Raw genomic sequence first — 54539 nt, forward strand, 5'->3', positions numbered from 1 at the left:
GGCGATTACGTTTCGGTTATAGACGAATCCAGCCATGACGATGATCACCACGACCGCCGCCCTCGCCGCCGCCTGCGCTCACCTCTCCCAGTTCGATGCCATCACGGTCGATACGGAGTTCCTGCGCGAAACGACCTTCTGGCCGAAGCTCTGCCTGATACAGATGGCGAGCACGGAGCAGGCGTTCGTCGTGGACGCGCTGGCGCCGGACATCGACCTTACCCCCTTCTTCGACCTGATGCGCAACCAGGCCGTCGTGAAGGTGTTCCACGCCGCCCGGCAGGACATCGAGATCGTCTGGCACCTGGGCGGGTTTGTGCCGCACCCGGTGTTCGACACGCAGGTGGCCGCCATGGTGTGCGGCTTCGGCGACTCGATCTCCTACGACCAGCTGGTCGCCCGCATCACGGGCGCGCACATCGACAAGACGCACCGGTTCACCGACTGGTCGCGCCGCCCGCTCTCCAAGCACCAGATCGACTACGCGATCGCGGACGTCACGCACCTGCGCGACGTCTACCGCTTCCTCAAGGCCAACCTGGAGGAGCAGGACCGTGCCGATTGGGTGCTGGAGGAGATGGAGGTGCTCACCTCCGAGACCACCTACAGGTCCGAGCCCGACGACGCCTGGCAGCGCCTGAAGATGCGGGTGAAGAAGCCGCGCGAGCTCGTCGTCCTGAAGGAGGTCGCCGCCTGGCGCGAGCGCGAAGCCCAGGCCCGCGACGTGCCGCGCTCGCGGGTGATCAAGGACGAGACCATCTTCGAGATCGCCACCCACGCGCCGACCGAGCCGGCGAAGCTGGCCGAACTCCGCACCATCCCGAAGGGCTTCGAACGCTCGCGGGCCGGCGAGGAGATCGTGGCCGCCGTCCGCCGCGCCCTGGAGGTGCCGAAGGAACAGTGGCCGAAGGTGCCGAAGGGCCGCCAGTCGCCGGAAGGCACCGGCGCGGCGGTGGATCTCATGAAGGTTCTCCTGAAGCTCGTGTCCGAGAACGAGGGCGTCGCCTCGAAGATCATCGCCACGGTTGACGACTTGGAGGAGATTGCCGCCAGCGACACCGCCGATGTCGGCGCGCTCAAAGGCTGGCGGCGGGACCTCTTCGGCGACCTGGCCCTCAAGGTGAAGCGCGGCGAGATCGCCCTCACCTTCGACGGCAAGAAGGTCGTCGCCGTCCCGGGGCCCGGGATTCCCGAGAAGCGCCGGTCCGACGCCAAGGACGCGGCCGAGTAGGCTGTCGTCCCGGACGCCGCCGGCGAACGGTGCTTCGGTCCGGCCCTTAGAAGCCGGTCTCGGGTTTGTCGACTAGCGCACGCCGCCGCGGGATTGACGGTCGTGCGATGTTGACCCGCCCGGCATTAAAGGGCGCACAGCTTTCGGAACGAGCGCCCCCCCGACACCATGCTTCAGCTCGCCTTCCGCAGAGAGTACATGGCGATCTTTGCCCGCAGCATTTCGAGCTCCGGCAGCGCGTCTTTCATGACCGCTTCCAGGGCACGCTCCGAAACGAGCTGCCTGAATTGGTCAATGTGTTCAAGCGTGTTTTTGCAGTACTGGGCATATCCCAGTATATCCTCGTTTGCCAAATACCGACTCGAACTCAGGACTGTCGCCAAGAACGCGATCGCCTGAGGATCGGTTAGCGAACCGATGCTACCATCCTTCAGAATGCCAGCCAGTGTGACGTTCTGTTTGACGCGCGGTGAAGTAAAAAATCTGCGCGATAGATATTCTTGCTGTTCACGGTCGCTTGTTTTTGCCTGGTTTGAGCCACCTGAGCCAGTGCTTCCCCTCAAGGGGCGCGTATGTGTCACCGTGAGAGCATCAACAATTGCGACGCGCGGGAACTGCGTCACCGATGGCCATACCACGTCGAAGCCCCACCCGCTGTTGGAGTGCTCGAAGTCGGACCAGACCCGTTGCAACAAGCCGCGGGAGAACAAGGGCATCATTATCTCTACAAAATTCGTGAAGCGAATGAAGAACGCCGGATGGTTCATCGTCACGGGATGTGTATAATAAGACTGATCCGAGAGGCTCGGCTGCGACAATTCCAGCTTGAAGGCCCGATGGATCTCGAACAGTTCGTTGATCGTCGCTGCGTTTGTCGCCAAATCGTCATCCGGTAGCCAGATGCTATCGTAGCGCATGACCGTGTCGTAGTGCTCGGTGATCGTGCTGTGCAGACCGCGCCACTTGCCCCCGGGTGCGTCGTGTACCGTCACCCCCCGACCGGGAGCGACCTCCAGGGCCGGATCATAACGAGAGACGATCACGTCGAAGTTGCGCTCTCCGGTCAACCACGCCGGATGCAACGACCCGGCGCCGGCGCGCACGATAACGAGGTTCCTCATTGTGTTCGCTGCTCCTGAAAGTTCACCCGTCAGCAGCCATTTCTGCGGGATGTGAACGATAAATGAGCCGCGAACCTTGTCTGGACCCTTCCGCAATCTTTACGTGCTCTGCCTGCTCCTCGTTCGAGTTAGTCAGCTTGCGCCCATTTGGTTTTTGGTGGCCGCAAGGACGCCACGCGCCACACGGTCTGTGGAGCGTTACCCTTTGAGTGCTGGAGCTGGTGCCCAGAGCGGATACCGCGCGTTCAGAGCAAGAACGAACCGCAATCTGTGCATCCCCCGTCAGCCCAGGATCCGAATCGCCCCCTCCTTGCCGCCGCCGATCTTGGCTGCGGCGGTGAGGCGCTTCAGGAGGCGTTCGCCGACGATGTCGGCGAGATCGGACGGCACTTCCAGGACGAGCTGGTCGCCGTCCATCGTCAGGCGCGTGCGCGGGATCACGCCGGGCATGGAGGCAGAGACCAGATAGGCCACCCGCAGCACCGCGCCGAGCGTGCGGGCGCGCTCCTTCAGCCGTGTGGAGCACAGCTCCCGGATGCGCGGGCTCACGGCCTCGTCCACCAGACCCACGTGCCGGTAGAAGATGGCGAGCGCCAGGTAGGCGCGGCCGGGATGGTCGATGCCGATGAAGGACGCGTTGGCCAGGATGGAGAGGCTCTGCTCGCCGCGATAGTCCGGGTGGGCGCGCCAGCCGATGTCGGAGACGAGGCAGCCGGCGACGCGCAGCCGCGCCTCTTCGGCGGTCTCCTCGATGCCGAGGGTGCGGAACGCGTTCTCCACCCAGGGCACCAGTTCCTCCACGTGCTGGGGCGAGCGCGAGCGCAGATAGGCGAGTTCGGCGCAGGCCTCGATCAGCGGATCCTGCTGGCGCTCCTCCGGCGACAGCGTCTCGTAGAGATGCCCCTCGCGCACGCCGAGGGCCGAGATGATGACCTGGGAGGGCCTAATCGCCCGGATCACGTTCTCCAGCACCAGCGCGCCGAACGGCAGGAGGCCGCGCCGGGCCTTGGAGACCACGTCGATCTGGTCGACCGCCTCCGGATCCCGCCGGGCCAGGATGCGGGCGAACTCCAGCGCCTCGTCGGCGCGGATCGCGTAGTTGTGCATGACGTGGAGCGGATAGCCCGTCTCGAACATGTGCAGGCGGGCGAAGGATCGCCACGTGCCGCCCACGGCGAAGAAGGGCCGGCCGTCGCAGGCCGCGTGCTCCGCCGCGCCCGCGAGCGCCTCCGCGACGATCTTCTCGGCCTTGCGGATGTTGCCCTCGGCCGCCTCCTCCAGGCGGATGCCGCCGAGCGGGAAGGTCCGCCCCTGGCCGATCTCCCCGTTGACCACGCTGACGAGCTCCAGGCTGCCGCCGCCGAGGTCGCCGACGACGCCGGTCGCCCGGTGGAAGCCGGACACGATGCCGAGGGCGGAGAGGCGAGCCTCGTCGGCGCCGGAGAGGAGCGTCACCGGCGCGCCGCAGATCTCCTGCACGGCCTTCAGGAACTCCGGCCCGTTGGCGGCGTCCCGGGATGCCGCGGTGGCCAGGATGAAGAGATCCGACGAGCGGGCCTGGTCGGACAGGAACTTGAACCGCCGGATGGCGGCGAGCGCCTGCTCCACCGACGGCGCCTGCATCCGGCCCGTGGTCGCGAGACCCTTGCCGAGACCCGCCAGCACCTTCTCGTTGAAGAGCATGGTGGGCGAGCGGGACAGGCGCTCGTAGATGACGAGCCGGACCGAGTTGGACCCGATGTCGATGATGGAGACGGGACCGCGGCCGGCGAGCCGGCCGGGCGCCCTCAACCCCTCAAGCGCGCCGTCTGCGACGTACGATCGGTTTTGGAGGATCGGTTTCAAGTGAGTGTCCACGCCCCGATAGCGACGGATTGGTCATGAAATAGTCGTGGGCGTTGAACGGTTCGTCGCCCTCGTCCGGCGTGATGCGCTCGTGGCTGCCGTCCGCCAGCAGGCGCCAGCTCTGCTGGTTGTCGCGGAGGTTGGCGACCATGATCTGGTCGACCACCTGGGCGTGGACCGTCGCGGTTTCGAGCGGCACCAGAGTCTCAACACGCCGGTCGAGATTCCGTTGCATCATGTCGGCAGAGCCGATGTAGACTTTCGCTTCGGGCGAAGGCAAGCCGTGTCCATTGCCGAAGCAGAATATGCGGCTGTGCTCCAGGAACCGGCCGACGATCGACTTGACGCGGATGTTGTCGGAAAAGCCCGGAATGCCCGGCCGCAGGCAGCAGATGCCGCGCACCACGATCTCGATGGAAACGCCCGCCCGGCTCGCCCCGTAGAGCGCGTCGATGATCTGCGGATCCACGAGGCTGTTCATCTTCAGCCAGATCTGCGCCGGCCGCCCGGCCTTGGCGTGGCTCACCTCGGCGGCGATGCAGTCCAGGATGGTCTTGCGCAGGGTGAGCGGGCTCATGGCCAGCTTGCGCAGCGCCTGGGGCTCCGCGTAGCCGGTGATGAAGTTGAACACGCGCGCCACGTCCTGGGCGATCACCGGGTCGGCCGTGAAGTAGGACAGGTCCGTGTAGATGCGCGCCGTGATCGGGTGGTAGTTGCCGGTGCCGAGGTGGCAATAGGTGACGAGGCCGGTCGACTCGCGTCGCACCACCAGGGACATCTTGGCGTGGGTCTTCAGCTCGATGAAACCGAACACCACCTGCACGCCGGCGCGCTCCAGGTCGCGCGCCCAGCGGATGTTCGCCTCCTCGTCGAAGCGGGCCTTCAGTTCGACCAGCGCCGTGACCGACTTGCCGGCCTCCGCCGCCTCGATCAGCGCCCGGACGATGGGGCTGTCCTTGGAGGTGCGGTAGAGGGTCTGCTTGATGGCGACCACCTCCGGATCCTGGGCCGCCTGGCGCAGAAACTGCACCACCACGTCGAAGCTCTCGTACGGGTGGTGGATAACGAGGTCCTTCTGGCGGATCGCCGCGAAGCAGTCGCCGCCGTGGTCGCGGATGCGCTCGGGAAAGCGGGGCGTGTAGGGCACGAACTTCAGGTCCGGCCGCTCCAGCCCGACGAGCTGGCTGAGTTCGTTGAGGGCGAGCGCCCCGTCCATGAGGAAGAGCTCGTCCGGCGACGAGCCGAGCGCGCTGGCGACGAAATCGCGCAGCGACGCCGGCGTGGAACTCTCGAACTCCAGGCGGATCACCGATCCGCGGCGGCGGCGCTTCAGGGCAGTCTCGAACAGGCGGACGAGGTCCTCCGCCTCCTCCTCCACTTCCAAGTCGCTGTCGCGCAGGATGCGGAAGGCGCCCTGCCCCTTCACCACGTAGCCCGGGAAGAGGCGGCCGATGAAGAGCGCCACCAGGTGCTCCATCATGATGAAGCGCGCGGCTCCGTCGCCCCGGTCCGGCAGGCGGACGAACCGGTCGATCTTGGCCGCCATGCGGATGAGCGCCGTCATGCGCTCGCCGTCGCGAACCCGCGCCAGGTCGAGCGCCAGGGTGAAGCCGAGGTTCGGGATGAACGGGAAGGGATGCGCCGGATCGACGGCGAGCGGGGTCAGCACCGGGAACACGGAGGAGAGGAAGTAGTCCTCGATCCAGGCGTGCTCGTCCTTGGTCAGTTCGTCCGCGTTGAGGATGACGATGCCGGCGTTGGCGATCTCGCCCCGCAGGCGAACCCAGCGGCGCTGCTGCGATTCGGCCAGCTTGGCGGCGGCGTCGGAGATCCGGGCCAGCTGCTCGTGAGGGGTCAGCCCGTCGTCGGAGAGCTCGCTCACGCCCTCCCGGATCTGGCCCTTCACGCCGGCGACGCGGACCATGAAGAACTCGTCGAGGTTGTTGGCCGAGATGGACAGGAAGCGCAGTCGCTCCAGGAGCGGGTGGGCGAGGTTGTCCGACTCCTCGAGGACGCGCCGATTGAAGCCGAGCCAGGACAGTTCGCGGTTGATGAAGCGCGACGGGCTGCTGGCGAGGCTGTCCACGTCGGCCTGATCCACCTTCACCGGATCGGCAATCGTGGCCACCTCCTCATGGACGTCGGTCATATCCACGGCGCGGTCTCCTCCCAAGGGCGTTTCCCGGACAGTATCTCCACTTTGTGACGGATCATACGGGCGGCGCAGCGCCCCCGAAGCCCGCCGCGGCGAACGGATCAGACGTCCGGGTCGTCCGCGCTGCCGGGGGCGAGCAGTTCCGCCGCCATGGCCTTGGTGATCCGCCGGCCGCGGGCGAGCGACTCCCGGTCGAGCGCATCGACGAGCGCGTTGGCGGCCGCGAAGGACCGGTCCATGCGCCGAAGCAGGAAGTCGATCAGGCCGGCGTCGAACTCCATCTGGCGGTCGGCGAACAGCTTCACCAGCACGCGGCGAAGAAGGTCGTCGTCCGGCGGGCCGAGGATGGCCGGCTGGGCGGCGCGCAGGCGCGACAGGAGGTCGGGCAGGCTGAGGCCCCAGTCGGTCGGCACCGAGTGGGCGGTGATCAGCACGGACGCGCCGCGGCCGCGCGCCGCGTTGAGGACGTGGAACAGCGCGGCTTCGTCCAGCGCCGGGTCGTCGGCGTCCTCCACCACCAGGGCGCCGCGCCCGACGAGCTTCGTCGGATCGTTGCCCGCCAGTTCGCTCGCCAGCACGATGGGCGCGTTGCTCTTCTCCGAGAAGGCGCGCGCCAGATGGCTCTTGCCCGAGCCGGAGGGTCCGATCAGCAGCACCACGGAGGCCGGCCAGTCCGGCCAGGCGTCCACGAAGGCCGCCGCGTCCTCATTCGCCTCACCGACCAGGAAGTCGGCGCGGCCGAGGGCCGCTTCATGCGGGAGCGACAGCGGCAGTTGTTTCGGACGGTGATCGGTCATTCGCCTGCGGTGCCCTCCCTGGGCAGTTCGATGGTCGTGCCGGACACGGTCACGATCGGTGACGCGCGGCGCCCACGGTAAAGGGGGCTCGCCATATACTGTTCCAGCCCGAAGCGCATCAGCACGCTCACCGCCGTCGCCGCCGGGACGGCGATCAGCATGCCGACGAAGCCGAACAGCGTGCCGAAGGCGAACAGGGCGAACATCAGCCACACCGGGTGCAGGCCGACGCTGCCGCCGACGAGCTTCGGCTGCAGGATGTTGCCCTCGATGAACTGGCCGACGGCGAACACCGCCGCCACCACCAGCACCCAGGTCCAGTCGGGATAGAACTGGACGATGGCGACGCCGATGGCGATGCCGCCCCCGATGATGGAACCCACGTAGGGGATGAAGCTGATGATGCCGGCGAACATGCCGATCAGAAGGGCGAAGTTGAGGCCGGTGAGCGTGAGGCCGACCGCGTAGAAGAGGCCGAGGAGCGTGGAGACGGCCACCTGCCCGCGCACGAAGTTGGAAACGCCCTGGTCCATCTCGCGGGCGAGCTGGCGGATGGTTTGCTGATGGTCGCGGGGAAGCCAGCCGTCCACGGTGGCGACCATGCGGTCCCAGTCGAGCAGCATGTAGAAGGCCACCACCGGCGTCACCACCAGGAGCGAGACGACCGACAGCAGCGCCTGGCCGCCGTTCCAGATCGACGAGAAGATCCGCATGGTCCAGCCGGCGCCCTGGTTGACGATCTCGCCGAGCGAGCCCTTGACCTCCTCCGGCGACAGGCGGAGGAGCTCGGTGATCCGCGCGCCGGCGGTCTCGTTCACGAAGCCCTGGAGACGGTTCATGTAGTCCGGCAGGCGGGCCATGAAGCCGGCGAGCTGGTTGCCGAGCACCGGCACCACCACGATGAGGAGGAGGACCGCCAGCACCACGAACAGCACCAGCATCAGGATGGTCGCGATGAGGCGGGACAGGCCGAGCCGCTCGAGCCGGTCCGCCACCGGGTCGAGCAGGTAGGCGAGCGCCATCCCGGCGACGAAGGGCAGGAGCACGCCGGAGAACACATAGAGGAACAGGCCGAACCCGACGGCGGCCAGAACCCAGAACAGGATGGTGGACCTCAGTGTCACGCGGGCGGCTCCGGTTCAGGATCGGCTCGGCTCGGCCATGTGCCGGATCCAGCCGATGAGGTAGGCCGCGGCCGAGAGGACAGTCAAGGCGGCGACCGTCCAGATCATGATGTCCGTCAGCGTGTCGAGACGCCAGCGGAACGCCAGATCCGCGAGCGCCACGGAGGCGAACAGGATCTGCGCCGCCGTGTTGGCCTTGGAGACCAGGATGGGCTCGATGGCCAGGGGCCGGCCGATCACCAGGGAGAAGACCACCGCCCCGACGATCAGCACGTCGCGGCTGACCACCAGGACGGCGAGCCAGTTCGGCACGTAGCCGGTGATCGCCAGCGTGACGTAGATGCAGACGAGGAGCGCCTTGTCGGCGATCGGGTCCAGGTAGCGGCCGAGCTCGCTCGCCTGGCTCGGGAAGGTCCGGGCGATGGCGCCGTCGATGCCGTCCGACACGCCGGCCGCTACGAAGATCGCGAACGCCCAGCCGTAGGCGCCCTCCAGCAGAAGCAGAACGATGGCCGGCACGGCGATCAGACGGGCCAGGGTGATCAGGTTGGGCAGGGTCACGACACGGCCGGTCCGTCCTCGGTTTCCGTCCTGTGGAATGTGGCCCGCCGACCGGGCGAAATGAAGGGGCCGATGGTCGTGATCGACGCCGGCTGCCGTGCCGGACCGGCGTCGGCCGGGGGAAGGTCGCCCGGCCTGCGGATTTCGGCTTGTCAAAGCGCCCGCTTTCCTGTTTGTCCCCGCATTCATCGGGTCCGCCGAGGCGGGCCGCCCAACGGGGAACCGCCACCATGAGCAGCACCGATCGGCCGAACGGTCTCACCTACCGGGACGCGGGCGTCGACATCGATGCCGGCAACGCGCTCGTCGATCGCATCAAGCCGCTCGTGAAGGCCACGCGTCGGGTCGGGGCGGACGCCGACATCGGCGGGTTCGGCGGCCTCTTCGACCTCAAGGCCTGTGGCTTCAAGGACCCGGTCCTGGTGGCGGCCAACGACGGCGTCGGCACCAAGCTGCGGGTCGCCATCGAAGCCGACCGCCACGACACCGTCGGCATCGACCTCGTCGCCATGTCGGTCAACGACCTGGTGGTCCAGGGCGCGGAGCCGTTGTTCTTCCTGGACTATTTCGCCACCGGCAAGCTTTCGGTGGACACTGCCGCCGCCGTCATCGCCGGCATCGCGGACGGATGTCGTCAGGCCGGCTGCGCGCTGATCGGCGGCGAGACGGCGGAAATGCCGGGCATGTACGTGGACGGGGACTATGACCTCGCCGGCTTCGCCGTCGGGGCCGCGGAGCGCTCCGAAATCCTGCCGAAGCCTGACGTGGGAGCCGGCGACGTGCTCCTCGGCCTCGCCTCCTCGGGCGTTCATTCCAACGGCTATTCGCTCGTCCGCAAGGTGGTCGAGCGGGCCGGCCTCGGCTACGCGGACGCCGCGCCCTTCGCCGAGGGCGTCAGCCTCGGCGAGGCGCTGCTCACGCCGACGCGGATCTACGTGAAGCCCCTCCTCGCCGCCATCCGCGAGACGAAAGCCGTGAAGGCGCTCGCGCACATCACCGGCGGCGGTTTCGTGGACAACATCCCCCGGGTGCTGCCGCAAAAGACGTCGGCCGAGATCGATCTCTCCGCCGTTCCTGCCCTGCCGGTGTTCGGCTGGCTCGCCCGGACCGCCGGCATCGACCAGGCCGAGATGGTGCGCACTTTCAATTGCGGCGTCGGCATGATCGTGGTGGTGGCCGAGGCCGACGCCGAGCGGGTGTCGGCCGTCCTCTCCCGCGAGGGCGAGACCGTGGTGCGGCTCGGCCGGCTCGTCGCCGACGAGGAGGGTCCGCGCACGCTCTTCAACGGCACCCTCGCCCTCTGACGCCGGACAGAGCCCGATGACCGCAGCCTCCGCCGTGCCGAGCCGGGCCCAGCGCCGCCGCGTCGGCGTGCTCCTCTCCGGCCGCGGCTCCAACATGCGGACGCTCCACGCGGCGACGCTGTCGGCAGACTTCCCGGCGGAGATCGTCTGCATCGTCTCCAACAAGGCCGACGCCGGCGGCCTCGCCTATGCGGCCGAGCAGGGCATCCCGGCGGTCGCCATCGATCACAGGGCCTTTTCGGACCGGGAGAGCTTCGACCGCGCCCTGGACGCGGCGCTGCGAGAGCACGGGGTGGACCTGGTGGCGCTCGCGGGCTTCATGCGGATCTTCTCGCCCTGGTTCCCGGGCGCCTGGGACGGCCGGATGATCAACATCCATCCGTCGCTGCTGCCCAACTACAAGGGGCTGCACACGCACGCGCGGGCGCTCGCCGACGGCGTTCGCATCGCCGGCTGCACGGTCCACTTCGTGACGGCGGAACTGGACGCCGGACCGATCATCGCCCAGGCGGCGGTGCCGGTGACCCCCGACGACACGCCCGACAGCCTCTCGGCGCGGGTGCTGACGGCGGAGCACGTGCTCTACCCGCACGCGCTCCGGCTGGTGGCGTCCGGGGCCGCGCGGCTCGTCGGCGGCCGGGTGGAGGTGGAGGCGACGGACCACGACGCGGCGGCCCCGCCGCTGGTCGTGCCGCCGCTCCGGGACAGCGTCAGGGCTTGAAGCAGGCGCCGATGCCGGCGGCGAGCGCCCGCTCCTGGTCGGGCGTCAGCCCGCCGGACCGGGGCTGCTCGAACTCCGCGCCCTCGAACGACTTCAACGCCGTCCGACTCGCGCAGCGGCAGCCGTCGATCATGGACGCGCGCTTGACGTCCTTCACGGAGAACTGCCGGTAGACGCATGTGTCGAGGAGCCGACGCTCGAGCGCCTCGCGGGTGATCGGAGCGGCCTCGGCTCCGGCCACCAGGGACGCGGTGAGGGTGGCGAAGCAGACAGCAGACGAAAGAAGCGACCGTTTCATCGTTCGAGACACTCGGATTCGGGATCGGGCGCGCCGCGCGCCCAGGCTGACGATGACGACAGGCCGCGCCGAACGCAACGACCGCCGAGCCTCAGATCGCGCATGGCTGATCCACCGCGGCGCGCGGGACACGCCGGCGGCGTTTGACAGCGGGGACGAACTTCTGGCGTATGCAGCTTCCGCGGGATTCGGGTCCCGCCCGCGTTCTTCGCATGCATCGGACGTGACCATGACCGCCGTTCCCGCAGACACCCTGGACAGCACCCGCCGCCTCGGCATCGCCGCCGCGATCGGCGCGACCACGGCGGTCGGCACGTCGCTCGGTCTCGGCCTGCCGCTGCTGGCGATCGTGCTGGAGTCGCGCGGCATCTCGTCGTCGGCGATCGGCATCAACACGGCCATGGCCGGCGTGGCGGCGCTGGCGGTGACGCCCTTCGTGGCGCGGTTCGCCCGCGCGGTCGGCGCCGCGCAGCTCCTTCTCCTTGCGCTCCTCGTCGCGACGGCGGCCTTTCCGCTGTTCTTCCTGGCGTCGGACCTGTGGATGTGGTTCCCGCTCCGCTTCGTCTTCCACGGCGCGATCACCATGGCGTTCGTCCTGTCGGAGTTCTGGATCAACGCCCTGGCGCCGGACGGCAAGCGCGGCCTGATCCTCGGCATCTACGCGACCGTGCTGTCGCTCGGCTTCTCGGTCGGCCCGGCCGTGCTGGGGCTTGTCGGGACGGAGGGCTTCATGCCGTTCGCCCTCGGCACGATGGTGCTCGGCCTGTCGGCGGTGCCGGTGCTCTTCGCCCTCAGGGCCAATCCGCCCATGGAGGAGAAGCCGCGCGGCAACTTCCTGCGCTATCTGACGCTCGTTCCGCTCGCCACCTTTGCGGGCTTCACGTTCGGGGCCACCGACAGCGGCATCCTGGGCTTCATCGCGCTCTACGGCCTCAGGCTCGGCTACGACACGGCCGACGCCGCCCTGATGGTGTCGGCGGTGGCGATCGGCAACGTGGTGTCGCAGATCCCGCTCGGGCTCCTCGCCGACCGGGTGGACCGGCGCAAGCTCCTCGCCGTGATCGCGGCGATCGCCACCGTCGGCATGGCGCTCCTGCCCACGGTGGCGGACGACAAGTGGCTGACGTTCGGGCTGCTGACCGTCTGGGGCGGCGTGGTCGCGGGCCTCTACACGGTCGGCCTCGTCCATCTCGGCGCCCGGCTGAAGGGCTCGGACCTCGCCGCCGCCAACGCGGGCTTCGTGTTCATGTACGCCCTCGGCATGCTGGTCGGCCCGGCCCTGGTGGGCGCCGGCATGGACGCCTGGAACCCGCACGGGCTGGCGGTGGTGGAGGCGACGATCCTCGCCGCCTACACGGCCCTTGCGGTCTGGCGCATCGCCACCACGTCGAACCGCAACGCCTGACGGGGGTATCGGCCTTTGCTTTCTTGACATTCGGCCGGTTTCGACTAGGTTGCCGGCCGATCAGACACCGCCCACCGGCGGCGTCCGGCCGTGACGGCCGTCCCCATTTTCGCATGACACAAGGACCAGGGCGCCATGGCCAAGGCGACGACCATCAAGATCAAGCTCGTCTCGACCGCCGACACCGGCTACTTCTACGTGACGAAGAAGAACAGCCGTACGATGACCGAGAAGCTGACCATGAAGAAGTACGACCCGGTCGCCAAGAAGCACGTCGACTTCAAGGAAGCCAAGATCAAGTGAGGCGCTGACGCCCGCTCGGATCGAAGAAGCCGCCGCGAGGCGGCTTTTTTGTTGCCCGGTGCATCGACTGGGCAAGCACGCTTCCCGCGCAGATGCGAACTGGGGACGGTCCGGCGGATGCCGGTAATTCCGACCATTTCTGTTGCAATTCTTCCCTTCGTCAAAATACGATTCCGTGTCTGGGGCGCTCTGCAGCGAGTCGGGCGCTCCGTTCGCAGGGGGAAAGAATGAACGCGAAGATCAGGACTGGCGCGGCCTTTGTCGCGGCCGCGCTGCTGTGCGCGGTCGGCTCGACGGCGCTCGCCGGCAGCTGGAAATTTACCATCGAGAATCGGTCGGACGCCGCGGTGACGGACTTCTTCACTCTTGAGAATGGCGAGTGGAGTTCGAACTGGCTCAGCGCCCGCATCAAGACCCGTGAGACGTTCGAACTCGATTTCGGCTACGACACCGGACCGTGCACGATCCCGACCCGGATCAAGTTCTCGGACGGGACTTACTTCGACGAGGATGTCGACTACTGCTCGGTCTCCCATTTCGTCGTCTACAACGACCATGTGGCGCTCCGCTGAGCGGAACGGCGAGCATTAACACGGGCGCCCGCGGGGGCGGGAAATGCCTGGAACGGTTAAAGGGGGCTTCCATGAGGCATGTCACGATAATCGCCGCCCTTGCGGGCGCGACATGGTTGGCTGCGTCTTCGGCAAAGGCCGAAGATCTCGTCTTCACGCTGATCAACGGTACGAACTCCACCTTGACGGAGTTCTACACCTCTCCTAGCAACGTCGAGAATTGGGAGGAGGACGTCTTCGGAAAGAACGTCCTCGGACCGGGCGAGCAGGTCGAGATCACCATCGCGGACGGGCGCGACGTTTGCGACTACGACATGAAGTTCGTGTTCTCGGAGGATTCCGACCTGGACACGACGCTCGACACCCAGAACCTCTGTGAGCTCGGCAGCTACACGATCCACGAGTGAAAAAGAAAAGCCCCGCATGGCGTCGGGGCTTTTCGATCAGGAGCATGACGGACCTGAGATCCGGACGACGCGATGGCGGCGCGCCGTACGAACAAGGAGTGGCCGGTCGGTTGCGGATCAACGAGGAGGCCACTCTTCCCGCAACCGACCGGACCTGCCCCACGGACTCAGGAGATGCGGCGGACCTGAGCGAACCGCGGGGACCTTCTAAAGAACAGAGCCGTTTCGAAGAGAACTTCGTCGCGGCGTCTGCGTCTTCATGGTCCCAACCTAGATTCGGCGAGCGAAAAGAACAATGCCAGCGTAGGTTTTGAGGCTAACTCGATCCAATTTTAGTGAAAGATTAAGGTAAACGCGATGGACGGCCTGCGGGGCGTCCGATCGGCGCCGCGGGCTCGCCGCGCGAATGCCTGCGCGGCGGTCCCGGCGCGGCGAGATGGTCGTCCGTCGGCGGGCTCAGGCCGCCGCGGCCACCACCCGGTTCCGGCCTTCGCGCTTCGCCTGGTAGAGGGCGAGGTCCGCGCGCTTCAGCATGGCCTCGGGCGTCTCGCCGGCGCCGTCCAGGGAGGCGAGACCGATGGAGATCGTGACGTTCAGCTGCTTGGCGCCGCCCGCGATCCGGAACGGCTCGCCGGCGATCCGCTGCCGGAGGCGCTCGGCCACCATGCGGGCGAGTTCGCCGTCCGTCTCCGGCATGGCGATGACGAACTCCTCGCCGCCGAACCGGCAGGCGAGGTCGATGCCGCGCACGTTCTTGCGCACCCGGCGGGCAAATTCGCGCAGCACGTCGTCGCCGGCGTCGTGGCCGTGGGTGTCGTTCACGGACTTGAAGTGGTCGATGTCCACCACGAGGACGGACAGCTCGCGCCCGCGGGCGATCGACTGCTCCACCAGCGTGGACAGGTGGCTTTCCAGGTAACGGCGGTTGTGCAGCCCGGTGAGGCTGTCCATCACGGCCATTTCCATGGTGTGGGCGACACTGTCGCGAAGCTTGTCCGTGTAGCGCTTGCGGCGCACCTGGGTGCGGGCGCGGGCGAGCAGCTCCTGCCGGTCGATGGGACGGACGAGATAGTCGTTCACGCCGAGGTCGAGGCCGCGCAGGAGCCGCGCGTTGTCCTCCGGCTCGGCGACGAGCAGGATCGGCAGCATGCGCGTGCGCTCCAGCGACCGGAGCTGGGAGCAGAGGCGCAGCGCGTCATAGTCGGCGAGCGAGATGCTGACGATCACGAGGTCGTAGTTGCCCTCCGCGGCGCGGAACAGCGCCTCCTGCGGCAGGGCCTCCACGTCCACCCGGTTCTCGCTCGCCAGGCCCTGGGCGATGCGCTCCGACGAGGACGCGCGGTCGTCCACCACCAGCACGCGGCCGGGCTCGTTGCGGGTGAGATCGGCGAGGCTGAAACGGTCCTCCACGCCGACGCTGCCCTGGCGGGCGCGCAGATGCAGCTCGTCGGTCAGCATCTTCAGACGCACGAAGCTCTTCACCCGGGTGATCAGCGCGAGGTCGCTGACCGGCTTGGTGAGGAAATCGTCCGCCCCGGCCTCCAGGCCGCGGACCCGGTCGGACGTCTGGTCGAGCGCCGTCACCATGATGACCGGGATGTGCATCAGGAGCGGGCTGTTCTTGATGCGGCGGCAGGTCTCGAACCCGTCGAGGCCGGGCATCATGGCGTCGAGGAGGACGATGTCGCAGGGCGACCGGTCCAGGATGTCCAGCGCCTCCTGGCCGGATGTGGCGGTGCGCACGTCGAAATACTCGGCCGACAGCCGGGCTTCGAGCAGCTTCACGTTCGCGAGGATGTCGTCGACGACGAGGACGCGCGCTGTCATGGCTCTGCGACTCTCATCCCTCTCCGAGATACGCACGCACCGTCTCCAGGAACTTGGAGACGGAGATGGGTTTGGAGATGTAGGCCTCGCACCCGCCCTGGCGGATGCGCTCCTCGTCTCCCTTCATGGCGAAGGCCGTGACGGCGATCACCGGGATCGCGCGCAGGTCGTCGTCCTCCTTGATCCACTTGGTGACCTCCAGGCCGGAGACTTCCGGCAGCTGGATGTCCATGAGGATCAGGTCGGGCTTGTGGGCTCGCGCCAGGTCGAGCGCTTCTATGCCGTTGCGGGTCTGAATCGTCTGGTAGCCATGCGCTTCCAGAAGATCATGGAAGAGCTTCATGTTGAGCTCGTTGTCCTCGACGATGAGAACCGTCTTCGCCATGCATCCGCTCTTCCGCCCGAGTTGCCGGGCTTGTTGGCTGTATACGCACCGCCTCCGGTCCATCCCGGACGCATCGGACCTATTCCGCCTCTTTCCACTGGCAGTGGCCGCCGCTATCTCGTCTTCCGGCCGCGAAACGACGGCGACAATGCCCGCCGTCTCTCTTCATGATATGTGCAGCAAGCTACTCCGGATTCCTTACGTAAACGCAAACGGTCGGACCGATGCGGAAAATTAACCGTTTATCCCGCGAAGACGCGGAGGAAATTGCCATCTCCGGCCTTCAGTTCCTGGTGCAGGACCCGGAAGCGCTCGGCCGCTTCCTCGCCCTGTCCGGAATCGGGCCCGGCGACATCCGGGCGGCCGCCCAGGAACCGGGTTTTCTTACCGGCGTACTCGAATTTTACCTCGAGGACGAGTCCCTCCTGCTCGCCTTCGCGGCTTCCCGGTCGATCCGGCCGGTCATGGTGGCGGCCGCGCGCCATGTGCTGTCGCCGGACACCGAAGACTTCTCCTGACCCGAACTGACAGGAGAACGGGCGATGATGCCCTCCCCTTCCCAGGCTCGATCGGAACGAGGCTCCATGATCCAGGCGGCTCTCAACGGCGGTCGGTCCCGCCGCTTCCACCCGGCCGTGCCATGCACGCCGGCCGAACTCGCCCGCGCCGCGGCGGCCGCCGTCGAGGCCGGTGCCGCGTGCCTGCATATCCACCCGCGCGACGCGGCCGACCGGGAAAGCCTCGACCCGGCCGTGATCGCGCCGGCCCTCGAGGCGGTGCGGCGGGCGGTGCCGGGAACGCCGGTCGGCGTCTCCACCGGCCGGTGGATCGCGCCCGGAGGCGAGGCCCGCCACGACGCCATCCGCCGCTGGACCGTGCTGCCGGACTATGTCTCGGTCAACCTGATCGAGCCGGACTCCGCCGAGGTGATCTCGCTGGCGCTGGCGGGCGGCATCGGCGTGGAGGCCGGCGTGTGGTCGCCCGCCGACGTGGACCGCCTCGCCGCCCACAAGGACGCGGGGCGGTGCCTGCGGCTCCTGATGGAGATCAACGAGCAGGATCCGGCCGACGCGATCGCGGTGTTCGAGGCGACGCTCGCCCGCGCCGACCAGCGCGGCATCCGGCTGCCGATCCTCGCCCACGGTCTCGACGCGGGCTTCTGGGCCGTCCACGCGGCCGCCATGGCCCGGGGGCTCGACACCCGGGCGGGACTGGAGGACTGCGCCTTCCGGCCGACCGGCGCGGTCGCGCGCGACAACGCCGACGCGATTGCGGCGGCGCTGACGTTCAGGCACGATCGGCCCTCCTGACCCAGCAGCCCTGCCGAGGACGCCGTCCCGTGACCGCGGACACCGCCCCCTCCCCGTCGGTCGACGCCAGAGCCGCCGAGGGATTCTGCCGGGACTGCCTCGCGCCGCTCCGAGCCTCGGAGCGACGCTGCCAGGGATGCGGCAGCCCTCGTCTCGCGCGCCATCCGGAGCTGTCGCGGCTCTCCATCGCGCATGTGGACTGCGACGCCTTCTACGCGGCGATCGAGAAGCGGGACGACCCGTCTCTCGCCGACAAGCCGCTCATCGTGGGCGGCGGCAAGCGCGGGGTGGTGGCCACCTGCTGCTACATCGCGAGGATCAGCGGCGTGCGATCGGCCATGCCGATGTTCAAGGCGCTGAAGCTCTGTCCCGACGCCGTGGTGATCAAGCCGAACATGGAGAAGTACGCCGCCGTCGGCCGCGACGTGCGGCGGATGATGCTCGACCTGACGCCGCTCGTGGAGCCGCTCTCCATCGACGAGGCCTTCCTCGACCTGACCGGCACGGAACGGCTGCACAGGGCCGTTCCGGCGCTGACGCTCGCGCGCTTCGCCCGCCGGGTGGAGAGCGAGATCGGCATTACCGTGTCGGTCGGGCTGGCGCCGAACAAGTTCCTGGCCAAGATCGCCTCCGACCTCGACAAGCCGCGCGGCTTCTCGGTGATCGGCGCCGAGGAGGCCGCCGCCTTCCTGGCGCCGCGCCCGGTAACCACCATCTGGGGCGTCGGCGCGGCCTTTTCGGCCAAGCTGGCGGCGGACGGGATCCGCACCGTCGGCGACCTCCAGGGCATGGCGGTGACCGATCTCGCCCGGCGGTACGGCGCCATGGGGTTGCGGCTCGCGAAGCTGTCGCGCGGCGACGACGACCGCCGGGTGGACCCGACGTCCAAGCGCAAGAGCGTCGGCGCGGAGACGACGTTCGACGACGATCTCGCCTCCCTGCAGGATCTGCGGCCCATTCTCCGGCGGCTGTCGGAGAAGGTCGCGGCGCGCCTGAAGGCGCTCGACATGGCGGGTCGGACGGTGACGCTGAAGCTGAAGACGCAGGACTTCAAGACCGCCACACGGTCGCGGACGCTGGCCGACCCGACCCAGCTGGCGGACCGGATCTTCGCGGCCGCGGACGATCTCCTCGGCCGGGAGCCCGCCGGGCCCAAGTACCGGCTGATCGGCGTGCAGATCTCCGAACTGGAAGGCTCCCGGCTCGCCGACCCGGCGGACCTGGTCGATCCCGGCGCCACCCGCAAGGCGGCGGCGGAGCGCGCCATGGACAGCGTGCGCGCCAGGTTCGGCCTGAAGGCGGTGGAGACCGGCCTCGTCTTCGACGATCGGGTGCGGCGCGGGCGCTAGATCGATCTCCGACCGGGTTGCACGATCTGGTCGATGGGAGAATGCTCCAGGAAAGCGCTCCAACCGGCGGCGTTCAGTGGCGCGCCAGCACGGACTCCTCGGCCGGCTGGCCGCCGAGGATGTGGAGCTCCCCGGCGTCGTGGCTGCAGAACACGGTGACCTCGGCGGACGGGTCGTTGGCGAGCGCGCGCAGCCGCACCTGGTTGGCAAGCCGGGCGTCCTTGTCGACGTTCATCATGTCCTGGTAGGCGCGCATGCCCGGCGGGCAGGTGCGCTCGGAGCCATGCACCTCGCCGTGGAAGAAGTAGGCGTCGCCGGCGTGCAGCAGCCAGCGGCCGTCCGTCCGAACCGCCACGCCGGCATGACCGGCCGTGTGGCCGGCGAGCGGGATGAACAGGATGTCGGCCGGCAGGCCCTGCAGGTCGCGGACGGCGGGGAAGCCCATCCAGGTCTCGCCGTCCGCCCGGTAGGTGCGCCACTCGGTGGTGGAGGCCCACTGGTCCGGCCGGTAGCGGCGCTTGCCGACGAAGCCTTGGGCGTGCTCCGCCGATTGGAGCTCGTCGGCCATCACGTGCACACGGGCATGCGGGAAATCCGAGAGGCCGCCCGCGTGGTCGAAATCCAGGTGGGTGAGCACGATGTGGCGCACGTCGGCGGCGCTGAAGCCCAGGCGCTCGACCTCGCCGAGCGCCGTGTAGCGCCGGTCGAGCTTGATGTTGTTCATGGTGCGGAAGAGCCCGCTCAGCCGGTCGGGCCGGCGGACGTCGTCGACGCCGAAACCGGTGTCGACGAGCACGAGGCCGTCGTCCGTCTCGATGAGAAGGCAGTGGCAGACCAGGCAGGCGGTCGGACCGCTGGAGCGGCCGTCGAACAGGGCGCCGCCGATCGGGCACATGCAGCCGCAGTTGAGATGGTGGATGCGCATGGCCGACTCCCTCTCCGGTGCGCGCCGGCTCGGGCCGGCTTGTCAGTCCGGTGAACGATGGAGGAGTCGGCTGGTTCCCGGACGGGCGACCCGGCAGAGACGCGGAGCCACATGCAAGTGGCTCCGCCGGCTGGCGTTTCGGGCCGCCCCGGCGTCGTCACGCGGCGGCGGTCAGCACCTCGCGGATCCGGTCCAGCGCCCAGTCCACCTCGTCGCGGGTGATGACGAGCGGCGGGGCGATGCGGATGGTGTGGCCGTGGGTGTCCTTGGCGAGCACGCCCTTCGCCCTCAGCGCCTCCACATGCCGGCGGGCGCCGCCGGCTTCCGGATGGAGTTCGACGGCCAGCATCAGGCCGCGGCCGCGCACCTCCTTGACGAGGTTGGAGCGCAGGCCCTGGAGCTCGGTCCGGAAATAGTCGCCGAGGCGGGCGGAGTTCTCGATCATGCCCTCCTCCACCAGCACCTTCAGGGCCGCCCGGGCGACCGCGCAGGCGAGCGGGTTGCCGCCGAAGGTGGAGCCGTGCTGGCCGGGCTGCAGGGTGCCGAGGACATCCGTGTTGGAGAGCACCGCCGAGACCGGATAGAAGCCGCCGGACAGGGCTTTGCCGACGAGGGTCACGTCCGCCACGATGCCCTCGTGCTCCTCGGCCAGGAGCTTGCCGGTGCGGCCGAGGCCGGTCTGGATCTCGTCGAGGATGAGGGTGACGCGGTTGGCCGTGCAGATCTCGCGGACGCGCTTGAAATAGCCGGTCGGCGGGATGATGACGCCCGCCTCGCCCTGGATCGGCTCCACCAGGAAGGCGACCGTGTTGGGCGTGATGGCGGCCTCCAGCGCGTCGGCGTCGCCGAACGGCACCACCTTGTAGCCGGGCGTGAACGGGCCGAAGCCGCCGCGGGCGTCAGGATCGGTGGAGAAGGACACGATGCCGAGGGTGCGGCCGTGGAAGTTGTCGGCTGAGACGATGATCTCCGCCTGGTTCTCCGGCACGCCCTTGACCTCGTAGCCCCACTTGCGGACGGCCTTGACGGCGGTTTCCACCGCCTCCGCGCCGGAGTTCATGGGCAGGACCTTGTGGCTGTCCGTGAGGGCGGCGAGTTCCTCGTAGAAAAGCGCCAGCTGGTCGGACCGGAAGGCGCGGGAGGTCAGGGTCAGCTTGCCGGCCTGCTCCACCATGGCGGCGAGAATCTTCGGGTGGCAGTGGCCCTGGTTCACGGCCGAATAGGCGGAGAGGCAATCGAGGTAGCGGTTGCCGTCCACGTCCCAGACCCAGACCCGCTCGCCGCGGGTCAGCACCACATCAAGCGGTTTGTAGTTGTGGGCGCCCAGCCGGTGCTCGATTTGAATAAAGTCCTTGGCGTGGAGGGTCATGGTGAAAAACTCCGTTCAGGCCGGCTGGCGATGGAGGACGGTGAGGCCGAAGAGGCTGGCCGTGAGGTCGGCGACGAGGCGGGCGGTGCGGCCGCGCTCGTCGAGAAAAGGATTGAGCTCGACGAGGTCGAGGGAGCCGAGAAGGCCGCTGTCGTGGATCATCTCCATGACTAGGTGCGCCTCCCGGTAGGTGGCGCCGCCCATCACGGCGGTGCCGGTGCCGGGCGCCAGGGCCGGGTCCAGGAAGTCGGCGTCGAAGCTGACGTGCAAGTGAACATTGCGCTTTTTCAGCCGGTCGAGAATCCGGCGGAGCGGCGCGACGATGCCCTCCTCGTCGATCTGGCGCATGTCCACCACCTCGACGCCGTGCTCGGCGAGGGCGCGGCGCTCCTCCCGGTCGACCGAGCGGACGCCGAACAGCGAGATCGAGTCGGGCGCGATCGGCACGTGGCCGGCGTCGCCGGACAAGGGGGCGAGGCTGGGGTCGCCGGACAGATAGGCGAGCGCCATGCCGTGCATGTTCCCGGACGGTGTGGTGTCGGGCGTGTTGTAGTCGGCGTGCGCGTCGAGCCAGAGCACGGCGAGCTCCCGTCCGGCGTCGCGGCAAGCGCGGGCGACGCCCGAGATCGTTCCCATGGACAGCGAATGATCGCCGCCCATGAAGACCGGAACGCCGCCGGACCGGGCCATTTCGTAAGCCGCGTCGTGGATGGCACGCGTCCAGGCGGTGATGTCGGCGAGGTTCCGACAACGGGCGGCCGCGATCGGATCCATCGCGGGCTCCACCGGAGCCGGCGCCGACATGTCGCCCTTGTCGTGGACGATGTAGCCGAGGTCCGCGAGGCAGGCGGGAAGGCCCGCTGTGCGCAGCGCGGCGGGGCCCATCAGCGTGCCGGCCGTGCCCGCGCCGCGCTCGGACGGGATGCCGAGGAGGCTGATCCGGCTCTCGCGGAACCCGTTCGGAAACCCACCGTCGTGCTTCGTCATCCCCGCCCCGCTCCCGTTGGCGCATCTCACTGGAAGCAGAGGGTGAGGCTTGACGGCGGCAACCAAAAGCCAGCAGTGTGCTGCATATCGCTCAGGTTTCTGACGTTTCGCCAGAGACGGCTGACAGGTGACCGATGGAGCTGGACGAGACGGACCGACGGTTGATCGCCGAACTGAGGGACGACGCCCGCCTGCCGGCGGCGACGCTGGCCCGGCGGCTCGGAGTCAGCCGGGGCACGGTGCAGAACCGGATCGACAAGCTGGTCGAAGCCGGGGTCATCCTCGGGTTCACCGTGCGGGTGCGCGGCGACGTGGAGGCCGGGCGGATCCGGGCGATCACGTCGCTGGAGGTGCGCTCCGCCGACACGAAGGCGGTGATCGCCGCGCTGAAGCGGCTGCCGGACATCGCGCGCATCCACTCCACCAACGGCCGCTGGGACTTCGTGGTGGAGATCAACGCGGCCGATCTCATCAGCCTGGACCGGACGCTGCATGACATCCGCGCGGTCCGGGGCGTGTCCCTGTCGGAGACGAGCATCCTCCTCTCCGAGATGACATGAGGCGCGGATGACGTGAGGCGCGACCCGTCGGCCGCGCCTCGCGCCTAGATGCCGGCGGCGGTTCCGCCGGCCGGACGGGTCACTCCAGACCCTTGGCCTTCAGCCAGGCGCGCATGGCGGCGACCTCCGCCTCCTGGGCCTTGATGACGGTCTCGGCGAGGGCGCGGTTCTCCGGGTCCTTGCCGTACTGCAGGAGGATGCGGGCCATGTCGATGGCGCCCTCGTGATGGGCGATCATGCCTCGAACGAAATCGACGTCCGGATCGCCGGAATACTCGATGTCCATGGCGGCGTGCATCTTGGCGTTCGCCTCCCGGAACGCCCGGGAGGACGGACCGTCGTCGCCCTTCGGCGCGCCCATGCCGGGCATCTGGCCAGCGCCCTGGCCGCCGTGTGGCATGGCGGACGGGTCCATGGGCATGGCGCCGCCTGAGGCGCCGTGCATGTCGTGGCCGCCGTGCTTCATCTGGGCGACGGCGGGCGAGAGAGCGAGGCCGAGCGCGAGCGCGCCGGCGGTGACGACCTTGATGATGGTCATGGGGGTTTTCCTCGATGATGGTCCGACAGGGTGGCCAGCGGTCAGGCTGGCATGGTCGTCAAGCCAAGGATCGAGGGGGCGGGTCCGGCCGGTCGAGCTCGGTTCCGAGCGGAACGCTGACGAGCGCCGGACCGACGCGCAGGCGCTCCGGCGCCGTCTCGTCGGACGCGCCGGGGAGAATCGGAACCGTGAGGCAGATGGCGCAGACGCAGGCGGTGGCGCACGGGTCGGCGGGGCCGGTCGCGTCCGGACCGGCCGCATCCGGACCGGTTTCGAGGGCGACCGCCGCCGCGTCGACGGCCATTCCCGCTTGGAACCCATGATCGACGCTTCCGACAGCGTGGGCCGCGCCGTGGTCGTGGTGGGCCTCCGCGCTCGAGACCGTCGTGACCAACCGATGCGGGCAGGCCGGACCACCGGGGCTCGCGTGGACATGGGCCGGCGCGATCCCGGTGCCGAACGCCACGAAGACAAGAAGCAGTCGCAGGCAGATCGCGCGGATCACGGACAACGCGGCGAGGCTCCCGAACGTCGATGACCTCCAGCATATGGCGTCTCGGCAGCGAGACGCCAATCCCGAAGCGGCGATGTGGGATCGATCCTGGCGGCGCGGCGCGCCGACCTGCGCCGAAGGTCGTGCACCGGCCGTCTTGGCGCACTGCGGCAATGGGATTAAACCCGGATCCATCCCGACGCTTCAGGCGCCGTTCCTCCACCCTCCGGAGCCAGCCAAGCCCATGTCCGAGCCCCTCGTCGATACCGGCCTCTTTCCGCTCGCGCCCGACGCCACGCCTTATCGCAAGCTGACCGGCGACCACGTGTCGACGACCACGTTCGAGGGCGAGGAGATCCTGAAGGTGGAACCAGAGGCGCTGCGGCTCTTGGCGGAGGCGGCCTTCATCGACATCAACCACCTGCTCCGGCCCGGCCATCTGGCGCAGTTGACCAAGATCCTGGACGACCCGGAGGCGACCTCCAACGACAAGTTCGTGGCCTACGACCTCCTGAAGAACGCCAACATCGCGGCCGGCGGCGTGCTGCCCATGTGCCAGGACACGGGCACCGCCATCGTGATGGGCAAGAAGGGCCGGCGGATCTGGACCAAGGGCGGGGACGAGCAGGCGATCTCGCGCGGGGTGATCGACGCGTATCTGAAGAAGAACCTGCGGTACAGCCAGCTGGCGCCGCTCTCCATGTTCGAGGAGCGGAACACCCGCAACAACCTGCCGGCGCAAATCGACATCTACGCGGAGGGCGAGGACGCCTACAAGTTCCTCTACATCGCCAAGGGTGGCGGGTCGGCGAACAAGACCTTCCTGTTCCAGGGCACGCCCTCGCTGCTGACCCACGACAGGATGCTGGCCTTCATCAAGGAGAAGATCCTGACGCTGGGGACCGCCGCCTGCCCGCCTTATCACCTGGCGATCGTGATCGGCGGCACCTCGGCGGAGATGAACCTGAAGACGGTGAAGCTCGCGTCCACGCGCTACCTGGACGGCCTGCCGACCCAGGGGTCCGAGCAGGGGCACGCCTTCCGCGACCTCGCCTTCGAGGAGGAGATCTTCAAGGCGACCCAGGCGACGGGCGTCGGCGCGCAGTTCGGCGGCAAGTATTTCTGCCACGACGTGCGGGTGATCCGCCTGCCCCGGCACGGCGCGTCGCTGCCGATCGGGATCGGCGTCTCCTGCTCGGCGGACCGGCAGGCGCTGGGCAAGATCACGAAGACCGGCGTCTACCTGGAGGAGTTGGAGCACAATCCGGCCCGCTACCTGCCGGAGATCGACGAGACGGCGCTCGGCGGCGACGTGGTGAAGGTGGACCTCACCCGGCCCATGAGCGAGATCCTGCGGACCTTGTCCGCCTATCCGATCAAGACGCGGCTGTCGCTGACCGGGCCGCTGATCGTCGCCCGCGACCTCGCCCACGGCAAGCTGCGCGAGCGGCTGGAGAGCGGCCAGCCGCTGCCGGACTATTTCAAGAATCACCCGATCTACTACGCCGGCCCGGCGAAGACGCCGGCGGGCTATGCGTCGGGATCCTTCGGCCCCACCACCGCCGGCCGGATGGACGCCTACGTGGACCAGTTCCAGGCCGCCGGCGGCTCCATGGTGATGCTCGCCAAGGGCAACCGGTCGAAGGCCGTCCGGGACGCCTGCCAGAAGTACGGCGGCTTCTACCTCGGCTCCATCGGCGGGCCGGCCGCGCGCCTCGCGCAGGACTGCATCAAGCACGTGGAAGTGGTTGAATTTGCAGAACTTGGCATGGAAGCCGTGTGGAAGATCGACGTCGTCGACTTCCCGGCCTTCATCGTGGTGGACGACAAGGGCAACGACTTCTTCCAGGCTTTGAACCTCGGTTGAGGTAGGAACCGGGCGGTGCCGCGTTGGCGACCGCCCGGCCCGCCGGTGATTCGGCAAAAGTTCGTGCGCGACAGCGGCGAGCAGGATGATCAGGCCGGCGCGGTGGGGGTGGAAGCGTCAACCATGTTGCACCACCGCAACAACGGATGCGGATCCCCGCGCAGATCTGTTGAGGACGGCGGATCGTTGTTGAATCGGTAACCAGCAGGACCCCAACGTGAGGGCGAAGCGGCGATCCACGTGAACCGGACAGACGTCATCCGCGAAGGGGCGACCCGTCGGGGCCACGCGCGCCGCTGAACCGTGTTTTCACTCGTCCGAGAGTCTGGTCCGACCCGCCATGCGCAAGCTCATTTCCACCGCGGCCGGCGCTTGTCTCCTGGCCCTTTCGGCTGCCGGCACCGCCGGCGCCGAGGAGGCGGCCACCAAGCGCTTCTACGACCCCGCCACCGGGTCGTTCCAAGTCATCAAGCTGAAACCGAGCCGGCAGACCGCCAATCCGGTGCCGCGGGAAGTCATCACCTACGACGGGCCCTACAAGAAGGGCACGATCGTGGTGAACACCGAGGAGCGCCGGCTCTACTACGTGCTCGGCGACGGCAAGGCGCTGAAGTACGGCATCGGCGTCGGCCGGCCGGGCTTCACCTGGGCCGGCACCCACTCGATCACCCGCAAGGCGGAGTGGCCGGGCTGGACGCCGCCGCCGGCCATGCGCAAGCGCCAGCCGGACCTGCCCTATCACATGCCGGGCGGCCCGGATAACCCGCTGGGCGCGCGCGCCATGTATCTCGGCTCCACGATCTACCGCATCCACGGGACGGCCGAGCCCTGGACCATCGGCCAGGCGGTGTCGTCCGGCTGCATCCGCATGACGAACGACGACGTGGCGCACCTCTACGAGCAGGTCGGCGTCGGCACCAAGGTGATCGTGGTCCGCTGAGGCGGGGCGATAGACATGCGAAGGGGACCGGTGGAAGCCGGTCCCTTTTTTCGTTTGCGATAGGCAAGTTCCAGGCTGATGGGCGCCTGTTCAGGGCGATCACCGGAAGGGCGATCATATCCTTCCCCTCAGGGGAAGGTGGCCCGAAGGGCCGGAAGGGGTCGTCTTTTTGGTTGGCTGTCGTGTTGCTCGACGACGACCAAAACGTGTTGCTGGACGGAAAAAGACGACCCCTCCCCCGGCCTTCGGCCGGACCCCCTTCCGCAGTCACGGGCCTGCTCCACCTTGGCCTTCGCCAAACCCCTGAAGGGAGGAATCGCGTCCGCTTTGAATTTTCAGAACCTCGAGCCGGATAACGACCGGTCAGCGCTTGCGCCGTTCCCGGCTCATGCCCTTGGCGTCGAGCTCGGCGACGTATTCGGCCAAGAGGGCGTCCTGCCGCTCGCCCATGTCGCGCAGGAGGTCCCAGGGGTAGATCCCGGTGTCGTGCATGTCGTCGAACCGAAGCCGGACCGCGTAGGAGCCGACCGGCTCGACGGCGAGGATCTGCACCTCGCGCTTGCCGGGCACGGTCTGGCGCTGGCCGGGGCCGTGGCCCTGAACCTCGGCGGACGGCGAGCGGACGCGCAGGAGCTCCGCCGGGATGGCGAAGCTCTTCCCGTCGTCGAAGGCGACCGTCAGGGTGCGCTTGTCGGGCGAGAGGCGGATCTCGGTGGGCCAGGCCTTGTCGGACATGAGGACGCTCCTCGGGGACGCTCCGTGGGGGAAAGGGCCGCCGCCGGACCGCGGCGCCCTGGTGCGGGTCGGGGCGTCAGGCCGTCTTCGCCGGCACGAGGCGGGCGATGAGGCTGGACGTGTCCCAGCGGTTGCCGCCGAGGGCCTGGACGTCGGCGTAGAACTGGTCGACGAGGGCGGTGACCGGCAGGCGCGCGCCGTTGGTCTTCGCCTCGTCGAGGACGATGCCGAGATCCTTGCGCATCCAGTCGACCGCGAAGCCGAACGAGAACTGGCCGGCGTCCATGGTCTTCCAGCGATTCTCCATCTGCCAGGACTGGGCGGCGCCCTTGGAGATGACGCCGATCACCTTCTCCACGTCGAGATCGGCCGCCTTGGCGAAGGCGATGGCCTCCGACAGGCCCTGGACGAGGCCCGCGATGGCGATCTGGTTGACCATCTTGGTGAGCTGGCCGGCGCCGGACGGGCCCATCAGGCCGACCATGCGGGCGAAGGAGCGGATCACCGGCTCGGCCCGGTCGTAGGCGTCCGCGTCGCCGCCCACCATGACGGTGAGGACGCCGTTCTCCGCGCCCGCCTGCCCGCCGGAGACCGGCGCGTCGAGGAAGTGGATGCCGCGCTCGGCCGCGGCGGCGTGAAGCTCGCGCGCGACCTTGGCGGACGCGGTGGTGTGGTCGACGAAGACGGAGCCCGGCGCCATGGACGAGAAGGCGCCGCCCTCCCCGATCGTGACCTGCCGGAGGTCGTCGTCGTTGCCGACGCAGGAGAAGACGAACTCGGCGCCGTCCGCCGCCTCGGCCGGGGTGCGGCCATGGCCGCCGCCGAACTGGCCCACCCAGGCCTCCGCCTTCGCGGTGGTGCGGTTGTAGACGCGCGTCTCGTGCCCGCCGCGCGCCGACAGATGCCCGGCCATGGGATAACCCATGACGCCCAAACCCAGAAACGCGACCTTGGCCATGGCTGGTGTCTCCCCTTTTCGGCTTTCGGTCTGTTCTTAGCGGGTCGGAGCCGACTTGTCAGGGTACCGCCTCGAGGGTGAATCCGTCCGGCAAGACCCTTCCGCGAGGCGAGCCCGGCGGGATACGGTTCGCGATCGACAGACGAACAGGGAGATGGCCGGATGACGCAGATGGCGAGTTGGGCCCGATCGGCGGCGCGCCTCATCGACGTGGCGACCGGCCGGGCGCCGGCGGACATGGTGGTGCGCGGCGGCCGCTGGGTGAACGTGCACACCCGCGAGATCCTGCCCGGCACCGACGTGGCGATCGCCGCCGGGCGGTTCGCGGCGGTGGCGGCCGACCTTTCCTATGCGATCGGCCCGGAGACGACCGTGATCGAGGCGGACGGGCGATACATGCTGCCCGGCCTCTGCGACGGCCACATGCACGTGGAGAGCGGCATGGTGACCGTGACCGAGTTCGCCCGGGCGGTGATCCCGCACGGCACCACCTCCATGTTCATCGACCCGCACGAGATCGCCAACGTGCTCGGCCTTCCGGGCGTGCGGCTGATGCACGACGAGGCGCTGACGCTGCCGGTGAACGTCTACGTGCAGGTGCCCTCCTGCGTGCCGTCGGCCCCGGGCCTGGAAACGCCGGGCGCCTCCATCGAGCCGGAGGACGTGGCGGAGGCCATGGGCTGGCCGGGCATCATCGGCCTCGGCGAGATGATGAACTTTCCGGGCGTGGTGGCCGGCGACCCGAAGATGCTGGCCGAGATGGCCCACACCATGGATGCCGGCAAGACCGTGGGCGGGCACTACGCGGCCTTCGACCTCGGCCGGAACTTCCTCGGCTACGTGGCCGGCGGCCCCGCGGACGACCACGAGGGGACGCGGCTGGAGGACGCGGTGGCGCGCGCCCGGCTCGGCATGCGGCCGATGCTGCGGCTCGGCTCGGCGTGGTACGACGTGGCGGCCCAGATCAAGGCCATCACGGAGCTCGGCCTCGACCCGCGCAGCTTCATCCTCTGCACGGACGACAGCCATTCGGGCACGCTCGTCAACGACGGGCATGTGGACCGGGTGGTGCGGCACGCGATCGCCCAGGGCTGCCCGCCGGTGATCGCCATCCAGATGGCGACGCTGAACACCGCCCAGCACTTCGGCCTGGAGCGGGAGATCGGCTCCATCACGCCGGGCCGGCGGGCGGACCTGGTGATCTCGTCCGATCTCGTGGCCCTGCCGATCGACCTGGTGGTGGCGCGCGGCCGGGTGCTGGCGGAGAACGGTCGGCTGACCGCCGACGTGCCCGCCTACGCCTACCCGGACGCGGTGAAGCGGACGGTGAAGCTCGGCCGGCGGATGACGGCCGACGCCTTCGACATCAAGGCGCCGAGCGGCCGCAATTCGGTGACGGCGCGGGTCATCGGCGTGATCGAGAACCAGGCGCCCACCAAGGCGCTGACGGCGACGCTGCCGGTGGAGGACGGCCTCGCCGTGGGCGACCCGGCCGAGGACGTCTGCCAGATCGCGCTCGTCGAGCGGCACAAGGGCACGGGCGGCGTGGTGAACGCCTTCGTGAAGGGGTTCGGCTACGTGAAGCCCTGCGCCATCGCCTCCACGGTGGCGCACGACAGCCACCATATGATCGTGGTCGGCACCTCCAAGGCCGACATGGCCCAGGCGGCGAACCGGCTGGCGGAGATCGGCGGCGGCGTGGTGGTGATCTCCGAGGGCAAGGAGCTGGCGCTGGTGGAGATGCCCATCGCCGGGCTGATGTCGGACGAGCGCGCCGAGATCGTGGCCGCGAAGGCCGAGCGGGTGGTGAAGGCCATGGAGGCGTGCGGATGCCGGCTCAACAACGCCTACATGCAGCACTCGCTGCTGGCGCTCGTCGTCATTCCGGAATTGCGCATTTCTGACATGGGATTGATCGACGTTACGACGTTTTCACCTGTGGACCTGTTCCTGACCGATTGACCGCGACGACGAAGGTAGCGAGAACTTTGCGGCGCACTCGGCGTTTGTGATGCGAGACGACGCGTACCAGAGTCCCTTTTCGATGCCGATCCGGCGGAGGCAAGGCGGCCCCATCACCGTCCGATCGTGAGCGCACCTATACGGCGAGACGCCGAACGGAGGAAAGTATGAAGAAGATGCTTGTCGTTGTTGCTCTGGGCATGGGTCTTGCCGGTTGCCAGGGTCAGACGGCCACGCAGCAGCGCGTGACCACCGGCGCGGGCGTCGGCGCTCTGGGCGGCGCCGCGGTCGGCGCGCTGGCCGGCGGCGGCCGCGGGGCGGCCATCGGCGCCGTGGCGGGCGGCATCGGCGGCGCTGCGGTGGCCGGCGCGACGGCTCCGCGCAACTGCACGGCCTACGACAGCTACGGCCGTCCGTACGCGGTCGTCTGCCCGTAAGCGACATTCCCTTCCGGACCGGCCGCGCCCGCCCGCCATATGCGGGCGGGCGCGGCTTTTTCTACTTTAGCGGGTATATTGTATTGAAAAATGTTATGTTAATTGTGCTACATCTTTCATTCGTATAGTTGCTTTAGCTGCTTTTCCAGCTACATTGAACCCATACCTTTGACGATTGCGGGGGCAAGTCGATGAAGGAAAGAGGATCGGATGAATTCCGCCGGGCTTCGGACCGGCACGACAAGTGGGCGCGAATAGAGATACGACGCGCTCTGAGCATGATGGAAGCGCCGGACAAGCCCGCACTTCACAACCACGCCGATGTGCTGACGCACGTTGCCACCGTGATCGGAAAGGCCGAGGCCTGATGGTGGTCATCGAGTGGACAGAACTGGCACGTGCCGATTTCGTCAGTGCAATTGCGGTTGTGGCTGCCGAACGCAACCAGGAAGCCGCGATGCACCTCTTCGATAGGGTTGCGGACGAAGTCGGCCTTCTGGCGGACAACCCCTTCCGTGGCGAGATCGGCCGCGTGACCGCGACCCGCGAGCTGTCGGTGACCGGGCATGATTACTTCGTGGCCTTCACGGTCCTGCCGGCGCGCGTGGTGGTCTTGCGGCTCCTGTCCGCCCTCGCGCCGGGCACCGACCGGACCGTTGGTCCGGAGAGCACGTCCTGAGATCGAGCGGCGAGGTCGGCCGGCCCGAACGCCTGACGTCCCGGCCCCGAGGAAGGCCGCGGCCACCGCGACCTTGCCCGACAGGTCCGGACGGCCGACCCCGACCGTCGAACCCGATCGCCGGATCCGTTCGCTCAGTCGGCCCGACGCAGGTGTCGGGTGAGGCGGCGCTCCAGGACGTCCCAGACCCGGCGCAGGATCTCCACCATCACGAGATAGAGGATGGCCGCCCAGAGATAGACCTGCATGTCGTAGGTCTTGGAGAAGGCGTAGCGCGTCTGCCCCATCAGATCGAGGACGGTGATGATGGAGGCAATGGCCGAGCCCTTGATCATCAGCACCACCTCGTTGCCGTAGGGACGGAGCGCCGTGATGAGGGCCTGCGGGACGATGATCCTGGTGAGCGTGACCATGCGGGAGACGCCGAGCGCCTGGGCCGCCTGCCACTGGCCGCGCGGCACCGACCGGATCGCGCCGGACAGGATCTCGGCCTGGTAGGCGGCCGTGTTGAGCGCGAAGGTGAGCACCGCGCAGTTGAAGGCGTCACGGAAGAACCACCAGAGGCCGATGTCGCGGAAGAAGCCGACGAACTGGCCGGCGCCGTAGTAGACGAGGAAGGTCTGCGCCAGGAGCGGCGTGCCGCGGAAGAAATAGGAGTAGCCGAACGCGATGGGCGCCGCGATCGGGTTCCGGGACAGGCGGCCGATCGCGACCGGAATCGACAGGACCGCGCCGATCACCAGCGACAGGCCGACGAGCTTCAGCGTCGTCAGCACGCCCTCCAGGATGCGCGGCATGTAGCGCTCGACCATCTCGGCGTCCCAGCCGCTGACGAGCAGCCAGACGATGCCGACGCCGAGGACGGTCCAGAGCGCGAGCAGCGCGACGCCGGCGACACGGGCGGCGCCATGGCGGCGGCGCACGCTCGGAGGCGGCGGCGCGGCTTCGATCATCAAGGTCGCGGTGGTCATGCGCGGGTCTCCTGGCCACGCTCGGCCCAGGCGGACACGAAGCCGATGCCGATGGAGGAGATGATCGACAGCGCCAGATAGATCATGCAGGCGACGAAGAAGAACAGGAACGGCTCCTTGGTGTTGCCGACGGCCACGTTGGTGTTGCGCAGGATGTCGTTGAGGCCGATCACCGAGACGAGCGCCGTGTCCTTCAGGAGGATGAGCCACAGGTTGGAGAGGCCCGGCAGGGCGAGGCGGACCAGCTGCGGCAGGATGACGAGCCGCATGGTGGAGAGCCGGCCGAGGCCGAGCGCCTTCGCGCCTTCATACTGGCCGGACGGGATGCCCCGGAACGCGGACAGGAAGACCTCGCTCGCATAGGACGAGAAGACGAACGAGAGGGCGATGAGGCCGGCCACGAAGCCGTTGACCTCGGTGGGCTGGCCGTAGAGGGCGGTGGTGAGCCTGGAGAGGGCGATCTGGCCGCCGTAGTAGATGAGGAAGAGCGTCAGGAGTTCCGGAAGGCCGCGGAACAGCGTGGTGTAGATGTTGGCGCCCGCCCGGAGCGTAGCGTCCTCCGACGTCTTGGCGAGCGCCACCAGAAAGCCGAGGGCGAGCCCGAACGGCAGGGTGGCGCCGGCCAGCGACACGGTGACGAGCACACCGGACGCGATCTCGTCGCCCCAGCCCGTGGGGCCGAAGGAGAGAAGGCCAAGGGATTCGTTCATCGAGTATTTCCTGTCCACGATGGGCGCGGGACGGATGAGGCACGGCGGCCGGACGGCGCGGAGCCTTCCGGCTCCGGCCAGGGTCGAGGCGCGCCACGGCGCCGGTCGCCGGAGGGGCGCGCGGCCGGGCGGAACGCGAGCGCGCGCCGGATCGGGGGCGCGCTCGCCGGTATGCTCCCCGAGGCGATCCCGCCGGCGGGTGGGACGATGGGGCGCCGCGATGACCGCGACGCCCCGGGTCCCGTCAGCCGCCGTAGACGTCGAAGTTGAAGTACTGCTTGTTGATCTTCTCGTAGGTGCCGTTCTGGCGGATCGCCTGGATGGCCGCGTTGAACTTCTCCTTGAGGTCGGTGTCTTCCTTGCGCAGCGCGATGCCGGCGCCCTCGCCGTGGATCTCCTTCACCGGCGTGATGGTGCCGACGATCTTGCAGCAGGCGCCGGCCTCCGAGTTGATCCACTCGGACAGCACGACCACGTCGTCCACCACCGCGTCGAGGCGGCCGTTCTCCAGGTCGAGCTTGTACTCGTCGGCGGTCGGGTAGAGCTTGACGTCGCTCTCCGTGAGATACTGCTCGGCATAGGTGGAGTGGGTGGTGGAGGACTGGGCACCGACGGCGAGGTCCTTCAGGTCCTCGGCGGTCACGCCCGCGACCTCGCTGTCCTTCGGCACGGCGACGGCCGGCGGGGTGTTGTAGTACTTGTTGGTGAAGTCGACGGACTTCTTCCGCTCCTCGTTGATCGACATGGACGCGATGATGGCGTCGAACTTGCCGGCGAGGAGAGCCGGGATGATGCCGTCCCAGTCCTGCACGACGAACTCGCACTCGACCTTCATCTCGGTGCAGAGCGCCTTGGCGATGTCGATGTCGAAGCCCTTCAGTTCGCCGTTGGCGTCCTGGAAGTTGAACGGGGGATAGGCCCCTTCCGTGCCGATCCGGACCTTCGTCCACTCCTTGGCGGCGGCGGCGCCGACGATGGTGGCGAGAACGGTCGCGGCGAGGGCTACGGTTTTCAGAATGCGCATGTAAAGGCCCCACTGAACTCGTCCGCGAGCGATCGGCCGTCCGGTCGACGGCTCCTTCTGAGGGTTCGCCCGCGGATCTTTGTCGTTTTGTTTCGTACTCGTGCCCGGCGGGGCTCGACAGAACCGCGTTCAGGCACTTGCGGCCTATTGTCGTCTCATTCGCTAATGACTTGCAATAATCTAAATATCACTAGTCCATTCCGGACCCGCATAATCCTCAGCGGCGAAACGACGGGTCGTCACCTTCCCTTAGGGCAGACGAGCGCGGGTTCGCGGTCAGAAGAAACCGGTGAACGGCACGAAGGAGACGAGGTCTCCAGGCGCAACGGCGGTGACGGGCTCGGGAATGTCGATGAAGCCGTCCGCCTCGCGAAGGCCGGTGATGAGGCCCGAGCCGTCGCGGGGGAATTTCTCCACGACGAGCCGCCCGTCGGCACCGGTGGCGAGGCGGCCGCGCAGGAACTCGCGCCGGTCGGGCTTCTTGCGGGCGATCTCGAACGCGGCCGGCAGCGGGAAGCGCACCGGTTCGCGCCAGACCGCGCCCTCCAGTCGGGCGAAGAGGGGCAGGCCGTAGAGGAGGAAGCAGGCGAAGACGGCGACCGGATTGCCGGGCAGGCCCAGGAAGACGCAGTCGCCGATCTGGCCGAGGGTCATGGGCCGGCCCGGCTTGACGGCGATCTGCCAGAGGTGGCGGCGGCCGATCTCGTCGAGGGCGGTGACCACATGGTCCTCCTCGCCCCGGGAGGCGCCGCCCGAGGTGATGATGACGTCGAACCGGGTGGCCGCGTCGGCGAGGGTGTCGCGGATGACGTCGAACCGGTCGGCGAGCACGCCGAGGTCCGTCACCTCGGCGCCGGCCTTGGCGAGGAGCGCGGTCAGGAGCGCCTGGTTGCTGTCGTAGACCTGGCCCGGGCGGATGGGCGCGCCCGGCCGGACGATCTCGTCGCCGGTGGACACCGTGGCGACCCGCAGCCGGCGCCGGACCTGGACGCCCGTTCGCCCGAAGGACGCGAGGCTGGCTGCCTCCTGGGCGCGGAGGCGGATCCCCTCCCCCATCACGAGCGTGCCGGCCTTCAGGTCCTCGCCCGCCCTGCGCCTGTTGGCGCCGGGCTTCAGGCCCGGCGGCACGATGACGAAGGCCTGGCGGTCCTGGTCGTGGGTCTCGCAGTCCTCCTGCATGGCGACGGTGTCGACGCCCGCCGGCATGGCGGCGCCGGTGAAGATGCGGACGGCCGCGCCGGGCGGCACCGGGTCGTGGCGCGGATGGCCGGCGGCGATGCGGTCGACCACGGGGAAGAAGCCGCCGGTCGCCTCGTAGGAACTGGACGCGTAGGCGTAGCCGTCGACGGCGGCGTTGTCGGAGAGCGGGACATCCATGGGGGCGACGACGCTCTCGGCGAGAATGCGGCCCTCGCAGGCGGTGACCGGCACGGTCTCCGGCCCGGCGACGGCGGCAACCCGCTCGGTGATGAGCGCGAGCGCCTCGCCGTGGGTCATCCGCTCCTTGTCGGTGAGGAAGCAGTCGTCGAGGAGGCGGCGGTTGGAGGTCATGGGCTCAGGGCCTCAACGTCAGGAGGTAGTCGGCGAGCCGGTCGATCTCGTCGAGGCTGAAGGTCGGCACGGACGCCTCCACCGGATGGTCGGCCGCGATGGCGACGACGGCGGGATCGGCGGGGTGGAGCGGGTCGTGACGGGCGGCCTCCCGCCGGCGCACCTCCACCTTGGGGATGGGCTCGCGCTTCCAGCCCTCCACCACCACCACGTCGGCCGGGTCGAGGGCGGCGAGCACGTCGGCGAGCGACGGCTCCTCGTCCGGCGAGGCGAGTTCCTTCATGAGCGCCACCCGGCGGGCGGAGACGAGCGCGGTCTGGCCGGCGCCGGCCTGCCGGTGGCGGTGGCTGTCGGTGCCCGGATGGTCCACGTCGAAGCCGTGGTGGGCGTGCTTGACGGTGGCGACCGAGAGGCCGCGCGCCACGAACGCCGTCACGAGACCGACGACGAGCGTGGTCTTGCCGGCGTTCTTCCACCCGGCGACGCCGATGACGAAGGGCCGGACCGGGCGAACGGCGGACGCGGCCGACGGCTGGCCGGGAGCGGGACGATCGCGGCGCCGGCCGGCGGCGGATGCGGGTGGGGGTTGGAGGGGCTGGTCCGCCGCGGCGCCCCGAAGAGCCTCGGCGATCTCCTCCGCCTCGATCAGTTCGCTCGGCGTGTTGACGTTGAAGAAGGGATCCACCAGCCGGCCGTCCACCAGGAGCGGCGGGATGCGCACCACGGCGTGCCTGTGCCGGTCGATGAAAGCGCCGACCTTGCGCTCGCCGCCGTCGAGAAAGGCGCGAAGGTCCGCCCGGAGGCCGACCGGCCAGAGGCCGAATACCGGGTGGCGACCCTCGTCGGTCTCGGCGATCACGATGGTGTCGTCGGTTTCGGCGGCGTCCAGGAAGGTCTCGACCAGGCCTTCGGGGAAGAAGGGCGTGTCGGCGGCGGCCGTGGCGACGAACACCGCGCCCGGATGGCGGGCGGCGGCGAAATCGAGGGCCGCCAGCACGCCGGCGAGCGGGCCGGCGAAGCCGTGGATGCTGTCCGGAATGACGGGAAGGCCGAACTCGGCGAAGCGGTCCGGATCGCCGTTGGCGTTGAGGATCAGGTGGTCGGTCTCGGCGCCGAGGCGCTCCACCGCCCGGGCCATCATGGGGCGGCCGGCGAGCGGACGCAGGCCCTTGTCGCCGCCGCCCATGCGGCTGGAGCGGCCGCCGGCGAGGATGCAACCGAGAACGGGACGGTCACGGTCGGAACGACGGGTGCGATCGGTCATGGGTCGACCCTAGGGGGATCCGGGTGGCGGACGCAAGGCGGGCGGCCGCGACCCGCTTGCCGCAGGGCGGCCACGCGACGCGCCGGACCGGATCCCCGGCCGGCGCGTTGACCCTTGCGACCGGACCGCATAGCTAGAAGCCACAGACCGACGGAGACGGACATGGCCGGGCCCAGCAAGGAACAGGTGCTTTCCGAATTGAAGCGGATCGCGAATCCGCTCGGAGGCGGCGACATCGTGGCGACCGGCATGGTGTCGGACATCTTCGTCAACGACGGGCGCGTGATGTTCTCCCTCACGGTGCCGGCCGACAAGGCGCGGGAGCTGGAGAGCCTGCGGGCGTCCGTGGAGACCGCCGTGAAGGGGATGGCCGGCGTCGAGCGCGCCATGGTGGCGCTGACCGCCGACGTGAAACCCGGCAGCCGGCCGGCGGCGGCCCCGCCGGCGGCGCAGCCCGGCGGGCACGCCCACAGCCATGGACATGCCCACGGCCATTCGCACGGGCCGGCGGGCGGCGCGCCGCAGAAGCCGGGCGTGCCCGGCGTGCGGTTCATCATCGCGGTGGCGTCCGGCAAGGGCGGCGTCGGCAAATCGACAACGGCGGTGAACCTCGCCCTCGGGCTGGCGGCGAACGGCCACAAGGTGGGCGTGCTCGACGCGGACATCTACGGCCCGTCGGTGCCGAGGCTCCTTCGCCTCTCGGGCCGGCCGCAGGTGATCGAGGGCCGCACCCTGAAGCCCATGGAGAACTACGGCCTGAAGGTCATGTCGATCGGCTTCCTCGTGGAGGAGGAGACGCCGATGATCTGGCGCGGGCCGATGGTGGTGTCCGCCATCACCCAGATGCTGCGCGAGGTCGCCTGGGGCGAGCTCGACGTGCTCGTCGTCGACATGCCGCCCGGCACCGGCGACGCCCAGCTGACCATGGCCCAGCAGGTGCCGCTCGCCGGCTCGGTGATCGTCTCCACGCCCCAGGACCTGGCGCTGATCGATGCCCGGCGCGGCGTCGCCATGTTCAAGAAGGTGGAGATCCCGGTGCTCGGCATCGTGGAGAACATGAGCTACTTCATCTGCCCGCACTGCGGGGGCCGGTCCGACGTGTTCGGCCACGGCGGCGCCAAGCACGAGGCGGAGCGGATCGGCGTGCCCTTCCTCGGCTCCGTGCCGCTGGAGCTGAAGATCCGCGAAACATCGGACGCCGGCCTGCCGGTGGTGGCGACGGAGCCGGACGGCCCGCACGCGGCGATCTACAAGGCGATCGCGTCCGAGGTCTGGGCCTCGCTGACCGGGGACACCGCGAACCGCCGGGTGGCGCCCCGGATCGTGATCGAGTGATCCGGCCGGGGTAGGCGCCCGTCGGGCGGCCCTCCCCTTCGCGTCACTGGCCGGTGCGGACGAGGAAGCCGGAGACGAGCCCGAGCACCGACGCGGCCGCCATGACGGCCACCATGGCCCAGGGCGAGCCGGTCCACAGCACCACCAGCAGCGCGCCCGCGAGCGCGCTCGCCCCCGCCCCGACGCCCATCTGGCAGGTGCCGGCGAGGCCCGAGGCGGCGCCGGCGAGATCCGGCCGCACGCTGACCGCGCCCGCGATTGCGGACGGCAGCGTCAGGCCGTTGGCGACGGCGATCATCACCATGGGGACGAACAGGGCGGCCGGGTGCATGGACCCGGCGAAGAAGGCGAGCGCCATGGCGGCGACGCTGACGGCCTGCAGCACGTTGCCGGCGGTGATGAAGGCGTAGACGCCGAAGCGCGCCGTGTAGCGCCCCGACAGGAAGTTGCCGACGAGGTAGCCGCCCGACACGGTGAGGAACCAGAGGCCATACATGGCCGGCGACACGTCCATCAGCACGGACACCACATAGGGCGCGCCGCCGAGGAAGCCGAAATAGACGGCGGACGCGAAGGTGGCCGTGCTCACGTAGGCCCAGAAGATGCCGGACCGGGCGAGCTGGCCCCACTGCCGGGCGAGGTCGCCGGCGGAGACGGCGCGGCCGACGTTCGGATTGGTTTCGTGCAGGCCGACGAGGCAGGCCACGAACACGGCGACGCCGAACCCCGTGAGGACGACGAAGCTGGCCCACCAGTCCGCCACCTCCTGGAGGACGCCGCCGATGACCGGCGCCACCATGGGGGCGACCGACATGCCCATGGTGACGTAGCCGATCATGGAGGCGGCGCGGTCGCGGTCGTAGATGTCGCGGACAATGGCCCGGGACAGCGCCATGCCGGTGCAGCCGCCGGCGCCCTGAAGCACACGGGCGACGATCATCACCTCGATGGTGGGCGCGAACAGGGACAGGATGGAGCCGGCCGTGAAAATGGCGAAGCCCCACAGCGCCACGGGCCGGCGGCCGTAGCGGTCCGACAGCGGGCCGACCACGATCTGCGCGAGGGCAGTGGAGAGGAGATAGAGCGAAAGGGTGAGCTGCACCTTCGCGTAGGTGGTGTCGAACACCTCCGCGAGGCGCGACATGGACGGCATGTAGATGTTGATGGCGACCGAGTTGACGGCCGCCATGGCGACCAGCAGCCCGATGTGGGGCTTCCGGGCCACCAGCCCGGACCCGCGGCGCGCGCCGTCGTCAGCCAACGGCCGTCTCCCGCACGGGCCGCGCGGTCGCGCCGGCAGGACCCTGCTCGGCCGAGACCGCCATCCGCGTCTTCAGATGCAGCTTGCGCTCGCGCAGGAAGGTGTAGACCCCGGCGCCGACCACGACCGCGATGCCGATGCCGGTGGGCAGGTCGGGCACGTCGCCCCAGACGATGTAGCCGATCACGATGGCGTAGAGGATGCACGAGTAGCGGAACGGCGAGATCACCGACATGTCGCCGTTGCGGGTGGCGACGATGATGAAGACGAAGCCGCCAATGAGCGTGACGGCGGCGCCAAGGGTGAGGAGCGTCTCCCGCATGGTCATGAGCCGCCATTCCTCCGGTACCGCCATGATGCCGCCGAACACCATGACGGCGAAGGCGGTGGCCGTGGTGATGAAGAGCGTCGGCGTGGTGGGCGGGATGCTCCGGGTGGTCACGTCGCGCACGACCACCAGCAGGACGGAGGCGAGCGCCGCGAGCGACCAGATGCTGAAGCTCTCCGCGCCGGGGCGGACGATGATCAGGATGCCGAGGAAGCCGACCGCGACGGCGGTCCAGCGGCGCCAGCCGACCCGCTCGCCGAGGAAGATGGCGCCGGCCGCCGTGATCATCAGCGGCGCCGCCTGGGCGATGGTGCTGGCGACCGCGATGGGGATGTACATGAGCGCCGTCAGGTAGAGGAGCGTCGCCCCGACCTCGCCGAACACGCGCCAGCCGAGGGCCGGGGACAGGTAGGACCGCGCGTTGCGGAACGCGCCGACATACCAGGCGACCGCGCCGACCATGGCGGTGGAGAACACGCCGCGCCAGAAGATGACCTGGCCGAGAGGCAGGGTCTCGCCGGCGAGCTTCACCAGGGTGTCGTTGACGATGAAGGAAAAGCAGCAGAACAGCATCGCCAGGATGCCGCGCACGGTATCGCGGTAGTCAGACATGAGGCCAACGATCGAGGGACCGCGGCACACCGACCGCGACGGAACGCGGCGCCAAATCAGGCGCCGGTCCGCCGCACCATCGTCCTTCGACGGCGGTCGCACAAGACGGGATTAATCGCAGCCGGTTCGGAGAAGCCTGAAGCTGCGGGCCCGATCAGCCGCCGGTGACCGACATGTGGCGGCCGACCGCCGGGGCGGCGCGGGTGCGGTCGATGACGAAGTCGTGGCCCTTCGGCTTGCGGCCGATGGCCTCGTCGATGGCGGCGTGGAGGAGGTCGTCGCCCTCCGAGGCGCGCAGCGGCGCGCGCAGGTCGGCCGCGTCCTCCTGGCCGAGGCACATGAAGAGCGTGCCCGTGCAGGTGACGCGGACCCGGTTGCAGCTTTCGCAGAAATTGTGGGTCATCGGCGTGATGAAGCCGAGCTGGCCGCCGGTCTCCTTCACACGCACATAGCGGGCGGGGCCGCCGGTCTTGTACGGGATGTCCTCCAGGGTGAAGCGGTCCATCAGCCGCGCCCGGACGCGGTTCAGCGGCAGGTACTGGTCGGTGCGGTCGCCGTCGATGTCGCCGAGCGGCATGGTCTCGATCAGGGTGAGGTCGTAGCCGCGGTCGTGCGACCAGAGGAGCATGTCCTCGATCTCGTCCTCGTTGACGCCCTTCAGCGCCACGGCGTTGATCTTCACCTTGAGGCCCGCCTTGGCGGCGGCGTCGAGGCCGGTGAGGACCTTGGACAGGTCGCCCCAGCGGGTGATGGCGTGGAACTTCACCGGGTCCAGCGTGTCCACGGACACGTTGATGCGCTTCACCCCGCAGTCGGCGAGCTCCGACGCGTAGCGGCCGAGCTGGGAGCCGTTGGTGGTGAGCGTCAGCTCCTCCAGGGCGCCGGAGACCAGATGCCGGGACAGGCGGCGGAAGAGCTGCATGATGTCGCGCCGCACCAGCGGCTCGCCGCCGGTGATGCGCAGCTTGCGGACGCCGCGGCTGACGAAGGCGGAGCAGAGCCGGTCGAGCTCCTCCAGGGTGAGGATGTCCTTCTTGGGGAGGAAGGTCATGTCCTCCGCCATGCAGTAGACGCAGCGGAAGTCGCACCGGTCCGTGACGGAGACCCGCAGGTAGGAGACGTGACGACCGAAGGGATCGACCAGCTGCTGGTCGACCCGCATGGGTTCGGCGATGTCCATGGGATTCATCTTCCTTCCCTGACGGCGCGCTGCGGCGCAATTCGCCACGCGCGCTCTTTCCACGGCGTCCGGACGCGTCCGTAACTTAGCGTCCGCGGGTCGGCTTTTGAAGGGGCGCGGGGTCGCGCTTTGGGAGGAGCGGCCCGATCAGGCGCCGATCAGGTGCCCTTGTCCTTCTCCAGCGGCACGAAGCCGAGCGGGAGCGCGGTGGTATACTTGATCTGCTCCATGGCGAAGGAGGACGACACGTCGGCGATGTCGATCTTGGTGATCAGCTTCTTGTAGAAGGCGTCGTAGGCCTCGATGTCGGGCACCACGACGCGGAGCAGATAGTCGACCTGTCCGCTCATCCGGTAGAACTCGACGACCTCGGGGAAGTCGCGGATCAGCTCGGCGAAGCGCTTCAGCCACTCCTCCGAGTGCTGATTGGTGGTGATCGCCACGAAGACCGTGACCTTGGCGTTGATCTTCTTGGGATCGAGCACGGCCACGCGGCGCTGGATGACCCCGTCCTCCTCCAGCTTCTGGATCCGGCGCCAGCACGGCGTGGTGGAGAGGCCCACCCGCTTGCCGATCTCCGCGACGGGGATGGTGGCGTCTTCCTGCAGGATGGAGAGTATCTTCCGGTCGAGGCGGTCGATCATGGATCTGCCCTGGAGAGGTAGGACAGCGTTCTACAGAGGGGCACGCCTGACGGTAGAACGCAGAATAATTTTCTGCCGAAGTGATGCGCGGTCACCGGCGGTTTGTCAATCGGCCGGCGTGGGCGGGTCCAGGCGACGCGCGACCTCGGCCCGGAGCGCGGGCAGGAGGTCGGCCTCGAACCAGGGGTTGCGCTTCAGCCAGCCGGTATTGCGCCACGACGGATGCGGCAGCGGAATGACGGCCGGGCGGACGCCCCGGTCCAGGATGGCACGCCAGCGGCGAACGGTCTCGTCCACGGACGAGGCCGCGTCCGCCCCGAGATGCCAGCGCTGGGCGTGGCGGCCAATGGCGAGGACGAGGTCGACCGCCGGAAGCGCGGAGACGGCCTCGGCGCGCCAGGCCGGCGCGCATTCGCGGCGGGGCGGCAGGTCGCCGCCGGCCGCGTCCTGGCCGGGGAAGCAGAAGCCCATGGGCAGGATGGCGATCCGAGCCGCGTCGTAGAAGACGTCGCGGTCGACGGCCATCCAGGCGCGCAGGCGGTCGCCGGACCGGTCGTTGAACGGAATGCCAGTCGCGTGCACGCGGGTGCCGGGCGCCTGCCCGGCGACGAGGATGCGGGCCGTCCGGGACAGGCGCACGACGGGCCGAGGCTCGTGCGGGAGCGGGCGGTCGTTCCGCTCGCGGCAGAGACGGCAGGCGCCGATGCGCGCGATGAGATCGGCGAGAGGGTCCGGCCCTTGCGGACGGCCGGCCGGCGCCCTCGCCTGCCCCGTCCGATCCAGGACCACGGCTGGCTCCGCCGAGCATTCACAACCATTAACCACGCTTGGACACCCTGGCTTAAGGAAGACCGCGGTAACCTGAACGTGCCGGTCCGGCGCTTGCCCGGCAGGTCCGGTGCACGGAAGGCCCTTTCGCACGCATGACCGACACGCCCATCGGACGGACAGCAGAACGCACGGAGATGAACCGGCGCAAGGCCGATCGTCGCCGTGAAGTCTCGCGCACCGTCAAGACGGTGCGGGAACGGCTGTCGTCGACCACCGGAACGCGCCCGGCGTTCGACTACGAGGTCCTGCTCGGCTACGCCCGCAACCGGATGGCCGCGTGGCTCGCCCTCGCCATCATGGTGGCGGTGGTCGGCTATGCGAGCATCTATTTCGTGCCGGTCGAGACCCTGGCGGTCTGGGGCGCGATCGCGTTCGGCGTGCACGCCCTGAACGGCCTCACCTACCGGCGCTTCGCCTCGATCCCGGCCGCGGACGTGAATCTGGAGCGCTGGCAGCGCCAGTTCACCATCGGCGAGGTGCTGTTCGGCATCGCGTTCGGCACCCTGTTCGTCATTCCGTCGGAGTTGCGCGAGCAGGCGGCGGTGCTGCAGTTCGGCACCATCCTGCTCTCGGTGGCCGTCATCGCCATGGTGGGCAGCAACCTGCCCCGGGCGGTGATCGGCGGCACGCTGCCGATCACCCTGTTCGGCGCGGTCAGCTTCGCGGTGGAGGGCAGCTTCCTGTCCTACACCATCGCGGGCTTCGTGGTGTTCGCCGAGGGCTTCTTCATCGTGCTCGCCTTCCGGATGCGCCAGAACGCCCTCGCCATGCTGGAATTCCGGGCGGAGAAGGACGCGCTGATCGCCGAGCTGGAACAGGCGAACGCGGTCTCGGACGAGAGCCGGCGACGGGCGGAGGAGGCCAACCTCGCCAAGTCGCGCTTCCTCGCCACCATGAGCCACGAGCTCCGCACCCCGCTCAACGCCATCCTGGGCTTTTCCGAGATCATGCAGGGCGAGGTGTTCGGCCCGATCGGCAACGCCCACTATCGGGAGTACGTGTCGGACATCCACAACTCCGGCAAGCACCTTCTGAACCTGATCAACGAGATCCTGGACCTGTCGCGCATCGAGGCGGGGCGCTACCAGCTGAACGAGGAGGCGGTGACCCTCGCCCACGTGGCGGAGGACTGCCACCATCTGATGAAGCTGAAGGCCAAGACCAAGAACCTCACCATTCATCAGCAGTTCGAGCCGGACCTGCCGAAGATCTGGGCCGACGAACGGGCGATCCGGCAGATCATCCTGAACCTTCTCTCCAACGCGGTGAAGTTCACGCCCGCCAACGGCGAGATCTGGATCAAGATGGGCTGGACCGTGGGCGGCGGGCAGTACGTGTCCGTCCGCGACAACGGGCCTGGCATTCCGGAGGAGGAGATCCCGATCGTGCTCTCCGCCTTCGGCCAGGGCTCGCTCGCCATCAAGACCGCCGAACAGGGCACCGGCCTCGGCCTGCCGATCGTGAAGGCGCTGATGACGATGCATGGCGGCAAGTTCGAGCTGAAATCGAAGCTGCGCGAAGGCACGGAGGCGATGATCACCTTCCCGGCCGCCCGCGTGATGGAAGTGATGCCGGCGATCCCGGATCGGGCCCATGCGCCGCCGGCCGGCGTCGTGACGCCGAGGGTCAGGCGGGCGGCGGGGTAGGGACGCGGCGCGCCGGGTGACGGGGGTGGCGGTTCCCCCCTCACCCTGCCCTCTCTCGCGTGGTTTTTTGGCGGTGGCGGTTCCCCCTCACCCTGCCCTCTCCCACAAGGGGAGAGGGTTCCGGTGGCGGTGGTGACGGTTCAGCGATCCTGATCCCGAGGACGGGAAATCCTCACGCCTTGTCGTCGACGCCGGCCTGCTCGAAGGTCGCCATGCCGGCGTGGGTGAGCGCGGCGGTGCGGACGAGGGAGGCGGCGAGGGCGGCGCCTGTGCCTTCGCCGAGACGCATGCCGAGGCTGAGGAGCGGGTCCTTGCCGAGACGGCGGACGACCTCGCGGTGGGCGTTCTCGGCGGAGACGTGGCCGATCAGCACGTGGTCGATGGCGGTCGGATCCATGGCGTGGAGGATCGCCGCCGCGGCGGTGGCGACGAAACCGTCGACCACGACCGGGACGCGCTCGAACCGGGCGGCGATCAGCGCGCCCACCATGGCGGCGATCTCCCGGCCACCGAGCCGGCGCAGGATCTCCAGCGGGTCGCGCGTGCCTTCGATGCGGGCGACGGCGGCGGCCACCGCGTCGGACTTCCGCTTCAGCCCCTCGTCGTCGACGCCGGTGCCGCGGCCGACCCATTCGTCGGCGGTGCCGCCGTAGAGGGCGTGGTAGAGGGCGGCGGCGACGGTCGTGTTGGCGATGCCCATCTCGCCCGTGACGAGAAGGTCCATGCCGCCGGCGATCGATTCCATGCCGAACGCGATGGTGGCCGCGCAGCCCGCCTCGTCGAAGGCGTCGGCCTCAACGATGTCCGGCGTCGGGTGTTCGAGCGCGAGGTCCAGCACCTTCAGGCCGAAGTCGTAGGCGAGGCAGATCTGGTTGATGGCCGCGCCGCCGGCGGCGAAGTTGTCCACCATCTGCTGGGTGACCGACTGCGGAAAGGCGGAGACGCCGCGCGCCGCGATGCCGTGGTTGGCGGCATAGATGCAGACCACCGGCCGGTCCACCCTGGGCGCGCTGCGCGACTGCCAGGCCGCCAGCCATTCCACCAGACCCTCCAGGCGGCCTAGAGAACCCGCGGGCTTGGTGAGGCGCGCGTCGCGGGCGCGCACGGCAGCCCCCGCGTCGTCGTCCGGCCCCGGCATGCGGGCGACCAGATCGCGGATGTCGTCGAAGGGCAGTCCGGTCATGTTGCTCATCAAGCTCGTCCTTCCTTGGCCCTGGCCTCGGTCCCGGTCTCAGCCCCGGCACACGATCGGCCCGGCGCGGCCCTGGTCCGCGACGGCCTAGCCTGTGGGGCGACGCGGCGCCATCCGTCCTTGGGTGTGGTGACGGCGCGGGCCGGGATCTATACAGGACGTCGCCCGCCAACGCCAAACCCGGACACCGCCGTGACGCCGACCGCGCGCCTTCGCGCCGCCCTGATCGACCTTGCCGGGATCGTCCGGTTCCTCTCCCGCCTGCCGGTGCCCCGGCTGACCGCCGACGACGATCCGGCCCGGCTGCCGGACTTACGCGAGGCCGGCGCGCTGCTGCCGCTGGCCGGCGCGGTGATCGCGCTGCCGGCTGCGGCCGCGACCGCCCTCCTCGCCGCCACGGAGCTGCCGCCCCTGATGGCGGGGGCCCTGGTGGTGACGGCCGGGCTGCTGGCGACCGGGGCGCTGCACGAGGACGGGCTGGCGGACACCGCGGACGGGCTTGGGGCGGGCGGCGGGCCGGAGCGACGTCTGGCCGCCATGAAGGACAGCCGGATCGGCGGGTTCGGGGCGGCCGCGCTCGCCATGACGCTGATCCTCAGGACGGCGGCGGTCGCGGCGCTGATTCCCGCCGGGCCGCTCGCCGCCGGGCTGGCGGTGCTGGCCACGGGAGCGGCGAGCCGGATCGGCCTCGTCGCTCTCTGGCATGGCCTGCCGAGCGCGCGCCCGGGCGGCCTCGCCGATCAGGCCGGGCGGCCGGAGCGGCGGGCGTTCGTGCTGGCGGTCGGCTCGGGCGTGGGGCTCGCGGCGCTGGCGTGGCCGCTCGCCGGGGCGGACGGCGTGATCGCCGGGCTGCTGCTGATGGGGGGCGGCGTGCTGGCGCTCGGCCGCTATGCCCGCCGGACGCTGGGCGGACAGACCGGCGACGTGCTCGGCGCCGCGCAGCAGGTGGGCGAGGCCGCCTTCCTGACCGGGCTTCTGCTCTGAGGCCCGTCGCCCACGCGGACCGCCGGCGGAGGCGCCCGCCCCTGCGCCGATCCGGCCCCTGGCGGCCCGCGCGCCGCGATGCCATATGGGTCTCACCCGCAACCCCGAGGATCCGCCGGCCGTGACGGTTTCGACGCCCTGCATCAAGATCTGCGCCATCGACCCCGCGCGGGGCCTTTGCGTCGGCTGCCTCAGGACCCTCGACGAGATTGGCGCCTGGGGCCGCATGAGCGAGCCCGAGCGGCTGGCGGTGATAGCCGCCCTGCCCGCCCGAGGCGGACGCATGCCGCGCGGGGCGCGCACGGAGGCATGATGCGACAGCCTTTCCTCCTCGCCGGCATCGCCATCCTGATCACCGCCATGGTGGTGCTGGTCGCCTTCGACGACGGCGGCATGGTGGGCGGCGTCGCCTCCGACGACGTGGCCAGCATGGCGCAGCTAGGCGCCCTCGCGCTCGTCATCGGGGCGGGCCTGTTCGCGACGCGGCAGGGCGCGCTGGTGCGGTTCCGGCAGGCCATGGTCTGGCTCGCGATCGGGTTCGTGCTGGTCGTCGGCTACCTGGCGTACAACGGCCAGCTCTGACGGCGGTCAGAGCAGCGAAGCGATGAACTTCGCCGCCACGGACAGGAGGAAGAGGCCGAACAGGATCTCCAGCCGGCGCTTCGGCAGCGCGTGGGCGAGCCGCACCCCGAGTGGGGCGGTGAGGAGGGTGATCGGCACGACCAGGAGCACGCCCATCAGGTTCACGTAGCCGAGGGAGAAGGGCGGCAGGTCCGGCAGGCCCCATCCGGCGACGATGAAGCCGAGCGTGCCCGGAATCGCGATGAGCACCCCGACGCCGGACGAGGTGGCGACGGCCTGGTGCATGGGGCGTCCGTAGAGCGTCATGTAGGTGTTGTTGAGAACGCCGCCGCCGATGCCCATCAGGGTGGAGAAGAAGCCGATCACCGCACCGACGATGGCGCGCGCCACCCGGCTCTTCGGCAGGTCGGGCCCGAGCCGCCAGGACGCCCGATTGAACAGCATGCGGATGGCGAACAGGACCGCGATGACGGCGAACACGATCCGGAGCCCCTCGCTGGAGAGCGACGAGGCGACGGCGGTCGCCACCACCACCCCGAGCGGAATCCAGATCACCCAGCTTCGCAGGAGCTCCATGTCGACGACGCCGCGGGCGTGGTGGGCGCCGAAGGACCGCAACGCCGTCGGCAGGATGATGCCGGTGGAGGTGGCGATCGACACGTGCATGCGCACCGATTCGTCCACCCCGGCAAGGCCGAGCACCTGGAAGAAGACCGGCACGAGCACCGCCCCTCCGCCCACGCCGAAGAGGCCGGCGAGCACGCCGGAGACGAGGCCCGAGGCGACGAGGGCCGCGGCGAGCTCGAGGAGGTCGAGCGGATTGGTTTCGATGGGCATGGGACCGGAGAGGGAGGGGCGACCGGGACGAGGCCGGTCGCCGGATGAGGCGGGCGAAAAGCCGCCCGGCTGTCCAGCCGGCTCGGCTTGCCCACTTAGCCCGGATGCGGTTCCAAGGACAACCGCATCCGACGGTTGGACCGGGTGTCACCGCTCCAGCCGGATCTCCCGCAGGGAGGCGGCGATCACCGCGAAGGCGCTCGCCATGGCGGACGTGCTGGACGTGTCGAAGAAGTGGTCCGAGCCGCTGGCGCAGTCGCCGAGCATGACCTTGGCGTCAGCGTCGTCCACCGCCAGGGCGACCGTGTAGATCTCGATGTTCTTCGACTTGGCGTAGGTGCAGATCGACACGGTGTCCTTGTTGGTGGCCTTCAGCTGGGCCGCCTTGGCGGTGGCGTTGCCGGAGGGGGCCTTGTGCTTGCCGTCGGCGCTGTCGAACCGGAGCGTGTTCTCGCCGTCGGTCATGAGCACCAGCACCTTGCGCGGGCGCATGTTCTTGGTGTCGTACGTCTTTCCTTCCGAGAACGGCGCGGTCGGCGACAGGACGTTCACGCCCCAGATCAGGCCCGCCGGGATGTAGGTGAGCGGCTTGTAGCCGCCGACGTTGATGATCAGGCCATTGATGGCGGTGGTCAGCGTCGATTTCGACGTGGTGAGCGGCACGATCGGGTTCAGGCAGTTGCGGCTCGTCGCCAGCAGGCCAGGATAGGGAACATCGGTCTGCGTGTCGGCGAGCCGGAGGTTCGCGGCCCTGCGGGATCCGACGCAGCCGTACCACTTGTAATTGGTCGTGCCGCCCGTGCAGGACTGGTACGGCTTGCCCTCGTAGGTCGTGCAGACGTCGTTGCACTCGTAGTATTCCACCACGCCGTCCACCGTCCGCGTGCACGTCTTCTTCGTGCAGCTCTGGTAAGTGGTCTTGGTGGTGCAGACCTTCTCGGTGGTGACCGAGTAGTCCGCCGGGACGGATAGCCAGGACGCGTTGCGGTTCGACGTGCCGACGTTGACGTAGTCGGCGTAGGGCACGATGGCGACCTTCACGTCGGCGGCATCGTCCTTCTTGAGCTCGTTGACGAGGCTGGTCGCGGCCTTCTTCAGCGCGTCGATCTTCTTGACGCCGGCGGCGTCCGTCTCCGACATCGACCAGGTGTTGTCGAGGACGAGGGCCACTTCCAGGCTGCCGGCAACGCCACGCAGGACCGAGGAGGCGACGTCGACGCCGAGGGTGTCCACGCCGGCGATCCGGACGAACATGGGCTCGATGGTGGCCGCCAGGGACGCGGTGATGCGGTCGTTCTCGTCATCGAAGTCGATGTCGTAGACCTTCGGATCCTGCAGCCGGGCGGGGTTGGTGTTCGCCGCCACGTAGGCCTCGACGATGTCGCGGATCTCCTCCTCGTTCGCGGCATGCGACGACGAGGCCGCCAGGAGAGCGCCGTCGAGCACCTCCTGGGCATGGACCTTGGCGTTGTACTGGCGGGTATAGTCCATTCCGGCGCCCATCGTGAGCAGCACCGGCACGGCGGCGATGGAAAACATGAGTGCGGTCGCCCCCGAGCGATCGCGCCACAAAGAACGTCTTGTCATGACCGGACTCCAGCCCCCCGACTGCTGTCACGATCCTTGGCGTTGATCACTTAAAATGTATGTAGAGTGCAGTTGATTCCCTTCGGGATCGGCTCTCATCTCGCGCGTGCGGTTAAACAACGTCAAACCGACTCAGTGGAAACACGGATGAGCGACGGCACGCGGGCTTCGGAGACGGCTCGGGTGGCCCGGACCGGCGGGCGGCCGGGCGGCGAGGTCGCTCCTCCAGGCTTGGTCGGAGCGCCGGGCGTCGGGCACAGACGAGCACGGGGCGGCCGGCGACGACGTGCGGCCGAGCGCGCGAAGTCAGGCGGCGCTCGGCCGGCGCGTCCGTTCGGTCTCGCGGGTGAGAGCGGCGAGCGCCTCGTCCAGCACCTCCAGGCCCGCCCCCGGCCGGACGGCGCCCTCCGTGAGGATCCGCCGCCAGGCGCGCGCGCCGGGGCGCCCCTGGAACAGGCCCAGCATGTGGCGGGTGACGTGGCCGAGACGGCCGCCGTTCGCCAGGTGCTCCGCGATCGGCGCGCGCATGGCGTCCACCGCCGCCAGGAGGTCGGCGTCCGCGCCAGGCTCGCCGTAGAGGCGCCGGTCGGCGGCGGCGAGGATCGCCGGATCGTGGTAGGCGGCGCGGCCGATCATCACCCCGTCGAGCCCGCGGGCGATCAGCGCCTCCGCGGTGTCGAGGTCGAGAATGCCGCCGTTGATGCCGACGAAGACGTCCGGCAGCCGCGCCTTGAGGCGGACGACGCGGTCGTAGTCGAGTGGCGGGATGTCCCGGTTCTCCTTGGGGCTGAGGCCCTTCAGCCAGGCCTTGCGGGCATGCACCCAGAGCGCATCCGCCCCGGCGGCCAGAACCGCGTCGGCGAGCGCGTCGAGGGCCGTCTCCGGATCCTGGTCGTCCACGCCCAGGCGGCACTTCACCGTCACCGGAACGTCGACCGCGTCCTTCATGGCGGCCACGCACGCGGCGACCAGGGCCGGTTCCTGCATCAGGCAGGCGCCGAACCGGCCGGATTGCACCCGGTCCGACGGGCAGCCGACGTTGAGGTTGATCTCGTCGTAGCCGAACGCCGCGCCGATGCGGGCCGCCTCGGCGAGCTCCGCCGGATCAGATCCGCCGAGCTGCAGCGCCACCGGGTGCTCGGCCGGGAAGAAGCCGAGGAGCTTGCGCCGGTCCCCGTGGATAACGGCGGGGGCGGTGACCATCTCGGTATAGAGCAGCGTCCGCCGCGTCAGCGCGCGGTGGAACAGCCGGCACCAACGATCGGTCCAGTCCATCATGGGGGCGACGGCGAGCCTGGCCGACGGGTAGAGCATGTGTCCAATGACCTCGATGTGCGGAGCCACCGCCCCGGACGACGCCCGGCGGGCGGCTCCGAAGATCACGCGGGCATCCCCGCGCGGAGCGCTCCGCCGTCGGCCGTCCGAACCACGGGCCGCGCCGACGGGAACCGCCGTCCATATCGTCGGATCCGTCGACGAGGGCAAGAGGCCTGCGCCCATTCTCCGTCCTGGCGGGCCGCACGCGCCGAGCCGGGCGGGCTCCCGCCCGCCGCGCCGAAGAGCGCGGCCGTCAGTCCAGGAGGGCGGCCGTGCGGTCGAGGGCGGTGGTGAAGCCCTTGAGCGAAACGGCGAAGGCGACCTCCTGGCGGTTCTCCGCCCGCGCCTTCACGGTCATCGCCGCGCCGGACTTGAGCAGGGCGGTGGCGGCGCCGTCGAAGGCGAGCGGCACGATGCACCCGACGGCCAGACAGGTGCGGAACCGCAGGGACGGACCGACCGCCTCATCACCGACGAACAGGGCGACGCCGCTGTCCAGGTCGAGCCCGAACGGCAGGATCAGGATGCCCGTCGCCGTGTCGCCGGACGGTACGAGTTCGACGGACAGGACCCTTTGGCCGGACCGGTTATCGGTCTGGATCTGCGCGAACGAACACGACTTGCCCGGCCCTTGCTGGACGCAGGCCACGAACCAGTCCTGGAAGGTCTCCTGGAGAGAGGACGCGCCGCCCGGCAGGGTGGACGGGCTCGCGCCCGTCCCGGCCTGTGCGCCGACCGCGTCCACGCCCGTCCGGGCCGGGGCGGCGGCTTGAGCGGAACCGGCCAGGGCGCCGAAAACGAGAGCCAAGGCGGCATAGAAGACGCGACGTCGGCCCCTGTCCATGCTTCCCCCTTCCCTCGTCCTGAAGGCTGTTACCGCGCCCCCTGACCATTGTAAAATATTACCGAGATCCACTAACTGTCGGCGGCGCATTCATCCGGCCGATGTGGGCGCGCGCGGGTCATGGCGGAGCGCGCGAGGTCCGACCCGCCGAGGGGTGAGCAATCTCGTTCTTTCGGCCAATGAGGGTGTTCGATCGCGGAAATCCGGGCCGGTTTTCTACGGACCCTTTGACGCAGCGGCGGAAATCCCATCGCGTGGCGCTGCGGGACGCCCTATGTTCCGATCGGCTCCGCCCGGCGCCATGGCGCACGGGGCGTCGATCGAATGCGCCCGCCGCGCGTTTCACCGAACGACGCTCATCGTGTGTTCATCCGGTGTGCGCGATAACGCGAATGGAACGAGCGAACCGGACCGGTGCGTTCCACCGAGGACAACAAGGAAGGCTAGCATGAAGAAGAGCTTGGTTCTGGCCGCTGCACTTCTCGCCAGTTTCGCAACCGGCGCCCATGCCCAAGGCGACGCCGCCAAGGGCGAGAAGGTTTTCAAGAAGTGTCAGGCGTGCCACGCAGTCGGTCCTGACGCGAAGAACAAGGTCGGCCCGCACCTGAACAACGTGGTGGGCGCCCCGATCGGCAAGCACGCCGAAGGCTTCAAGTACTCCGAAGCGCTGTCGAGCCTCGGCGACTCCGGCAAGGTCTGGGACGAGGCCAGCCTCTCCGAGTGGCTGAAGAACCCGAAGGCCTTCGCGCCGGGCAACAAGATGGCCTTCGCCGGCCTGAAGAAGGAAGACGAGGTCGCGGACGTGATCGCGTACCTGGCGACCTTCAAGTAAGGTCGAGACGGGATCCGTCCCGACCGTCCAGCCGCCCGCCCCGGACCGCCGGAGCGGGCGGTTTCGTTTTCTGGAACGGGACCGGCCGCGCCGGCCAGGGCGGCGGGGCCTGGACGACCACGCGGGCGGGACACCGGCCGGCGACGTCGGCGGACGACTCAGCCGATCATGTCGGCGAGGATCGCGGCGTGCCAGGCTTCCGCCTCCTCGGCGGAGACGCGGCGGACCTCGGCGCTCTCGCCGGGCTGGCTGACGAAGCCCTGGACCGACTTGATGGCGCCTTCGGCGATGCCGTAGAGCGCGCCGACCTTCACGGCGTCCCCCGGGGCGATCAAGCTCCAGCAGGTGTTGAAATAGCGCGGCTCCGGGCGCGGGCCGCCGAGGAGATCGGCCAGCGCCGCCACGGCGGCGACCCGCCCCTGGGAGGCGGCCGCGAAGGCGGATTTCGGCATCTCGCCGGCGCGGGCGGCGTCGCCGATCACCTGGATCGACGGGTCGGCCTTGGCGCGCATGGAGGCGGCCTCCACCGGGCACCAGCCGTCCGCATCGCCGAGACCGGCGTCGAGCGCCAGGGCGCCGGCCTTCTGCGGCGGGATGACGGAGACGAGATCGCCGTCGAACCGGTCGAACTCGGTCTCCACCGCGGTGCCGGCCGGCTCGACCGCGCGCAGGCCGCCGTGCACGGACGGCGGGAGCCACTGGATCATGCCCGGATAGTGCCGCTCCCAGCCCTCCTGGAAGAGCGCCTGCTTGGGGAAGGACTCCTTGGCGTCGAGGATGGTGATGCGGGCGTCGCCGCGCCCGGACGTCTTCAGCACGTGCGCCATGAGGGCCGCCCGCTCGTAAGGGCCCGGCGGGCACCGGTAGGGGTTCGGCGGCACGACCATGACGACCGACGCGCCCTGATCGAGGGCCGCGAGACGGCGGATCAGAAGCTCCGTCTGCGGGCCGGCCTTCCAGGCGTGCGGCATGCGCTCGGCCGCCTCCACCGAATAGCCCGCGACGGTGTCGAAGCGGAAGTCCACCCCCGGCGACAGGATGAGCCGGTCGTAGGGCACGCGCGACCCGTCGGACAGGCGCAGCGCCTTGCCCTCCCGGTCGATCGCCTCGACCCGGGCGGTGACCACGTCGATGCCGTGCTCGCCCGCCTGCGCGGGGCGATGGGTGATGTCCGCCATGGTGCGCAGGCCGGCGACGACCCAGTTGGAGAAGAAGCACGAGACGTAGGTTGGGTTCGCCTCGACGAGCGTTACATGGACCCGGTCGCCGCCGAGACGGCTGGCGGTGCGCGCCGCGACGGCGCCGCCCGGCCCGCCGCCGACGACGACCAGGCGCGGAACGGCGGAGCGGCCCGGGCCGGCTCCGGCGAGGAGGCCCGAGCCGACGATGGCGAGTTCCAGAAGACGGCGGCGGGTGATCGTCATGGGGCCGGCCTCTCGGAGGCCAGATAGGCGGCGAGCGCCGCGAGTGTCCGGTCGTCGAGCCCGGCGACGGCGGCGGCCATGGCGGGGTGGACGCGGCGGCCGTCCCGGTAGTCGCGGAGCGTCGCCGCGAGGGCGTCGGGCTCCGCCCGGCCGATGGCCGGAATGGCCGCAGACGGCCCGGCGGCGGCGTGGCAGCCGCGGCAGGTCTCGGCGAGGTAGGCGGTGCGGTCGTCCGACCCGTCGGCGAGCGACGGCGCGGCCGAAAGGCCGACCACAACCGCCGCGCCGAGAAGCGCGGCCCGATGCCCGGTCATGATGCTCCCTCCCCCTCCCCGCCCGGCTCTTCGTGGCCCGTGTGGATGACCCATCCTACATGAGGGGCCGATGCGCGCCAGAGGGCGGAGCGCCGCCGGAATAT

At 69.3% G+C, this 54539-nt stretch carries 55 protein-coding genes and 1 pseudogene; 22 read left to right on the plus strand and 34 right to left on the minus strand.

What is annotated here, in order from left to right; genetic code table 11:
* The first annotated feature begins 34 nt into the window (after window positions 1–34).
* Entirely contained in the window at window positions 35–1231 is a 1197-nt protein-coding gene (rnd, locus tag HND91_RS17020; protein ID WP_181707802.1) for a ribonuclease D, read from the plus strand.
* 173 nt (window positions 1232–1404) lie between these two features.
* Here the strand turns inward: rnd and HND91_RS17025 are convergent, their stop codons facing one another.
* From HND91_RS17025 to HND91_RS17050, 6 genes are all read right to left on the minus strand, one after another.
* Window positions 1405–2352 (minus strand): DUF707 domain-containing protein, encoded by a 948-nt coding sequence (locus HND91_RS17025; protein ID WP_181707803.1) that lies wholly within the window; start codon window positions 2350–2352, stop codon window positions 1405–1407.
* Between the two features lie 282 nt (window positions 2353–2634).
* Window positions 2635–4197: a Ppx/GppA phosphatase family protein gene (locus HND91_RS17030; RefSeq protein ID WP_281379125.1), complete on the minus strand. Its 1563-nt coding sequence runs from the start codon at window positions 4195–4197 to the stop codon at window positions 2635–2637.
* Window positions 4148–6346, minus strand: coding sequence for an RNA degradosome polyphosphate kinase (locus HND91_RS17035; protein ID WP_181707892.1), 2199 nt, complete (start codon window positions 6344–6346; stop codon window positions 4148–4150). The genes HND91_RS17030 and HND91_RS17035 overlap by 50 nt, the downstream gene beginning before the upstream one ends.
* A gap of 107 nt (window positions 6347–6453) precedes the next feature.
* Entirely contained in the window at window positions 6454–7149 is a 696-nt protein-coding gene (locus HND91_RS17040) for an HdaA/DnaA family protein (RefSeq protein ID WP_181707805.1), read from the minus strand.
* Window positions 7146–8273, minus strand: coding sequence for an AI-2E family transporter (locus HND91_RS17045; protein WP_181707806.1), 1128 nt, complete (start codon window positions 8271–8273; stop codon window positions 7146–7148). Before HND91_RS17045 ends, HND91_RS17040 begins: the two co-directional genes overlap by 4 nt.
* A 15-nt stretch (window positions 8274–8288) precedes the next feature.
* Window positions 8289–8834 carry a CDP-alcohol phosphatidyltransferase family protein gene (locus HND91_RS17050; RefSeq protein WP_181707807.1) on the minus strand — a complete coding sequence of 182 codons (546 nt, stop codon included), beginning with the start codon at window positions 8832–8834 and terminating at the stop codon, window positions 8289–8291.
* A gap of 230 nt (window positions 8835–9064) precedes the next feature.
* Between HND91_RS17050 and purM the strand changes: the two genes are divergently transcribed.
* Window positions 9065–10138 (plus strand): phosphoribosylformylglycinamidine cyclo-ligase, encoded by a 1074-nt coding sequence (gene purM, locus HND91_RS17055; RefSeq protein WP_181707808.1) that lies wholly within the window; start codon window positions 9065–9067, stop codon window positions 10136–10138.
* 16 nt (window positions 10139–10154) lie between these two features.
* Window positions 10155–10859: a phosphoribosylglycinamide formyltransferase gene (gene purN, locus HND91_RS17060; protein WP_181707809.1), complete on the plus strand. Its 705-nt coding sequence runs from the start codon at window positions 10155–10157 to the stop codon at window positions 10857–10859.
* On the opposite strand, the gene HND91_RS17065 is transcribed toward purN, so the two are convergent.
* Window positions 10849–11157, minus strand: a complete 309-nt coding sequence (locus tag HND91_RS17065) for a hypothetical protein (protein WP_181707810.1) — start codon at window positions 11155–11157, stop codon at window positions 10849–10851. The two genes, purN and HND91_RS17065, sit on opposite strands and share 11 nt — an antisense overlap.
* 229 nt (window positions 11158–11386) lie before the next feature.
* Here HND91_RS17065 and HND91_RS17070 point away from each other — a divergent pair, with 229 nt between their 5' ends.
* The 4 genes from HND91_RS17070 to HND91_RS17085 all read left to right on the plus strand — a co-directional run bounded on the left by HND91_RS17070 (window position 11387) and on the right by HND91_RS17085 (window position 13844).
* Entirely contained in the window at window positions 11387–12562 is a 1176-nt protein-coding gene (locus tag HND91_RS17070) for an MFS transporter (RefSeq protein WP_181707811.1), read from the plus strand.
* A gap of 135 nt (window positions 12563–12697) precedes the next feature.
* Window positions 12698–12865 (plus strand): 50S ribosomal protein L33, encoded by a 168-nt coding sequence (gene rpmG / locus HND91_RS17075; RefSeq protein ID WP_181704055.1) that lies wholly within the window; start codon window positions 12698–12700, stop codon window positions 12863–12865.
* A 227-nt stretch (window positions 12866–13092) separates the two neighbouring features.
* Window positions 13093–13437: a hypothetical protein gene (locus HND91_RS17080; RefSeq protein WP_181707812.1), complete on the plus strand. Its 345-nt coding sequence runs from the start codon at window positions 13093–13095 to the stop codon at window positions 13435–13437.
* A gap of 71 nt (window positions 13438–13508) precedes the next feature.
* Entirely contained in the window at window positions 13509–13844 is a 336-nt protein-coding gene (locus HND91_RS17085) for a hypothetical protein (RefSeq protein WP_181707813.1), read from the plus strand.
* A gap of 456 nt (window positions 13845–14300) precedes the next feature.
* Here HND91_RS17085 and HND91_RS17090 read toward each other — a convergent pair whose 3' ends face one another.
* Window positions 14301–15671, minus strand: coding sequence for a PleD family two-component system response regulator (locus HND91_RS17090; RefSeq protein ID WP_181707814.1), 1371 nt, complete (start codon window positions 15669–15671; stop codon window positions 14301–14303).
* A gap of 13 nt (window positions 15672–15684) precedes the next feature.
* A complete protein-coding gene (locus HND91_RS17095; protein WP_181707815.1) occupies window positions 15685–16056 on the minus strand; it encodes a response regulator in 372 nt (123 codons plus the stop codon).
* A gap of 224 nt (window positions 16057–16280) precedes the next feature.
* Between HND91_RS17095 and HND91_RS17100 the strand changes: the two genes are divergently transcribed.
* From HND91_RS17100 to HND91_RS17110, 3 genes are all read left to right on the plus strand, one after another.
* Window positions 16281–16574, plus strand: coding sequence for a DUF3572 domain-containing protein (locus HND91_RS17100; RefSeq protein WP_181707816.1), 294 nt, complete (start codon window positions 16281–16283; stop codon window positions 16572–16574).
* A 66-nt stretch (window positions 16575–16640) separates the two neighbouring features.
* Window positions 16641–17366: a 3-keto-5-aminohexanoate cleavage protein gene (locus HND91_RS17105; protein ID WP_181707817.1), complete on the plus strand. Its 726-nt coding sequence runs from the start codon at window positions 16641–16643 to the stop codon at window positions 17364–17366.
* Window positions 17367–17395: 29 nt separating this feature from the next.
* Entirely contained in the window at window positions 17396–18715 is a 1320-nt protein-coding gene (locus tag HND91_RS17110; RefSeq protein ID WP_181707818.1) for a DNA polymerase IV, read from the plus strand.
* Between the two features lie 73 nt (window positions 18716–18788).
* Here the strand turns inward: HND91_RS17110 and HND91_RS17115 are convergent, their stop codons facing one another.
* The 3 genes from HND91_RS17115 to rocF all read right to left on the minus strand — a co-directional run bounded on the left by HND91_RS17115 (window position 18789) and on the right by rocF (window position 21996).
* Entirely contained in the window at window positions 18789–19640 is an 852-nt protein-coding gene (locus tag HND91_RS17115; RefSeq protein ID WP_181707819.1) for an MBL fold metallo-hydrolase, read from the minus strand.
* 157 nt (window positions 19641–19797) lie between these two features.
* Window positions 19798–21009: an ornithine--oxo-acid transaminase gene (rocD, locus tag HND91_RS17120; RefSeq protein ID WP_181707820.1), complete on the minus strand. Its 1212-nt coding sequence runs from the start codon at window positions 21007–21009 to the stop codon at window positions 19798–19800.
* Window positions 21010–21024: 15 nt separating this feature from the next.
* A complete protein-coding gene (gene rocF, locus HND91_RS17125) occupies window positions 21025–21996 on the minus strand; it encodes an arginase (protein WP_181707821.1) in 972 nt (323 codons plus the stop codon).
* Between the two features lie 134 nt (window positions 21997–22130).
* On the opposite strand from rocF, the gene HND91_RS17130 reads away from it, so the two are divergent.
* Window positions 22131–22556 carry an Lrp/AsnC family transcriptional regulator gene (locus HND91_RS17130; protein ID WP_181707822.1) on the plus strand — a complete coding sequence of 142 codons (426 nt, stop codon included), beginning with the start codon at window positions 22131–22133 and terminating at the stop codon, window positions 22554–22556.
* Window positions 22557–22635: 79 nt separating this feature from the next.
* Here the strand turns inward: HND91_RS17130 and copM are convergent, their stop codons facing one another.
* On the minus strand, window positions 22636–22971 hold the full coding sequence (gene copM / locus HND91_RS17135) for a CopM family metallochaperone (protein WP_425485484.1): 336 nt from the start codon (window positions 22969–22971) through the stop codon (window positions 22636–22638).
* 181 nt (window positions 22972–23152) lie between these two features.
* Window positions 23153–23398, minus strand: a complete 246-nt coding sequence (locus tag HND91_RS17140; protein ID WP_181707823.1) for a hypothetical protein — start codon at window positions 23396–23398, stop codon at window positions 23153–23155.
* 433 nt (window positions 23399–23831) lie between these two features.
* Between HND91_RS17140 and HND91_RS17145 the strand changes: the two genes are divergently transcribed.
* Both HND91_RS17145 and HND91_RS17150 read left to right on the plus strand, forming a co-directional pair.
* On the plus strand, window positions 23832–25454 hold the full coding sequence (locus tag HND91_RS17145) for a fumarate hydratase (protein WP_181707824.1): 1623 nt from the start codon (window positions 23832–23834) through the stop codon (window positions 25452–25454).
* Window positions 25455–25794: 340 nt separating this feature from the next.
* Complete coding sequence (locus tag HND91_RS17150) at window positions 25795–26394, plus strand: L,D-transpeptidase (protein WP_181707825.1); 600 nt, start codon at window positions 25795–25797, stop codon at window positions 26392–26394.
* A 363-nt stretch (window positions 26395–26757) separates the two neighbouring features.
* On the opposite strand, the gene HND91_RS17155 is transcribed toward HND91_RS17150, so the two are convergent.
* Together HND91_RS17155 and HND91_RS17160 are read right to left on the minus strand one after the other, a co-directional pair.
* On the minus strand, window positions 26758–27129 hold the full coding sequence (locus tag HND91_RS17155) for a gamma-butyrobetaine hydroxylase family protein (RefSeq protein WP_181707826.1): 372 nt from the start codon (window positions 27127–27129) through the stop codon (window positions 26758–26760).
* 76 nt (window positions 27130–27205) lie between these two features.
* Window positions 27206–28087, minus strand: a complete 882-nt coding sequence (locus HND91_RS17160) for an NAD(P)-dependent oxidoreductase (protein ID WP_181707827.1) — start codon at window positions 28085–28087, stop codon at window positions 27206–27208.
* A 162-nt stretch (window positions 28088–28249) separates the two neighbouring features.
* Here HND91_RS17160 and ade point away from each other — a divergent pair, with 162 nt between their 5' ends.
* From ade to HND91_RS17175, 3 genes are all read left to right on the plus strand, one after another.
* Window positions 28250–30049 carry an adenine deaminase gene (gene ade / locus HND91_RS17165; RefSeq protein WP_181707828.1) on the plus strand — a complete coding sequence of 600 codons (1800 nt, stop codon included), beginning with the start codon at window positions 28250–28252 and terminating at the stop codon, window positions 30047–30049.
* A 167-nt stretch (window positions 30050–30216) separates the two neighbouring features.
* On the plus strand, window positions 30217–30486 hold the full coding sequence (locus HND91_RS17170) for a bacteriocin (protein ID WP_181707829.1): 270 nt from the start codon (window positions 30217–30219) through the stop codon (window positions 30484–30486).
* A 367-nt stretch (window positions 30487–30853) separates the two neighbouring features.
* Entirely contained in the window at window positions 30854–31165 is a 312-nt protein-coding gene (locus HND91_RS17175; protein ID WP_181707830.1) for a type II toxin-antitoxin system RelE/ParE family toxin, read from the plus strand.
* Window positions 31166–31299: 134 nt separating this feature from the next.
* Here HND91_RS17175 and HND91_RS17180 read toward each other — a convergent pair whose 3' ends face one another.
* The 6 genes and pseudogenes from HND91_RS17180 to mobA form a co-directional block, all read right to left on the minus strand.
* On the minus strand, window positions 31300–32136 hold the full coding sequence (locus tag HND91_RS17180) for an ABC transporter permease (protein ID WP_181707831.1): 837 nt from the start codon (window positions 32134–32136) through the stop codon (window positions 31300–31302).
* Window positions 32133–32846 (minus strand): ABC transporter permease, encoded by a 714-nt coding sequence (locus tag HND91_RS17185; protein WP_181707832.1) that lies wholly within the window; start codon window positions 32844–32846, stop codon window positions 32133–32135. Before HND91_RS17185 ends, HND91_RS17180 begins: the two co-directional genes overlap by 4 nt.
* Window positions 32847–33090: 244 nt before the next feature.
* Window positions 33091–33870: an ABC transporter substrate-binding protein gene (locus HND91_RS17190; RefSeq protein WP_181707833.1), complete on the minus strand. Its 780-nt coding sequence runs from the start codon at window positions 33868–33870 to the stop codon at window positions 33091–33093.
* Window positions 33871–34146: 276 nt separating this feature from the next.
* The gene (locus HND91_RS17195; RefSeq protein WP_181707834.1) at window positions 34147–35421 is read right to left on the minus strand and encodes a molybdopterin molybdotransferase MoeA; all 1275 of its coding nucleotides are present in this window, start codon (window positions 35419–35421) and stop codon (window positions 34147–34149) included.
* 4 nt (window positions 35422–35425) lie between these two features.
* Window positions 35426–35911 carry a molybdopterin-guanine dinucleotide biosynthesis protein B gene (gene mobB, locus HND91_RS22865; RefSeq protein ID WP_181707894.1) on the minus strand — a complete coding sequence of 162 codons (486 nt, stop codon included), beginning with the start codon at window positions 35909–35911 and terminating at the stop codon, window positions 35426–35428.
* 168 nt (window positions 35912–36079) lie between these two features.
* Window positions 36080–36685: pseudogene (gene mobA / locus HND91_RS17205) on the minus strand (molybdenum cofactor guanylyltransferase MobA); the annotation flags it as partial.
* A gap of 162 nt (window positions 36686–36847) precedes the next feature.
* Here mobA and HND91_RS17210 point away from each other — a divergent pair.
* Window positions 36848–38020, plus strand: a complete 1173-nt coding sequence (locus tag HND91_RS17210; protein WP_181707835.1) for an Mrp/NBP35 family ATP-binding protein — start codon at window positions 36848–36850, stop codon at window positions 38018–38020.
* Window positions 38021–38063: 43 nt separating this feature from the next.
* Here the strand turns inward: HND91_RS17210 and HND91_RS17215 are convergent, their stop codons facing one another.
* From HND91_RS17215 to HND91_RS17235, 5 genes are all read right to left on the minus strand, one after another.
* Entirely contained in the window at window positions 38064–39281 is a 1218-nt protein-coding gene (locus HND91_RS17215) for a multidrug effflux MFS transporter (protein ID WP_181707836.1), read from the minus strand.
* On the minus strand, window positions 39274–40221 hold the full coding sequence (locus HND91_RS17220) for a DMT family transporter (RefSeq protein ID WP_181707837.1): 948 nt from the start codon (window positions 40219–40221) through the stop codon (window positions 39274–39276). Before HND91_RS17220 ends, HND91_RS17215 begins: the two co-directional genes overlap by 8 nt.
* Window positions 40222–40375: 154 nt before the next feature.
* Entirely contained in the window at window positions 40376–41401 is a 1026-nt protein-coding gene (moaA, locus tag HND91_RS17225; protein WP_425485479.1) for a GTP 3',8-cyclase MoaA, read from the minus strand.
* 158 nt (window positions 41402–41559) lie between these two features.
* Window positions 41560–42042 carry an Lrp/AsnC family transcriptional regulator gene (locus HND91_RS17230; protein WP_484482134.1) on the minus strand — a complete coding sequence of 161 codons (483 nt, stop codon included), beginning with the start codon at window positions 42040–42042 and terminating at the stop codon, window positions 41560–41562.
* A 108-nt stretch (window positions 42043–42150) separates the two neighbouring features.
* Window positions 42151–42834 carry a uracil-DNA glycosylase family protein gene (locus HND91_RS17235; protein ID WP_343057383.1) on the minus strand — a complete coding sequence of 228 codons (684 nt, stop codon included), beginning with the start codon at window positions 42832–42834 and terminating at the stop codon, window positions 42151–42153.
* A 134-nt stretch (window positions 42835–42968) separates the two neighbouring features.
* Here HND91_RS17235 and HND91_RS17240 point away from each other — a divergent pair, with 134 nt between their 5' ends.
* On the plus strand, window positions 42969–44522 hold the full coding sequence (locus HND91_RS17240) for a sensor histidine kinase (RefSeq protein ID WP_181707840.1): 1554 nt from the start codon (window positions 42969–42971) through the stop codon (window positions 44520–44522).
* A gap of 172 nt (window positions 44523–44694) precedes the next feature.
* Here HND91_RS17240 and cobT read toward each other — a convergent pair whose 3' ends face one another.
* On the minus strand, window positions 44695–45714 hold the full coding sequence (gene cobT / locus HND91_RS17245) for a nicotinate-nucleotide--dimethylbenzimidazole phosphoribosyltransferase (protein ID WP_181707841.1): 1020 nt from the start codon (window positions 45712–45714) through the stop codon (window positions 44695–44697).
* Window positions 45715–45906: 192 nt separating this feature from the next.
* Here cobT and HND91_RS17250 point away from each other — a divergent pair, with 192 nt between their 5' ends.
* The 3 genes from HND91_RS17250 to HND91_RS17260 all read left to right on the plus strand — a co-directional run bounded on the left by HND91_RS17250 (window position 45907) and on the right by HND91_RS17260 (window position 47280).
* The gene (locus tag HND91_RS17250; protein WP_181707842.1) at window positions 45907–46698 is read left to right on the plus strand and encodes an adenosylcobinamide-GDP ribazoletransferase; all 792 of its coding nucleotides are present in this window, start codon (window positions 45907–45909) and stop codon (window positions 46696–46698) included.
* 121 nt (window positions 46699–46819) lie between these two features.
* Window positions 46820–47011: a DUF1289 domain-containing protein gene (locus tag HND91_RS17255; protein WP_425485481.1), complete on the plus strand. Its 192-nt coding sequence runs from the start codon at window positions 46820–46822 to the stop codon at window positions 47009–47011.
* Window positions 47011–47280, plus strand: a complete 270-nt coding sequence (locus HND91_RS17260; protein ID WP_181707844.1) for a hypothetical protein — start codon at window positions 47011–47013, stop codon at window positions 47278–47280. The genes HND91_RS17255 and HND91_RS17260 overlap by 1 nt, the downstream gene beginning before the upstream one ends.
* 6 nt (window positions 47281–47286) lie before the next feature.
* Here the strand turns inward: HND91_RS17260 and HND91_RS17265 are convergent, their stop codons facing one another.
* The 4 genes from HND91_RS17265 to HND91_RS17280 all read right to left on the minus strand — a co-directional run bounded on the left by HND91_RS17265 (window position 47287) and on the right by HND91_RS17280 (window position 51865).
* Window positions 47287–48117 (minus strand): sulfite exporter TauE/SafE family protein, encoded by an 831-nt coding sequence (locus HND91_RS17265; protein WP_181707845.1) that lies wholly within the window; start codon window positions 48115–48117, stop codon window positions 47287–47289.
* Between the two features lie 147 nt (window positions 48118–48264).
* The gene (locus HND91_RS17270) at window positions 48265–49704 is read right to left on the minus strand and encodes a TadE/TadG family type IV pilus assembly protein (protein WP_281379129.1); all 1440 of its coding nucleotides are present in this window, start codon (window positions 49702–49704) and stop codon (window positions 48265–48267) included.
* Between the two features lie 306 nt (window positions 49705–50010).
* Window positions 50011–51018, minus strand: coding sequence for a tRNA dihydrouridine(20/20a) synthase DusA (dusA, locus tag HND91_RS17275; protein ID WP_181707896.1), 1008 nt, complete (start codon window positions 51016–51018; stop codon window positions 50011–50013).
* 256 nt (window positions 51019–51274) lie between these two features.
* A complete protein-coding gene (locus tag HND91_RS17280; protein ID WP_181707847.1) occupies window positions 51275–51865 on the minus strand; it encodes an invasion associated locus B family protein in 591 nt (196 codons plus the stop codon).
* Window positions 51866–52313: 448 nt separating this feature from the next.
* Here HND91_RS17280 and HND91_RS17285 point away from each other — a divergent pair, with 448 nt between their 5' ends.
* The gene (locus HND91_RS17285) at window positions 52314–52697 is read left to right on the plus strand and encodes a c-type cytochrome (RefSeq protein ID WP_181707848.1); all 384 of its coding nucleotides are present in this window, start codon (window positions 52314–52316) and stop codon (window positions 52695–52697) included.
* 158 nt (window positions 52698–52855) lie between these two features.
* On the opposite strand, the gene HND91_RS17290 is transcribed toward HND91_RS17285, so the two are convergent.
* Both HND91_RS17290 and HND91_RS17295 read right to left on the minus strand, forming a co-directional pair.
* Complete coding sequence (locus HND91_RS17290; RefSeq protein WP_181707849.1) at window positions 52856–54121, minus strand: NAD(P)/FAD-dependent oxidoreductase; 1266 nt, start codon at window positions 54119–54121, stop codon at window positions 52856–52858.
* A complete protein-coding gene (locus HND91_RS17295) occupies window positions 54118–54435 on the minus strand; it encodes a c-type cytochrome (protein ID WP_181707850.1) in 318 nt (105 codons plus the stop codon). The genes HND91_RS17290 and HND91_RS17295 overlap by 4 nt, the downstream gene beginning before the upstream one ends.
* Window positions 54436–54539: the final 104 nt, after the last annotated feature.

Origin of the sequence: Chthonobacter rhizosphaerae (genome assembly GCF_013839525.1) — a bacterium.
Lineage (GTDB): Bacteria > Pseudomonadota > Alphaproteobacteria > Rhizobiales > Pleomorphomonadaceae > Chthonobacter > Chthonobacter rhizosphaerae.

What these genes read in the sequence shown, in the direction of transcription:
- HND91_RS17035 (WP_181707892.1), bottom strand. Translation starts at nt 6,346, where the DNA reads ATGACCGACGTCCATGAGGAGGTGGCCACGATTGCCGATCCGGTGAAG.
- ade (WP_181707828.1), top strand. Translation starts at nt 28,250, where the DNA reads ATGACGCAGATGGCGAGTTGGGCCCGATCGGCGGCGCGCCTCATCGAC.
- HND91_RS17080 (WP_181707812.1), top strand. Translation starts at nt 13,093, where the DNA reads ATGAACGCGAAGATCAGGACTGGCGCGGCCTTTGTCGCGGCCGCGCTG.
- HND91_RS17180 (WP_181707831.1), bottom strand. Translation starts at nt 32,136, where the DNA reads ATGACCACCGCGACCTTGATGATCGAAGCCGCGCCGCCGCCTCCGAGC.
- rocF (WP_181707821.1), bottom strand. Translation starts at nt 21,996, where the DNA reads ATGACGAAGCACGACGGTGGGTTTCCGAACGGGTTCCGCGAGAGCCGG.
- dusA (WP_181707896.1), bottom strand. Translation starts at nt 51,018, where the DNA reads ATGCTCTACCCGTCGGCCAGGCTCGCCGTCGCCCCCATGATGGACTGG.
- HND91_RS17270 (WP_281379129.1), bottom strand. Translation starts at nt 49,704, where the DNA reads ATGACAAGACGTTCTTTGTGGCGCGATCGCTCGGGGGCGACCGCACTC.
- HND91_RS17290 (WP_181707849.1), bottom strand. Translation starts at nt 54,121, where the DNA reads ATGACGATCACCCGCCGCCGTCTTCTGGAACTCGCCATCGTCGGCTCG.
- HND91_RS17155 (WP_181707826.1), bottom strand. Translation starts at nt 27,129, where the DNA reads ATGTCCGACAAGGCCTGGCCCACCGAGATCCGCCTCTCGCCCGACAAG.
- HND91_RS17170 (WP_181707829.1), top strand. Translation starts at nt 30,217, where the DNA reads ATGAAGAAGATGCTTGTCGTTGTTGCTCTGGGCATGGGTCTTGCCGGT.
- HND91_RS17085 (WP_181707813.1), top strand. Translation starts at nt 13,509, where the DNA reads ATGAGGCATGTCACGATAATCGCCGCCCTTGCGGGCGCGACATGGTTG.
- HND91_RS17195 (WP_181707834.1), bottom strand. Translation starts at nt 35,421, where the DNA reads ATGACCTCCAACCGCCGCCTCCTCGACGACTGCTTCCTCACCGACAAG.
- HND91_RS17260 (WP_181707844.1), top strand. Translation starts at nt 47,011, where the DNA reads ATGCGACAGCCTTTCCTCCTCGCCGGCATCGCCATCCTGATCACCGCC.
- HND91_RS17160 (WP_181707827.1), bottom strand. Translation starts at nt 28,087, where the DNA reads ATGGCCAAGGTCGCGTTTCTGGGTTTGGGCGTCATGGGTTATCCCATG.
- moaA (WP_425485479.1), bottom strand. Translation starts at nt 41,401, where the DNA reads ATGGACATCGCCGAACCCATGCGGGTCGACCAGCAGCTGGTCGATCCC.
- HND91_RS17285 (WP_181707848.1), top strand. Translation starts at nt 52,314, where the DNA reads ATGAAGAAGAGCTTGGTTCTGGCCGCTGCACTTCTCGCCAGTTTCGCA.
- cobT (WP_181707841.1), bottom strand. Translation starts at nt 45,714, where the DNA reads ATGAGCAACATGACCGGACTGCCCTTCGACGACATCCGCGATCTGGTC.
- HND91_RS17065 (WP_181707810.1), bottom strand. Translation starts at nt 11,157, where the DNA reads ATGAAACGGTCGCTTCTTTCGTCTGCTGTCTGCTTCGCCACCCTCACC.
- HND91_RS17070 (WP_181707811.1), top strand. Translation starts at nt 11,387, where the DNA reads ATGACCGCCGTTCCCGCAGACACCCTGGACAGCACCCGCCGCCTCGGC.
- HND91_RS17185 (WP_181707832.1), bottom strand. Translation starts at nt 32,846, where the DNA reads ATGAACGAATCCCTTGGCCTTCTCTCCTTCGGCCCCACGGGCTGGGGC.
- HND91_RS17100 (WP_181707816.1), top strand. Translation starts at nt 16,281, where the DNA reads ATGCGGAAAATTAACCGTTTATCCCGCGAAGACGCGGAGGAAATTGCC.
- HND91_RS17105 (WP_181707817.1), top strand. Translation starts at nt 16,641, where the DNA reads ATGATCCAGGCGGCTCTCAACGGCGGTCGGTCCCGCCGCTTCCACCCG.
- HND91_RS17090 (WP_181707814.1), bottom strand. Translation starts at nt 15,671, where the DNA reads ATGACAGCGCGCGTCCTCGTCGTCGACGACATCCTCGCGAACGTGAAG.
- HND91_RS17210 (WP_181707835.1), top strand. Translation starts at nt 36,848, where the DNA reads ATGGCCGGGCCCAGCAAGGAACAGGTGCTTTCCGAATTGAAGCGGATC.
- HND91_RS17145 (WP_181707824.1), top strand. Translation starts at nt 23,832, where the DNA reads ATGTCCGAGCCCCTCGTCGATACCGGCCTCTTTCCGCTCGCGCCCGAC.
- HND91_RS17265 (WP_181707845.1), bottom strand. Translation starts at nt 48,117, where the DNA reads ATGCCCATCGAAACCAATCCGCTCGACCTCCTCGAGCTCGCCGCGGCC.
- purM (WP_181707808.1), top strand. Translation starts at nt 9,065, where the DNA reads ATGAGCAGCACCGATCGGCCGAACGGTCTCACCTACCGGGACGCGGGC.
- HND91_RS17140 (WP_181707823.1), bottom strand. Translation starts at nt 23,398, where the DNA reads ATGGCCGTCGACGCGGCGGCGGTCGCCCTCGAAACCGGTCCGGATGCG.
- rnd (WP_181707802.1), top strand. Translation starts at nt 35, where the DNA reads ATGACGATGATCACCACGACCGCCGCCCTCGCCGCCGCCTGCGCTCAC.
- HND91_RS17175 (WP_181707830.1), top strand. Translation starts at nt 30,854, where the DNA reads ATGGTGGTCATCGAGTGGACAGAACTGGCACGTGCCGATTTCGTCAGT.
- HND91_RS17295 (WP_181707850.1), bottom strand. Translation starts at nt 54,435, where the DNA reads ATGACCGGGCATCGGGCCGCGCTTCTCGGCGCGGCGGTTGTGGTCGGC.
- HND91_RS17220 (WP_181707837.1), bottom strand. Translation starts at nt 40,221, where the DNA reads ATGTCTGACTACCGCGATACCGTGCGCGGCATCCTGGCGATGCTGTTC.
- HND91_RS17095 (WP_181707815.1), bottom strand. Translation starts at nt 16,056, where the DNA reads ATGGCGAAGACGGTTCTCATCGTCGAGGACAACGAGCTCAACATGAAG.
- HND91_RS17115 (WP_181707819.1), bottom strand. Translation starts at nt 19,640, where the DNA reads ATGCGCATCCACCATCTCAACTGCGGCTGCATGTGCCCGATCGGCGGC.
- HND91_RS17240 (WP_181707840.1), top strand. Translation starts at nt 42,969, where the DNA reads ATGACCGACACGCCCATCGGACGGACAGCAGAACGCACGGAGATGAAC.
- copM (WP_425485484.1), bottom strand. Translation starts at nt 22,971, where the DNA reads ATGGACCCGTCCGCCATGCCACACGGCGGCCAGGGCGCTGGCCAGATG.
- rocD (WP_181707820.1), bottom strand. Translation starts at nt 21,009, where the DNA reads ATGACCCTCCACGCCAAGGACTTTATTCAAATCGAGCACCGGCTGGGC.
- HND91_RS17150 (WP_181707825.1), top strand. Translation starts at nt 25,795, where the DNA reads ATGCGCAAGCTCATTTCCACCGCGGCCGGCGCTTGTCTCCTGGCCCTT.
- HND91_RS17190 (WP_181707833.1), bottom strand. Translation starts at nt 33,870, where the DNA reads ATGCGCATTCTGAAAACCGTAGCCCTCGCCGCGACCGTTCTCGCCACC.
- HND91_RS17130 (WP_181707822.1), top strand. Translation starts at nt 22,131, where the DNA reads ATGGAGCTGGACGAGACGGACCGACGGTTGATCGCCGAACTGAGGGAC.
- HND91_RS17025 (WP_181707803.1), bottom strand. Translation starts at nt 2,352, where the DNA reads ATGAGGAACCTCGTTATCGTGCGCGCCGGCGCCGGGTCGTTGCATCCG.
- HND91_RS17280 (WP_181707847.1), bottom strand. Translation starts at nt 51,865, where the DNA reads ATGGACAGGGGCCGACGTCGCGTCTTCTATGCCGCCTTGGCTCTCGTT.
- HND91_RS17040 (WP_181707805.1), bottom strand. Translation starts at nt 7,149, where the DNA reads ATGACCGATCACCGTCCGAAACAACTGCCGCTGTCGCTCCCGCATGAA.
- rpmG (WP_181704055.1), top strand. Translation starts at nt 12,698, where the DNA reads ATGGCCAAGGCGACGACCATCAAGATCAAGCTCGTCTCGACCGCCGAC.
- purN (WP_181707809.1), top strand. Translation starts at nt 10,155, where the DNA reads ATGACCGCAGCCTCCGCCGTGCCGAGCCGGGCCCAGCGCCGCCGCGTC.